Origin of the sequence: Bacillus sp. CCNWLW194 (genome assembly GCF_037120585.1) — a bacterium.
GTDB lineage: Bacteria > Bacillota > Bacilli > Bacillales > Bacillaceae_G > Bacillus_A > Bacillus_A basilensis.
This window is the reverse complement of sequence record NZ_JBBBBL010000008.1, coordinates 1-57001: the sequence shown is the minus strand read 5'-3', so window position 1 is coordinate 57001 and position 57001 is coordinate 1. Positions and strand designations below refer to the sequence as shown.

General features: G+C 33.9%; 64 protein-coding genes and 3 pseudogenes (1 of these 67 cut by a window edge). 53 read left to right on the top strand and 14 right to left on the bottom strand.

What is annotated here, in order from left to right; all coding sequences use genetic code 11:
* On the top strand, positions 1–685 hold the 3' end of the coding sequence (locus tag V7S50_RS18740; protein WP_199677600.1) for an aldehyde dehydrogenase family protein. The gene continues 740 nt to the left of window position 1, outside the view; only the last 685 of its 1425 coding nucleotides appear in the window; the start codon falls outside the window, past its left edge; the stop codon is at positions 683–685.
* Between the two features lie 102 nt (positions 686–787).
* On the opposite strand, the gene V7S50_RS18735 is transcribed toward V7S50_RS18740, so the two are convergent.
* Positions 788–1180, bottom strand: a complete 393-nt coding sequence (locus tag V7S50_RS18735) for a YueI family protein (RefSeq protein ID WP_063223431.1) — start codon at positions 1178–1180, stop codon at positions 788–790.
* Positions 1181–1412: 232 nt separating this feature from the next.
* On the opposite strand from V7S50_RS18735, the gene V7S50_RS18730 reads away from it, so the two are divergent.
* Positions 1413–2546, top strand: a complete 1134-nt coding sequence (locus V7S50_RS18730; RefSeq protein WP_080468540.1) for a BA2291 family sporulation histidine kinase — start codon at positions 1413–1415, stop codon at positions 2544–2546.
* A gap of 33 nt (positions 2547–2579) precedes the next feature.
* Here V7S50_RS18730 and V7S50_RS18725 read toward each other — a convergent pair whose 3' ends face one another.
* Entirely contained in the window at positions 2580–3329 is a 750-nt protein-coding gene (locus V7S50_RS18725; protein WP_242251856.1) for a DUF4397 domain-containing protein, read from the bottom strand.
* 815 nt (positions 3330–4144) lie between these two features.
* On the opposite strand from V7S50_RS18725, the gene V7S50_RS18720 reads away from it, so the two are divergent.
* The 10 genes from V7S50_RS18720 to V7S50_RS18675 all read left to right on the top strand — a co-directional run bounded on the left by V7S50_RS18720 (position 4145) and on the right by V7S50_RS18675 (position 13448).
* Positions 4145–5455 (top strand): aspartate aminotransferase family protein, encoded by a 1311-nt coding sequence (locus V7S50_RS18720; RefSeq protein WP_063223429.1) that lies wholly within the window; start codon positions 4145–4147, stop codon positions 5453–5455.
* On the top strand, positions 5452–6150 hold the full coding sequence (gene atoD / locus V7S50_RS18715; RefSeq protein ID WP_063223428.1) for an acetate CoA-transferase subunit alpha: 699 nt from the start codon (positions 5452–5454) through the stop codon (positions 6148–6150). The genes V7S50_RS18720 and atoD overlap by 4 nt, the downstream gene beginning before the upstream one ends.
* Positions 6135–6797 (top strand): CoA transferase subunit B, encoded by a 663-nt coding sequence (locus V7S50_RS18710; RefSeq protein WP_242251857.1) that lies wholly within the window; start codon positions 6135–6137, stop codon positions 6795–6797. The genes atoD and V7S50_RS18710 overlap by 16 nt, the downstream gene beginning before the upstream one ends.
* 15 nt (positions 6798–6812) lie before the next feature.
* The gene (locus V7S50_RS18705; protein ID WP_242251858.1) at positions 6813–8081 is read left to right on the top strand and encodes a peptidase; all 1269 of its coding nucleotides are present in this window, start codon (positions 6813–6815) and stop codon (positions 8079–8081) included.
* Positions 8078–8923: a putative beta-lysine N-acetyltransferase gene (gene ablB / locus V7S50_RS18700; RefSeq protein ID WP_242251859.1), complete on the top strand. Its 846-nt coding sequence runs from the start codon at positions 8078–8080 to the stop codon at positions 8921–8923. The genes V7S50_RS18705 and ablB overlap by 4 nt, the downstream gene beginning before the upstream one ends.
* Before the next feature lie 98 nt (positions 8924–9021).
* On the top strand, positions 9022–10407 hold the full coding sequence (gene rocR / locus V7S50_RS18695; RefSeq protein ID WP_242251930.1) for an arginine utilization transcriptional regulator RocR: 1386 nt from the start codon (positions 9022–9024) through the stop codon (positions 10405–10407).
* Between the two features lie 210 nt (positions 10408–10617).
* Positions 10618–12039, top strand: coding sequence for a lysine 2,3-aminomutase (ablA, locus tag V7S50_RS18690; RefSeq protein ID WP_063223423.1), 1422 nt, complete (start codon positions 10618–10620; stop codon positions 12037–12039).
* A complete protein-coding gene (locus V7S50_RS18685) occupies positions 12036–12308 on the top strand; it encodes a YokU family protein (protein WP_063223422.1) in 273 nt (90 codons plus the stop codon). The genes ablA and V7S50_RS18685 overlap by 4 nt, the downstream gene beginning before the upstream one ends.
* Positions 12309–12380: 72 nt before the next feature.
* Complete coding sequence (locus V7S50_RS18680) at positions 12381–12596, top strand: YozE family protein (RefSeq protein ID WP_000750725.1); 216 nt, start codon at positions 12381–12383, stop codon at positions 12594–12596.
* Positions 12597–12785: 189 nt separating this feature from the next.
* On the top strand, positions 12786–13448 hold the full coding sequence (locus tag V7S50_RS18675; protein ID WP_063223421.1) for a hypothetical protein: 663 nt from the start codon (positions 12786–12788) through the stop codon (positions 13446–13448).
* 4 nt (positions 13449–13452) lie between these two features.
* On the opposite strand, the gene V7S50_RS18670 is transcribed toward V7S50_RS18675, so the two are convergent.
* Entirely contained in the window at positions 13453–13620 is a 168-nt protein-coding gene (locus tag V7S50_RS18670) for a DUF3930 family protein (protein ID WP_064774808.1), read from the bottom strand.
* A 150-nt stretch (positions 13621–13770) separates the two neighbouring features.
* Here V7S50_RS18670 and V7S50_RS18665 point away from each other — a divergent pair, with 150 nt between their 5' ends.
* From V7S50_RS18665 to V7S50_RS18645, 5 genes are all read left to right on the top strand, one after another.
* The gene (locus tag V7S50_RS18665) at positions 13771–13950 is read left to right on the top strand and encodes a YozD family protein (RefSeq protein ID WP_000658451.1); all 180 of its coding nucleotides are present in this window, start codon (positions 13771–13773) and stop codon (positions 13948–13950) included.
* Between the two features lie 110 nt (positions 13951–14060).
* Positions 14061–14243, top strand: a complete 183-nt coding sequence (locus V7S50_RS18660) for a hypothetical protein (protein ID WP_016088012.1) — start codon at positions 14061–14063, stop codon at positions 14241–14243.
* A complete protein-coding gene (locus V7S50_RS18655; protein WP_242251860.1) occupies positions 14243–15064 on the top strand; it encodes a serine/threonine protein kinase in 822 nt (273 codons plus the stop codon). Before V7S50_RS18660 ends, V7S50_RS18655 begins: the two co-directional genes overlap by 1 nt.
* Positions 15046–15801 carry a sporulation protein gene (locus tag V7S50_RS18650; protein ID WP_242251861.1) on the top strand — a complete coding sequence of 252 codons (756 nt, stop codon included), beginning with the start codon at positions 15046–15048 and terminating at the stop codon, positions 15799–15801. The genes V7S50_RS18655 and V7S50_RS18650 overlap by 19 nt, the downstream gene beginning before the upstream one ends.
* A gap of 77 nt (positions 15802–15878) precedes the next feature.
* Positions 15879–16514: a phosphatase PAP2 family protein gene (locus tag V7S50_RS18645; RefSeq protein ID WP_242251863.1), complete on the top strand. Its 636-nt coding sequence runs from the start codon at positions 15879–15881 to the stop codon at positions 16512–16514.
* On the opposite strand, the gene V7S50_RS18640 is transcribed toward V7S50_RS18645, so the two are convergent.
* Positions 16504–17385: a cation diffusion facilitator family transporter gene (locus tag V7S50_RS18640; protein WP_063223417.1), complete on the bottom strand. Its 882-nt coding sequence runs from the start codon at positions 17383–17385 to the stop codon at positions 16504–16506. The two genes, V7S50_RS18645 and V7S50_RS18640, sit on opposite strands and share 11 nt — an antisense overlap.
* Before the next feature lie 210 nt (positions 17386–17595).
* On the opposite strand from V7S50_RS18640, the gene V7S50_RS18635 reads away from it, so the two are divergent.
* The gene (locus tag V7S50_RS18635) at positions 17596–18015 is read left to right on the top strand and encodes a hypothetical protein (RefSeq protein ID WP_242251865.1); all 420 of its coding nucleotides are present in this window, start codon (positions 17596–17598) and stop codon (positions 18013–18015) included.
* Between the two features lie 26 nt (positions 18016–18041).
* Here V7S50_RS18635 and V7S50_RS18630 read toward each other — a convergent pair whose 3' ends face one another.
* Positions 18042–18383 (bottom strand): thioredoxin family protein, encoded by a 342-nt coding sequence (locus tag V7S50_RS18630; protein WP_223290742.1) that lies wholly within the window; start codon positions 18381–18383, stop codon positions 18042–18044.
* A 45-nt stretch (positions 18384–18428) separates the two neighbouring features.
* Positions 18429–18788, bottom strand: a pseudogene (locus tag V7S50_RS18625) (site-specific integrase).
* A gap of 142 nt (positions 18789–18930) precedes the next feature.
* On the opposite strand from V7S50_RS18625, the pseudogene V7S50_RS34070 reads away from it, so the two are divergent.
* Both V7S50_RS34070 and V7S50_RS18620 read left to right on the top strand, forming a co-directional pair.
* A pseudogene (locus V7S50_RS34070) lies at positions 18931–19005 on the top strand (helix-turn-helix domain-containing protein); the annotation flags it as partial.
* A gap of 16 nt (positions 19006–19021) precedes the next feature.
* Positions 19022–19381, top strand: coding sequence for a hypothetical protein (locus tag V7S50_RS18620; protein WP_242251866.1), 360 nt, complete (start codon positions 19022–19024; stop codon positions 19379–19381).
* On the opposite strand, the gene V7S50_RS18615 is transcribed toward V7S50_RS18620, so the two are convergent.
* Positions 19360–19968 (bottom strand): hypothetical protein, encoded by a 609-nt coding sequence (locus V7S50_RS18615; RefSeq protein ID WP_242251867.1) that lies wholly within the window; start codon positions 19966–19968, stop codon positions 19360–19362. The genes V7S50_RS18620 and V7S50_RS18615 overlap by 22 nt on opposite strands.
* 691 nt (positions 19969–20659) lie before the next feature.
* Here V7S50_RS18615 and V7S50_RS18610 point away from each other — a divergent pair.
* The 3 genes from V7S50_RS18610 (at position 20660) to V7S50_RS18600 (ending at position 22598) form a co-directional block, all read left to right on the top strand.
* The gene (locus V7S50_RS18610) at positions 20660–20956 is read left to right on the top strand and encodes a hypothetical protein (protein WP_242251868.1); all 297 of its coding nucleotides are present in this window, start codon (positions 20660–20662) and stop codon (positions 20954–20956) included.
* 478 nt (positions 20957–21434) lie between these two features.
* Entirely contained in the window at positions 21435–22088 is a 654-nt protein-coding gene (locus V7S50_RS18605; protein ID WP_242251869.1) for a DUF6944 family repetitive protein, read from the top strand.
* A 234-nt stretch (positions 22089–22322) separates the two neighbouring features.
* Positions 22323–22598: a hypothetical protein gene (locus V7S50_RS18600; RefSeq protein ID WP_242251870.1), complete on the top strand. Its 276-nt coding sequence runs from the start codon at positions 22323–22325 to the stop codon at positions 22596–22598.
* Positions 22599–22722: 124 nt separating this feature from the next.
* On the opposite strand, the gene V7S50_RS18595 is transcribed toward V7S50_RS18600, so the two are convergent.
* Positions 22723–22860 (bottom strand): DUF3956 family protein, encoded by a 138-nt coding sequence (locus tag V7S50_RS18595; RefSeq protein WP_000443219.1) that lies wholly within the window; start codon positions 22858–22860, stop codon positions 22723–22725.
* A 202-nt stretch (positions 22861–23062) separates the two neighbouring features.
* Between V7S50_RS18595 and V7S50_RS18590 the strand changes: the two genes are divergently transcribed.
* The 9 genes and pseudogenes from V7S50_RS18590 (at position 23063) to V7S50_RS18550 (ending at position 28313) form a co-directional block, all read left to right on the top strand.
* The gene (locus tag V7S50_RS18590; RefSeq protein ID WP_242251871.1) at positions 23063–23461 is read left to right on the top strand and encodes a CHRD domain-containing protein; all 399 of its coding nucleotides are present in this window, start codon (positions 23063–23065) and stop codon (positions 23459–23461) included.
* A 379-nt stretch (positions 23462–23840) separates the two neighbouring features.
* The gene (locus V7S50_RS18585) at positions 23841–24098 is read left to right on the top strand and encodes a DUF3947 family protein (RefSeq protein ID WP_242251872.1); all 258 of its coding nucleotides are present in this window, start codon (positions 23841–23843) and stop codon (positions 24096–24098) included.
* A 357-nt stretch (positions 24099–24455) separates the two neighbouring features.
* Positions 24456–24613, top strand: a pseudogene (locus V7S50_RS18580) (IS66 family transposase); the annotation flags it as partial.
* A 146-nt stretch (positions 24614–24759) separates the two neighbouring features.
* Positions 24760–25260: a sigma-70 family RNA polymerase sigma factor gene (locus tag V7S50_RS18575; protein WP_063223407.1), complete on the top strand. Its 501-nt coding sequence runs from the start codon at positions 24760–24762 to the stop codon at positions 25258–25260.
* Positions 25250–26272, top strand: a complete 1023-nt coding sequence (locus tag V7S50_RS18570) for an anti-sigma factor (protein ID WP_242251873.1) — start codon at positions 25250–25252, stop codon at positions 26270–26272. The genes V7S50_RS18575 and V7S50_RS18570 overlap by 11 nt, the downstream gene beginning before the upstream one ends.
* Positions 26254–26565, top strand: coding sequence for a hypothetical protein (locus tag V7S50_RS18565; protein WP_309260129.1), 312 nt, complete (start codon positions 26254–26256; stop codon positions 26563–26565). The genes V7S50_RS18570 and V7S50_RS18565 overlap by 19 nt, the downstream gene beginning before the upstream one ends.
* Positions 26566–26750: 185 nt before the next feature.
* Complete coding sequence (locus tag V7S50_RS18560; RefSeq protein WP_375296227.1) at positions 26751–27338, top strand: C1q-like domain-containing protein; 588 nt, start codon at positions 26751–26753, stop codon at positions 27336–27338.
* 106 nt (positions 27339–27444) lie between these two features.
* Positions 27445–28056 (top strand): C1q-like domain-containing protein, encoded by a 612-nt coding sequence (locus V7S50_RS18555; RefSeq protein WP_063223448.1) that lies wholly within the window; start codon positions 27445–27447, stop codon positions 28054–28056.
* Positions 28057–28184: 128 nt separating this feature from the next.
* Complete coding sequence (locus V7S50_RS18550; protein ID WP_257148973.1) at positions 28185–28313, top strand: hypothetical protein; 129 nt, start codon at positions 28185–28187, stop codon at positions 28311–28313.
* A gap of 728 nt (positions 28314–29041) precedes the next feature.
* Here the strand turns inward: V7S50_RS18550 and V7S50_RS18545 are convergent.
* Positions 29042–29236, bottom strand: coding sequence for a hypothetical protein (locus V7S50_RS18545; protein WP_063223403.1), 195 nt, complete (start codon positions 29234–29236; stop codon positions 29042–29044).
* A 398-nt stretch (positions 29237–29634) separates the two neighbouring features.
* Here V7S50_RS18545 and V7S50_RS18540 point away from each other — a divergent pair, with 398 nt between their 5' ends.
* The 4 genes from V7S50_RS18540 (at position 29635) to V7S50_RS18525 (ending at position 32692) form a co-directional block, all read left to right on the top strand.
* Positions 29635–30486: a peptidylprolyl isomerase PrsA gene (locus V7S50_RS18540; protein ID WP_242251877.1), complete on the top strand. Its 852-nt coding sequence runs from the start codon at positions 29635–29637 to the stop codon at positions 30484–30486.
* A 513-nt stretch (positions 30487–30999) separates the two neighbouring features.
* Entirely contained in the window at positions 31000–31218 is a 219-nt protein-coding gene (locus V7S50_RS18535; RefSeq protein WP_063223401.1) for a hypothetical protein, read from the top strand.
* 277 nt (positions 31219–31495) lie between these two features.
* The gene (locus tag V7S50_RS18530; protein WP_063223400.1) at positions 31496–31903 is read left to right on the top strand and encodes a hypothetical protein; all 408 of its coding nucleotides are present in this window, start codon (positions 31496–31498) and stop codon (positions 31901–31903) included.
* 453 nt (positions 31904–32356) lie between these two features.
* The gene (locus V7S50_RS18525; protein WP_242251879.1) at positions 32357–32692 is read left to right on the top strand and encodes a YolD-like family protein; all 336 of its coding nucleotides are present in this window, start codon (positions 32357–32359) and stop codon (positions 32690–32692) included.
* Positions 32693–32909: 217 nt separating this feature from the next.
* Here the strand turns inward: V7S50_RS18525 and gerPF are convergent, their stop codons facing one another.
* Complete coding sequence (gerPF, locus tag V7S50_RS18520) at positions 32910–33125, bottom strand: spore germination protein GerPF (RefSeq protein ID WP_001141565.1); 216 nt, start codon at positions 33123–33125, stop codon at positions 32910–32912.
* A 200-nt stretch (positions 33126–33325) separates the two neighbouring features.
* On the opposite strand from gerPF, the gene V7S50_RS18515 reads away from it, so the two are divergent.
* The 4 genes from V7S50_RS18515 (at position 33326) to V7S50_RS18500 (ending at position 35788) form a co-directional block, all read left to right on the top strand.
* Positions 33326–33661, top strand: coding sequence for a hypothetical protein (locus tag V7S50_RS18515; RefSeq protein ID WP_063223398.1), 336 nt, complete (start codon positions 33326–33328; stop codon positions 33659–33661).
* 197 nt (positions 33662–33858) lie between these two features.
* Positions 33859–34566, top strand: coding sequence for an SDR family oxidoreductase (locus V7S50_RS18510; protein WP_242251881.1), 708 nt, complete (start codon positions 33859–33861; stop codon positions 34564–34566).
* A 193-nt stretch (positions 34567–34759) separates the two neighbouring features.
* On the top strand, positions 34760–35419 hold the full coding sequence (locus V7S50_RS18505) for a DUF6944 family repetitive protein (protein ID WP_309260130.1): 660 nt from the start codon (positions 34760–34762) through the stop codon (positions 35417–35419).
* Between the two features lie 156 nt (positions 35420–35575).
* The gene (locus tag V7S50_RS18500) at positions 35576–35788 is read left to right on the top strand and encodes a YqaE/Pmp3 family membrane protein (RefSeq protein ID WP_242251884.1); all 213 of its coding nucleotides are present in this window, start codon (positions 35576–35578) and stop codon (positions 35786–35788) included.
* A 77-nt stretch (positions 35789–35865) separates the two neighbouring features.
* Here V7S50_RS18500 and V7S50_RS18495 read toward each other — a convergent pair whose 3' ends face one another.
* Entirely contained in the window at positions 35866–36072 is a 207-nt protein-coding gene (locus tag V7S50_RS18495) for a KTSC domain-containing protein (RefSeq protein WP_097949322.1), read from the bottom strand.
* A 469-nt stretch (positions 36073–36541) separates the two neighbouring features.
* On the opposite strand from V7S50_RS18495, the gene V7S50_RS18490 reads away from it, so the two are divergent.
* Positions 36542–39067 carry a transglycosylase domain-containing protein gene (locus V7S50_RS18490; RefSeq protein ID WP_336376435.1) on the top strand — a complete coding sequence of 842 codons (2526 nt, stop codon included), beginning with the start codon at positions 36542–36544 and terminating at the stop codon, positions 39065–39067.
* 100 nt (positions 39068–39167) lie between these two features.
* Here V7S50_RS18490 and V7S50_RS18485 read toward each other — a convergent pair whose 3' ends face one another.
* A complete protein-coding gene (locus V7S50_RS18485) occupies positions 39168–39449 on the bottom strand; it encodes a hypothetical protein (RefSeq protein ID WP_242251886.1) in 282 nt (93 codons plus the stop codon).
* Between the two features lie 237 nt (positions 39450–39686).
* Here V7S50_RS18485 and V7S50_RS18480 point away from each other — a divergent pair, with 237 nt between their 5' ends.
* From V7S50_RS18480 to V7S50_RS18445, 8 genes are all read left to right on the top strand, one after another.
* Positions 39687–40832 (top strand): MFS transporter, encoded by a 1146-nt coding sequence (locus V7S50_RS18480; protein ID WP_242251887.1) that lies wholly within the window; start codon positions 39687–39689, stop codon positions 40830–40832.
* A gap of 15 nt (positions 40833–40847) precedes the next feature.
* The gene (locus tag V7S50_RS18475; RefSeq protein ID WP_063223392.1) at positions 40848–41138 is read left to right on the top strand and encodes a HesB/YadR/YfhF family protein; all 291 of its coding nucleotides are present in this window, start codon (positions 40848–40850) and stop codon (positions 41136–41138) included.
* Positions 41139–41534: 396 nt separating this feature from the next.
* A complete protein-coding gene (gene mmgD / locus V7S50_RS18470; RefSeq protein WP_060630752.1) occupies positions 41535–42656 on the top strand; it encodes a citrate synthase in 1122 nt (373 codons plus the stop codon).
* A 98-nt stretch (positions 42657–42754) separates the two neighbouring features.
* Entirely contained in the window at positions 42755–44191 is a 1437-nt protein-coding gene (gene prpD, locus V7S50_RS18465) for a 2-methylcitrate dehydratase (RefSeq protein WP_000598133.1), read from the top strand.
* An 18-nt stretch (positions 44192–44209) separates the two neighbouring features.
* Positions 44210–45118: a methylisocitrate lyase gene (prpB, locus tag V7S50_RS18460; RefSeq protein ID WP_063223389.1), complete on the top strand. Its 909-nt coding sequence runs from the start codon at positions 44210–44212 to the stop codon at positions 45116–45118.
* 154 nt (positions 45119–45272) lie between these two features.
* The gene (locus tag V7S50_RS18455; RefSeq protein ID WP_242251888.1) at positions 45273–46982 is read left to right on the top strand and encodes an acyl-CoA dehydrogenase family protein; all 1710 of its coding nucleotides are present in this window, start codon (positions 45273–45275) and stop codon (positions 46980–46982) included.
* A gap of 16 nt (positions 46983–46998) precedes the next feature.
* The gene (locus tag V7S50_RS18450; RefSeq protein ID WP_063223387.1) at positions 46999–47889 is read left to right on the top strand and encodes an NAD(P)-dependent oxidoreductase; all 891 of its coding nucleotides are present in this window, start codon (positions 46999–47001) and stop codon (positions 47887–47889) included.
* 37 nt (positions 47890–47926) lie between these two features.
* Positions 47927–49387, top strand: coding sequence for a CoA-acylating methylmalonate-semialdehyde dehydrogenase (locus tag V7S50_RS18445; protein ID WP_242251889.1), 1461 nt, complete (start codon positions 47927–47929; stop codon positions 49385–49387).
* 71 nt (positions 49388–49458) lie between these two features.
* Here the strand turns inward: V7S50_RS18445 and V7S50_RS18440 are convergent, their stop codons facing one another.
* Together V7S50_RS18440 and V7S50_RS18435 are read right to left on the bottom strand one after the other, a co-directional pair.
* Positions 49459–50091 (bottom strand): LysE family translocator, encoded by a 633-nt coding sequence (locus V7S50_RS18440; protein ID WP_063223385.1) that lies wholly within the window; start codon positions 50089–50091, stop codon positions 49459–49461.
* Positions 50092–50311: 220 nt separating this feature from the next.
* Positions 50312–51367: an enoyl-CoA hydratase/isomerase family protein gene (locus V7S50_RS18435; protein WP_242251890.1), complete on the bottom strand. Its 1056-nt coding sequence runs from the start codon at positions 51365–51367 to the stop codon at positions 50312–50314.
* 316 nt (positions 51368–51683) lie between these two features.
* Between V7S50_RS18435 and V7S50_RS18430 the strand changes: the two genes are divergently transcribed.
* The 4 genes from V7S50_RS18430 (at position 51684) to V7S50_RS18415 (ending at position 56627) form a co-directional block, all read left to right on the top strand.
* Positions 51684–51941 carry a hypothetical protein gene (locus V7S50_RS18430; RefSeq protein ID WP_060630760.1) on the top strand — a complete coding sequence of 86 codons (258 nt, stop codon included), beginning with the start codon at positions 51684–51686 and terminating at the stop codon, positions 51939–51941.
* A gap of 187 nt (positions 51942–52128) precedes the next feature.
* Positions 52129–52368 carry a DUF2584 family protein gene (locus V7S50_RS18425; RefSeq protein ID WP_242251891.1) on the top strand — a complete coding sequence of 80 codons (240 nt, stop codon included), beginning with the start codon at positions 52129–52131 and terminating at the stop codon, positions 52366–52368.
* 15 nt (positions 52369–52383) lie between these two features.
* Positions 52384–53541, top strand: coding sequence for an exonuclease SbcCD subunit D (locus V7S50_RS18420; RefSeq protein WP_242251893.1), 1158 nt, complete (start codon positions 52384–52386; stop codon positions 53539–53541).
* On the top strand, positions 53538–56627 hold the full coding sequence (locus V7S50_RS18415) for an AAA family ATPase (protein ID WP_242251896.1): 3090 nt from the start codon (positions 53538–53540) through the stop codon (positions 56625–56627). The genes V7S50_RS18420 and V7S50_RS18415 overlap by 4 nt, the downstream gene beginning before the upstream one ends.
* Positions 56628–57001 lie beyond the last annotated feature (374 nt).

Sequence of the window (57001 nt, the reverse complement as noted above, 5' to 3'; positions counted from 1 at the left end):
ACTAGGGTCAAATGCTGCTGTTATTATTGATGAAGATGTAGAATTAACGGATGAAATAATTGAACGTGTAAAATGGGGAGCATTTGTTAATAATGGACAAGTTTGTATTTCGGTACAACGTGTTTTTGTACATGAAAAGAGAATGGATGAATTTCTTTCAAAGCTAACGAAAGCGATGGAAACAGTTGTTGTTGGTGATCCACTGCTTGAAGAAACGGATGTATCGGCTTTAATTTCGAAAAAAGATGTAGAGCGAATTGAAATGTGGGTGCAAGAAGCAGTTAAAGCAGGAGCGAATGTTTTATATGGTGGTAAGAAACGTGATGAAAGGATTTTTGAACCAACTGTATTAACGAATGTTCCAGAGCATGTATCTGTTCAGTGCCAAGAAGTATTTGGTCCACTCATGACTGTAAATACATTTAAAGAATTTGATGAAGCAATAGAGAAAGTAAATCATTCGCGTTACGGTCTACAAGCAGGCGTATTCACAAATAATTTGTTCAAAGCAATGCGTGCGATTGATGAGCTAGAAGTTGGTGGTGTCATGATAAATGATATTCCAACGTTCAGGGTAGATCATATGCCTTACGGTGGTGTGAAAGAAAGTGGTACGGGGCGTGAAGGTATTAAATATGCAATAGAAGAAATGACAGAAATGAAATTAGTGTGTATTAAAAAATAAAGTAGAGAAACTTAAAACTTGCGCTAAAAAACGAGTAGGAAATGTTTACGATTCCATACTCGTTTTTTACGCTTCTAGTAACTATTTAATTAAGTGTACCTTTTACTTCATTTCTTGTTTGAAAATAGCATCTTCTACATAAATTTGTTCTTTATCTACAGCAGTGCTATGAGATAATACTAAACCGATTGGTGTTTCTGTACCTTTATTTTGAACAATTGTAAAAGGAATATTTTTTTCATTTGCTAATTTGATGTATTTTGATAAATGTGGGTAAGCAATGCCACCATTTAGGAATATTTGTAATGATTGAGAAGAGCGCATGCTACTAGCTACTTCAGAATATACATTACTTTGCATTACTTGACCGATAGTTAAAGCGATTTCCACACGCTCACGTAATGTAGTTAAATACATATTACGTTCTTCTGGTTTGTTCTGCTTTTGGCCGTAAATGCCTTCTTGGAGATAATCTTCCACATTTTTATTTACCATATTTTTCACACCTTTCATTTTCTATTGTACGAAAGAATGAAGCAGGATGCAAAAAAAGTCTCATCAAATGTAAAAAACTTTGAATGAAATGAAGGAAAATGGAATGTATCAATCTAAACAATTAATAAAGTCATAAAAATTTTATCAACACATATTAACAAAATGTGACAATAATCTATTAACGAATCGCAATTTTTGTGTTAATATTCAAAATATAAAGGGTGTTCGTCGCATGGAAATGGAGGGAATGGGGGTTTTTCCAATCGATAAGGATATTAAAGAAGTATTTTGTTCGCACTTGAAAAACAACAGGCACCAATTCGTTGAGAACTGGAAAAACAAAATGATAATTTCCGATAAAGATCCATTTAAACTAGAAGCAGTTCAAAATGGAGAGGATTTATTAGAGTTAATTATCGAACTTACTATGGAAGAAAAAGATATAGATTATCTTCAGCCATTATGCGAGAAAATTGCTATTGAACGTGCAGGAGCAGATGCGAATATTGGTGATTTTGTTTATAATGCAAATGTGGGAAGAAATGAGCTTTTCGAAGCGATGTGTGAATTAGATGTTAGCGCACGTGAATTGAAACCAATTATGGCTCAAATACATACTTGTTTTGACAAATTAATTTATTATACTGTTTTAAAATACTCGGAAATTATATCAAAAAATTTAGAGGAAAAACAGCAATATATTAACGAAACACATAAAGAAAGGCTGACGATTTTAGGGCAAATGTCAGCTAGTTTTGTACATGAATTTCGTAATCCACTTACTTCCATAATGGGATTTGTCAAATTATTGAAGGCGGATCATCCTAGTTTATCGTATTTAGATATTATTTCGCATGAATTAGACCAATTAAATTTTCGTATTTCGCAATTTTTACTCGTATCGAAAAAAGAAATGTGGACTGAATCAGAACGATTTTGGCTTAATGATTTGTTTCAAGATATTATACAGTTCTTATATCCGAGTTTGGTCAATGCAAATGTTTCGATTGAAAAGAATTTGCCGTATCCAATTTCATTTGTTGGCTATCGGAGTGAAGTGAGACAAGTAGTTTTAAATATATTAATGAACTCAATTGACGCTCTTGAATCAATGAAAGAAGAACGAAAAATTATCATTGACGTATTTGAAGAGGATCAAGTGATTCGAATTGTGATAAAAAATAATGGGCCAATGATTCCAGCTGAAAATGTAGAAACGATTTTTGAACCATTTGTAACTACTAAAAAGTTAGGAACTGGTATTGGGTTATTTGTATGTAAACAAATTGTAGAAAAACATAATGGGTCCATCATGTGTCGTTCAGATAACGATTGGACAGAATTTCAAATTGTATTTCAAAAATAAACAGTCTACACCAAATGAATGGTGTAGACTGTTTTAATTCGTAAGTATAACGGCTTCTAATTTAGGATCTTTCGTTGAATAACCTAAAATTGAAATTGTATAAATGATGTTCGGTTCGACTTTGAAATTCGGTATAGTTAGTAAGACGCTTGGATTATCTGCGAGTGAAACTACAATATCTGCTGTACCAGGGCTAACTTCTAAAAAATCTGTTATTTGTTTAAATAGTACATTTTCAAATAAATGATCTCCACCTTTTAAATCTATATTTACAACAGGGGTATCTGGAGAAAAATGTGCAAAGCGTATTTTTGCTTGGCCAACTGGTAAATGTGTATTATCAAGCATAGGTTGTAATTGTAGATGATTATCACTATTTATTGCGGCAAAAGTATAAGTGTGATTTCCCATTATCGGTACTAAAGCTGAAAAAATGGGAGTTTCGTTTCCGACAGGAATAATATCTATACGGTATTTACCTTGCCCTAATGTTAAATAGGGACTAAATTGTTTAAACGAAATATTTTTAATAACCTTTTGCCCGTTTACTAAAATGTCAACTGCAGGTGTATTTGAAGCAGAGTGAAAAAACCTTATGTGTGACGGTAAAGTAGCTTCTTGTGAATCTCTTTTTTCATATGCCTGTACAAGTTTCGTAAGTGCATCATAATATTTCATATATAACTCTACATATTTTTTCGGATTATGAAATTGATAGTAACGAGCGAGTTGTTCGTAACGTGCAACTTCTTGTCCATATTTTTCGAGTTCAGATTGAGACATGAACATTCCTCCTTTGTCATCATTAAAACTATATGCTTAGCAAGAACGAGGTTATGCGAAAAAATGGTTTTTAAAGGAGAAAATTTGTAATGAAGACGTTGAAATGCATGGTCTGAAATTCTTAAAAAATAGGGATTTTTTAAATTATAGGCAAATACACATACGAAGTGATAATTGTCCTACATAATTTATAAAGGAATGGTAGTTTGAATTTGAGGGAAGGAGTGACGAATTGGGATGTGGTTGTCCCAAAAGTGATTGGGAATGAAGTTATGAAGGATTTTGTGCTATAGTTTTTGATTCATTTTTGCAAGTGAAGGTATTAACCGGTAATAGAGCGTCGTGCCGAACTGATTAATGTGGTTAATCGGTTCTTTTTTTATTGTATAAAACGAACGGTAATGTATGTGGAATATTGGTTTCTATACAAATAATCGCTATGCATTTAGTAAGGATAATTGTCGAATTTTGTTTGAAAATATGCAATATAAAGTAGGTGAATAGGAAGGAGTTTAAAGGGAGTTTCGTCGAAGTTTACACAATGTCGGCAATTGAGCGAGGCTGGCATTATGTTAGAAAAATATTTAGTGAAGCGTTAATTTTATATAAGGGAGGGTTATTTGAGCGTATAGATAAGGGTTGGTCTTCAATTTAAGTTCTGAATTTTCTGTTTTTAAAATTGTATTTAGCACTCATTTGTATATTTTATAATAGTTTTTTGATAAATTCACTGCTTTCGCAGAGGGTTCTTTTTTATGAAAGAAACGTCAATTTTCTTCATATATATATACAAATTGGAGAAATGGGGGAGCGCTATGCGCGATTACTTAATTAAACCACTTGTTGGTCAGCCGTATCCAATGATTTCACATGGAAAAGGTGTGTATTTGTATGATCAAAACGGAAATAAATATTTTGATGGCTCGTCAGGGGCAATTACGGCAGGGATTGGGCATGGCGTAAAGGAGATTGCAGACGTTATCAAAAAACAAGCAGAGGAGATTGCTTTCGTTTATAGATCACAGTTTACGAGTGAACCAGCTGAAAAATTAGCGAAGAAATTAAGCGATTTAAGTGTAGGAGATTTGAACTGGAGCTTTTTTGTGAATAGTGGTACGGAAGCAAATGAAACAGCTATGAAAATTGCAATCCAGCATTTTCAAGAGCGAGGTATTCAAGGGAAGCATAAAATTTTGTCACGATGGATGAGTTATCACGGTATTACGATGGGAGCCTTATCAATGTCTGGGCATCCACTACGCAGACAACGTTTCGTGTCAATTTTAGAAGATTATCCAACTATTCCAGCTCCATATTGTTTTAGATGTCCGGTGCAAAAGGTATATCCGACTTGTCAGCTTGCTTGTGCGACTGAACTTGAAAGATCAATTGAAAGAATTGGAGCAGAACATATCGCAGCTTTTATTGCTGAACCGATTATCGGAGCAGCTGGAGGCGCAGTCGTTCCGCCGAAAGAATATTATAAAGTCATTAAAGATATTTGTAGTCATTATGATATTTTATTTATTGCTGATGAAGTAATGACTGGACTTGGTCGTACTGGCGCATGGTTTGCGATGGAGCATTGGGGTGTAGAACCGGATATTATGACCCTTGGTAAAGGTTTAGGAGCTGGGTATACACCAATGGCAGCGACGGTTGTAAGTGATCGTGTTCTGGAGCCAATTTTACGAGGATCACGTTCTGTTATGAGTGGGCATACGTTAAGTGCAAATCCATTATCTGCAGCAACAGCGCTAGCTGTTATTGAATATATGGAGAAACATAATCTACCTGAAAAAACAGCTGAAAAGGGAGAGTATTTAATAAAAGGATTACAGAAAGTTCAACAACAATCGACAATCATTGCGGATGTGCGCGGAAAAGGGTTGCTGATTGGAGTAGAATTGCAACCGTTTACAAAAGCGTCGGAACTTATTTCGGTTGCAGCTAAAAATGGTCTTCTCTTATACCAAGCCGTTTCAGGGCAAGCAGGAAAAGAAGATAGTGCACTGCTTGTGGCACCGCCAATGACAACTACATATTCCGAGTTAGATGAATTACTTTCAATTTTTGCAAAAAGTGTAGAAGAAATGATGCAAAAAGGAGGGCATAGTATCGCATGACAACTATTACGAATACATTCGATAAATTAAAAGAGATTGAGGAAGTAATTTCTTTATTCCACGATGATATGACATTAATGTTTGGGGGATTTGGGGGGATCGGATCCCCTCCATCTTTAATACAGGCGATATTAGAAAAAGGAGTTACAAATTTAAATTTAATAGGGAATGACACAGGATTTCCTGATGTAGGAATTGGTCGTCTTGTTACGAATGAAAGGGTAAAATCGTTAGTTACTTCTCATATTGGTTCAAATCCAAATGCAGGAAGACAATTAAACGAAGGAAGGTTACAAGTTGAATTTTCTCCCCAAGGAACATTAGCGGAGCGTATTCGCGCTGGTGGTGTAGGACTTGGTGGGGTGTTAGTTGATGTAGGTGTTGATACGATTGTAGAAGAAGGAAAACGTACAGTTGAAATGAATGGTAAGACATATTTAGTTGAAACAGCATTAACTGCTGAGGTTGCGATTGTATATGCGAAAAAAGCAGATCCATTTGGTAACCTTGTGTTTGACAAAAGTGCTCGTAATATGAATCCTCACGTAGCTATGGCAGGGGATATAACGATTGTAGAGGCAGAAGAAATCGTTCCACTTGGTAGTTTAGATCCAGAAGAAATTGTTGTCCCAGGAGTATTTGTAAATTATATCGTACCGTCGGAAGGAGTGAATTGGAAATGGGTATGGGCATAGAAGTGAGAGATAAGATTGCTAGACGTGCAGCGAAAGAAATACAAAATGGTATGATTGTAAATTTAGGAATTGGCATACCATCGCTTGTACCGAATCATCTGCCTGACGATATAAATGTTATGTTTCATGCGGAAAATGGAATCGTAGGTATGGGACCTACGCCAAGTAAAGGAAATGAAGACGGAAATTTATGTAACGCAGCGGGTTTGCCAACCTCTCTTATTACAGGAGCAAGTTATTTTGATAGTTGCACAGCTTTTGGGATGATTCGAAAAGGTTTACTAGATATAACAATTCTTGGTTCATTACAAGTAAGTGAGAATGGTGATTTAGCAAACTGGATTGTTCCAGGGAAACGCGTTCCAGGTATTGGGGGAGCGATGGATTTGGCACAAAAGGCGAAGCGAGTCGTTGTTGTGATGAACCATGTTGATAAATACGGAAATGCAAAAATTGTTTCGGAGTGTACATTACCATTAACTTCAAAGAAATGTGTAGATTTAATTATTACGGATATGGCAGTTATGGAAGTGACGAAGGAGGGACTTGTTTTACAAGAATTGATGAGTCCATACACAGTGGAAGATATAAAACAACATACAGAAGCAGATTTTGAAATTGGCTCTAACTTACTAGTAATTGAATGAGGGGAGATGTAATATATGGAGCAATTAAAAAAACAAGTTTGTGATTATATTGAGAGTCATGAAGAGGAAAGCGTGAAATTTTTAAAACGATTAATTCAAGAAAAGAGCGTATCTGGTGATGAAAGTGGTGCGCAGGCAATTGTGATTGAAAAATTACGTGAGCTAGGTTTAGATCTTGATATTTGGGAGCCTTCATTTTCTAAAATGAGAGATCATCCCTATTTTGTATCACCGCGTACAAGTTTTTCAGATAGTCCAAATATTGTAGCGACTTTAAAAGGAAGTGGCGAAGGGAAATCTATGATATTAAATGGACATATTGATGTCGTACCAGAAGGAGATGTGAACCAGTGGGACCATCATCCTTATAGTGGTGAGAGAATAGGAAATCGTATATATGGTCGTGGAACGACAGATATGAAGGGCGGCAATGTCTCACTTATGCTTGCGATGGAAGCAATTATTGAATCTGGTATTGAATTAAAAGGAGATATTTATTTTCAAAGTGTAATTGAAGAAGAAAGTGGCGGGGCAGGAACATTAGCGACTATATTACGAGGATATAAAGCGGATGGTGTCATTATTCCTGAACCAACAAATATGAAGTTTTTCCCGAAACAACAAGGGTCCATGTGGTTTCGCTTACATGTGAAAGGGAAAGCAGCACACGGTGGAACACGCTATGAAGGAGTAAGTGCAATTGAAAAAAGTATGTTTGTTGTAGAACATTTGAGAAAACTGGAAGAGAAAAGAAATGACCGAATTACAGACCCATTATTTAAAGGAATACCAATTCCAATTCCAATTAACATTGGGAAAATTGAAGGTGGGAGCTGGCCAAGTTCTGTTCCTGATTCTTTAATTTTAGAAGGAAGATGCGGTATCGCGCCGAATGAGACTATAGAGGCAGCAAAAGAAGAGTTCGAGAATTGGATCGTTGAATTAAATGATGTGGACAATTGGTTTGTTGAAAATCCAGTAGAAGTAGAATGGTTTGGAGCGAGATGGGTTCCTGGTGAACTAGAAGAAAATCATGAGTTAATTACAACTCTCGAGCATAACTTTGTTGAAATTGAAGGGAACAAACCAATTATTGAAGCATCTCCGTGGGGGACTGATGGAGGTTTATTTACACAAATCGCCAATGTACCAACGATAGTATTTGGCCCAGGTGAGACGAAAGTAGCACATTATCCAAACGAATATATAGAAGTTGATAAAATGATAGCTACCGCAAAAATTATTGCATGTACATTACTAGATTGGTGTGAGGTGAAAAAATGAAATACTATGAATCTTTTAGAGAACAGACGAATGGTTATACAATAGAAGGCGTTTTAGACTATTTTAATAAACGAATTCGAGTAGACCACTACACAGGAAATATTGAGAGGATTATCCAAACAATTGACGAATTAGCAGAGAAACATTCTTTCACTAAATGTATTGTTAAAGGAAAGGGAGAGCATGTTTCAACATGGCTCTCTTTCGGTTTTTTATTAGAAGCAACAATACCACATTATTTTCAAGGTCACGATGCATACTTCTTCGTGAAATTTAATAATGATGAAAGACGAAATAGTATTCATTGGGCTGAGGAAGATACCATTTTAAGCGGTGTAAAAGCGAAAGAAGTAAAGGGAAAAATAGTTCCAGAGAAATTTCTATTAAGAAGAGCGACAGTAGAGGATGCGGAAGAATTAGCAGCTGTCTTTGGGAAAGTATTTGAAGTGTATCCAACTCCTTTAAACGAAGCGAGTTATGTAAAACAAACGATGGAAGAAGACGATACAATTTACTATGTGTATGAATTCGAGGGGAAAATAATTAGTACGGCGTCTGCAGAAATGAATATAAAAGAAGGAAATGCAGAATTAACGAATTGTGCTACTTTACCTGAATATCGTAAACATGGGTTTATGAAAAGTTTACTAATTAAGTTAGAAGAAGAACTTCAAGAAAAATCGATTTTCTGCTCGTATACAATTGCTCGATCGCTTTCTTTCGGAATGAATGCGGCATTTCATCAATTAGGTTATACGTATACAGGAAGATTGGCGAACAATTGCTATATTTTTGATAAGCTAGAAGATATGAATATATGGATGAAAGATTTGTCTAAATAGTACGGTATAAAAATAGAACGGAATCGTCATGCTTATAATCGCACATAGGTATGCCGAAAATTCGGCATATAATTGCTGGATTTTCGGCAAGAGGGGGGATGACATTGCTAGCAGTTTCGACACAAGAAGTCATTGAAGCGATTTTGGGCAGTATTGATGAGGCAATACACGCAGTAGATGAAAATGGTATTACAATTTTCTATAATACTGTAGCTGCAAAACACGATGGATCAAAAATTGAAAAAGTGTTAGGTAAACATTTGTTAGAAGCGTTCCCTTCTTTATCTAGGGAAACAAGTACGTTGATGAAAGTGTTAGATACAAAAAAACCAATCGTTCATCAAGTTCAGCATTATCAAAATTTAAATGGGGAAGACATTTGTACAGTAAATACAACGTTACCTATTTTTATAGATGGAAATATTGCTGGAGCTGTTGAAATCGCAAAGGATTATTCCACAGTTCAAAAACTTACGGATACAATTGTAGATTTGCAGTCGAAAATAAAGCGGTCATCTAGAAAAAAAGCAATCAAAAAGCATGTTGCATTTGAGACGATAGTGACGAATGATGCTCGGTTTAAACAGACGAAAGAATTAGCGCAAAAAGTAGCCCCAACTGATGCAAATGTTTTAATATATGGGGAAACAGGAACAGGAAAAGAGTTATTTGTACAAGCGATTCATGAAGCTTCTAAGCGGAAGAACAAGCCGTTTATTGCACAAAACTGCGCAGCTTTGCCGGAGTCGCTATTAGAAAGTTTATTGTTTGGAACGACGAAAGGTAGTTATACTGGGGCAATTGAACGAGCGGGATTATTTGAACTTGTAGATGGAGGGACATTGTTTTTAGATGAACTGAATTCAATGCCGCTCGATTTACAAGCGAAGATGTTACGTGTATTAGAGGATGGTGTTATTCGTCGAATTGGTGATAATAAGACGAGAAAAGTAGATGTTCGTGTTATTACCGCAATGAATCAGCCACCAGAAGTATGTTTAAGAGAGAATAAAATTCGCACTGATTTATATTATAGATTAAATGTGTTTTCATTATATATTCCGCCGCTACGTGAAAGAACGGAGGATGTATTATTATTAGCGTCTTATTTTTTGAATGAATATAATAAAAGTTATAAAAAAGGTGTACTTCAAATGGATCAGGAAGCGAAAGAAAGACTACAGGCTTACCAATGGCCTGGAAATGTTCGGGAGCTAAAACATACGATTGAACATGCTGTCATTATCGCAGAAGGGAATACATTAACAGCAAATTGTTTACCGCGTGCATTTCGGAAAGAGAATCTTCCAAAGCAGAAGAGAATATTACCGCTTAGAGAAGCACTTCATCAAACGGAGAAGGAATTAATAGATCAAGCGTTAATTGAAACGGAAGGGAATATATTACAAGCTGCAAAAATGTTAGGTATCCCTCGTCAAACGCTTCAATATAAACTGAGTAAGTACGACAAAACCGCCGAATAATTGGCGGTTTTTGTGTGTTTGCACCAGTAAAAGAGCGTTTACATATATAAAAAGTAATGAATATGATAGTATGTATGGATTTCATACAATGCTTAAAAATATTTTTTCGCTTATGTAATAGGGTTCTCCGTACATTTACTTATCAATAAAGTAAAGTTGGCATAACTATTGCTTATATAAAGGATGAGCGTATAAAAAGGGGGAATAGCAATGTTACATGATGTATACAAACCAAATCGTCACTGGAAGGATATCGAGTTGTGGAAGGATGTTACTGAAGAGCAATGGAATGATTGGGTTTGGCAATTAACGAATACGATCAAAACGTTAGATGATTTAAAGAAAGTAATTAACTTAACACCTGAAGAAGAAGAGGGCGTTAAAATTTCAACGAAAACGATCCCGTTAAACATTACACCGTACTATGCTTGGCTAATGAATCCTGATGACCCACGCTGTCCGATTCGGATGCAATCAGTACCGATCTCGGAAGAGTTATATAAAACAAAATATGATTTAGAAGATCCGCTTCATGAAGATGAAGATTCACCAGTTCCAGGATTAACACATCGTTATCCTGACCGTGTATTATTCTTAGTAACGAATCAATGTTCTATGTATTGTCGTTACTGTACACGTCGTCGTTTTAGTGGACAAATTGGAATGGGTGTGCCAAAGAAACAATTAGATGATGCAATTGCTTATATTAGTGAAACGCCACAAGTACGTGACGTTTTAATTTCTGGCGGTGATGGACTTCTAATTAATGATAAAATTTTAGAGTATGTATTAAAAAATTTACGAGAGATTCCGCATGTCGAGATTATTCGTATCGGAACAAGAGCGCCAGTAGTATTCCCGCAGCGTATTACAGAAAACTTATGTAACATTATTAAAAAATACCATCCAGTATGGTTAAATACACATTTCAATACATCTATTGAAATTACAGAGGAATCGAAAAAAGCATGTGAAATGTTAGCGAATGCTGGTGTTCCGGTCGGAAACCAAGCAGTAATTTTAGCTGGTATTAACGACAGCGTGCCAATTATGAAAAAACTTATGCATGACCTAGTAAAAATCCGTGTACGTCCATACTATATTTATCAATGTGACTTATCTGAAGGTATCGGTCACTTCCGTGCACCAGTATCTAAAGGTCTTGAAATTATTGAAGGTTTACGCGGACATACGTCTGGTTATGCGGTTCCGACATTCGTTGTTGATGCACCAGGAGGAGGCGGAAAAATTGCGCTTCAACCAAACTATTTAATCTCGCAAAGTGCAGATAAAGTTGTGCTTCGTAACTTTGAAGGTGTAATTACAACGTATCCAGAGCCAGAGAGCTATATCCCAGGAAGAGCAGAAGGGTACTTTAAAGAAATCTATCCAAACTACGAAGAAAAACGTTCGGATGTTGGTATCGCAGGTCTTATGAGTGATAAGAAATTTAACCTTGTTCCAGATGACTTACAGCGTATGAACCGTCGTAAAGACTATGAAGATAATGACACTCATGCATCATTAAAAGATAAACGTGATAAGCGCGACCAATTGAAAGATAAAAAATATCAAGCACAAATGGCTAAATTAGAAGAGAACGACAAAAAAACTGAGGGTGATGCAGTATGAATTGTATGTGGTGTGACGGTACAGAAGCGAAAGAAAGCTTAAATACTGTATATTGGGAATTACCAGATGGTACGAAAGCCATTGAAATCCAAGAGACACCATGTATTTCTTGTTCCTCATGTGGTATGGACTATCAATCAGATCAAACTGTGAAAGAAATAGAAGATCAGTTGTTTTTAATTTATACGAAAGATTTACCAAAACAACTAACATATGAAGAATTAATGGGAAGACCAAGACTACTAAAAAGGAATTATTTCGACTTTTAACCAGCATTTATGCTGGTTTTTTTCTTTTTTGCCTTGTATAATGTACCCAAGTTAGAAAGGTAGGGAATATTTTTGAAAAAGACATTTTACCACTATATGATGAAGCATCGTGCAGCTTTATTTAGTAATGAAATATCGAATTTAGCAGAGGCAATGTATGATGATTTAAGTTTTCCAAAGCAATCTGAAGATTATGATGAAATTAGTTCATACTTAGAGTTAAGTGGAATGCTAGAAAGTATGTCTATATTTGATGAAGCATGGGATTTGTACATACAAGAGAGATAAAAACTATATGAAATGTTTTGATGTGAAGCTAGTCTATTTGCTAGCTTTTTTTACGTTGTAAATAAATTTTTATATGGTGATATTTTTTATTGAAAAAATTTATGAATATACGCTTCTGTGATAAGCGTTTTTAAGTAGGTTGCATATACTGTTATCAAAATCACGACGTCAAAAAAAGGAGAGATATAGATGGCAAGGAAAAAGCAACCTAAATATAACGTAGGGGACATAGTCGTGATTACGCTATATGGAACCGTTGGTAAAATCACAAATATGAAGGTTTTAGATGGAGTTTATGTATACGAAGTCAATAATCACGATGGATTTTACGTAGAGCAAACATTGCAGCACGTTTCAGAGCAAGATATGAAAAAAGGTGAAACTGAGTGGATTGAATTAAATTATAATTTCACATTTGGTGATCTCGTGCAAGTAACAGGTTATGATAAAGATGTTTTCCGTATTGTTGGTTTTCGTACAGAAGTATGGAGATATAAAAATGACGCATGGGAAGATACAATATATGAATTGTCACGAATTACGGATGGTGAATGGTTAGAAGCGGATGAATCAGATTTAACGTTACTTGCCAATGCTCAAACGGCAAATGCAATTTTGAAGAAAATGAAACAAGATAAAGCTGGCATGAATAAATTAGATTTAGGAAAATTAAAGTCAATTAACAACTCAAAAAAAGTGAGTGTTAAGACAAATCGTCAAGAAATCATTGATGGATTACTTGATATTTATAACGATTACCAATTGTTATTTGATACATTTAAAGATGAAGAATACAAAATTGTTATGGATGTTGTTCATAATTATTTAGTTAAACTGACAGAGAGAAAATAGTTAACTAGAAAGAGAGAATGAATTGAACAACAACATATGCAGTATAAGGTATGCCTACAATTATTAAAAAAATAAAAAGCCATTTAACAAGAGAGTCTGCCCATTGATCTTCATGCATGAACTCTTCTTTTGTTTGCCCTACTTCTTGCTTTACCTCGTATTGGTATTCCATAATTATTTCCCCCTTTTTGATAGCTTGTACTACCATCGTATGCACCTCGTCCAAAGGATATGACCTATAAAAAAAGAAAAACTATTTTTCTAATCTCATATACATAATTTTGAGATTTTTTCATAAAACAGAAATAAAGGAGTGATGCTCATGAAGGAAATTGAAGTCGTAATTGATACGGAAGAGATTGCGGAGTTTTTTTATGAGCAACTAATTGAAAGAGGATACGTTCCAAAACGAGAAGAAATTGAAGATCTCGCAGATATTACATTCGAGTATTTATTAGAGAAATGTATGATTGATGAAGTTTTTGATGAAGAAGATGAGTGAAAGTAACGACGGGCTTAACTCGTCGTTTTTTACTCTTTACAAACTTGTCACAAACATAGCCGACAATTATTGGTATAATTAAAAGAAAATTTTACTCAAGAGGTGAAGGGATGTTCAAAAAAATTATTGATTCTTTATTAGGAAAGAAAAAATATCGTTCGTATTCAAGTAGTGATTATCGTCATAGAGGGCGCTCATATTCAAGTAGCGATTATAAACGACGTTCATCTGGTTATGGGCATCAACATTATAAAAGAAAACGTAAAAGCCGTAGTTTCTTTTCAAGTAGCTGATGAAATGGCGTCATGTACTAGCTTTATTTGATAGACCACTGCGAAAAAATACAATTGTTGCAGAACGTTATAAAATCGAATCAGTAATTGGAATGGGTAGTTATGGGGTTACATATGTCGTTAATGATTTACAAATAAATAGATATAAAGTCTTAAAACAATTAAGACAAAGTAAACAAAGATATGAGTCTGGTAGAAAATCATTTGAACAAGAGAAAATGATTTTGCAAACATTAAATCATCATGCAATTCCTAGTTTATACGATCATTTCGTATGGGAGAAAAAAAGCTTTTTTGTGATGGAATATATGCCTGGTAAAAATTTCGAAGATTATATTTTTTTAGATGGGCATGTATATACAGAACGTGAAGTTTTAAAAATTTTATATGAAATATTAGAAATTGTATCGGTGTTTCATAGTGTAGGTATTATTCACCGAGATTTACGCATTCCAAACATATTAATGAAAGAAAACCAAATTAGTATTATTGATTTTGGATTGGCTAAATTGAAAGGTGAGGGTGATGAACGAGCTACAACTTATGAAGGTGAACAAGCTTTGATGCGAGAAGTTCATTTTCGTAGCGACTTTTATGCGCTTGGTCATTTCTCATTATTTTTATTATATGCAGGCTATGAATCTAATGAAAAACATGAAAAACCATGGTATGACGAATTAACTTTGGAAAATTATAATCGTGAAATGCTTATGCGAATGTTACAAATAAAATCGCCGTACTATGAGAATGTACAAGATTTAAAAAAAGATGTAGCTTTTGCTTTAGAAAGGATGGAGGTTCCATGTTTCAAAAGTTTTTAGCAAGCGTTGGTATTGGTAATGCAAAGGTAGATACAGTTCTTGAAAAAGATGAGTATATTGTTGGAGAAGAGATACTAGGGAAGGTTCATATAACTGGTGGTTCAGTTAGCCAACAAATTGAAAGCATTTACTTAACGTTATCAACATCATATGTACGAGAAGTGGATGATAAAAAAGTAACAGCAACATTTGATCTAGAGCGAGTTCGTTTAACAGAACCTTTTTCTGTTGAGCCGAATGAAAAGAAAGAAATTCCATTTTCATTTAAGATGCCAGTTGAAACGCCACTTACACTTGGAATGAAAACAGTTTGGGTGCATACAGGTCTTGATATTAAACGCAGTATAGATCCAAGTGATCGTGATTATATTCAAGTGTTGCCAAATGCACTATTAAATAGTGTGTTAGAGAGTGTAAATCAATTAGGTTTTAAAGCGCGTCATATAGAATGTGAAGAATTACCGTATCGATTACGTAAGCAAGTTCCATTTGCACAAGAATTTGAGTTTGTTCCTGTTTCCGGACAGTATTATGGGAAATTAGACGAACTAGAATTATTAATCTTGCCAAGTGCTTACGATCGCCTAGAGATTATTATGGAAGTTGACAGAAAATCTCGTGGATTAGCAGGTTTATTTGCAGAAGCGCTGGATCTTGACGAGAAAGTGATTCGTTTTACAGTAACGAATGAAGATATTCCAACGATGAAAGAAAAAATTAACAATTATATTTTTTAATAAACTATGCATAAAAAAGAAATGGAGAGGAAAACTAAAACAACCGCTCCATTTTTTTGCATAGTGAGGTTATGTATGTGAAACGATATCGACATTTATACTTGTTAAGTTTTACGCTACTCATTTGTTTTGTCGTATTATCACTTTCGTATCATACCGCTTGTATTGAGAAATTTGACAATATAGTCGCGCATTTTATTCAAAGTTTTCGAAACGACTATTTGACAACCTACTTTACTTGGGTGTCTTTTATTGGTTCTAAAAGAGTATATTTTCCGTTACTCATTATTCTTGTAATGTACTTTCTCGTTAGAAAAAAATTGCTTAGTGCATTACTTCTAACAATTAATTATTATGGATCTCGTTATTTAAACAGTATGCTTAAACTATGGTACGAACGAGCAAGACCTGATGTAACGCAGCTTGTTACTGCAACTGGATATAGTTTTCCGAGCGGTCATACGATGAATGCTACTGCTTTTTTAGGATTTATTGCATACGTCACGATTACAGAAGAGCGTATTACATTGCATAAAAAATTGTTGATTATTTTCATAGCAAGCTTTGTTGTATTATCTATTTCAGTTAGCCGAATATATCTTGGCGTTCACTATCCATCTGACATATTAGCAGGATGGGCAGCTGGCGGTAGCTGGCTCGTTTTATGTGTTATATTTCATAAAGCGTTCATTAAAAAAGAACCTATGTCATAATAGGTTCTTTTTCCATTGGTTCAACATGAATATGTGCATGGTAAATGCCAAACTTTTTCCGAAGCATAGCCTCGATGTTATCAGTAATACAATGGCTTTCACCAACATCCATACGAGCATCTACTTCGATTGTAATATCAACGTACGTTTGATTTCCATACATACGCGCTCTAATATCTACGATGTTTTCCACACCACCAATATGTTCAATAGCATCAGCGTACTCTTCCATCTTATCTGGATCGATTCCATCCGTTAGCATATGAGAAGCTTCTACGAAAATCTCCCATGCGGTTTTACAAATAATAAGGCCGACAAGTAGAGCTGCAATCGGATCTAAAATAGGCATTTGGAACTGTGAACCGACAATACCTACTACTGTACCAATACTTACGAGAGCATCTGATAAATTATCCTTTGCAGCGGCCTCTAATGATTTGCTTTTTGTTCGAGCTGCAATCTTTTTCGTATACAAATATACAAAGTACATAACGACAGCAGAAAATAAAGCAACCCATGCAGCAAGGACGTTAGGCGCTGCTTGTTTCGGATTTAAAAAAGATTGAATGGCACTAATAACAACTTCTAATCCGACCGTTGCCATAATAAAAGAAGCAACCAGTGATGCAATTTGCTCCGCACGCGAATGCCCATATGGATGATCTGGGTCACGAGGTTTACGAGAGATTTTTAGACCAATTAATATCGCCAAAGAAGCACCGATATCCGTTAAGTTATTTAAACCATCAGCACGTAATGCGCTAGAGAGGGTAATATAACTGATGATGATTTTCATAGAGGATAAAAATATGTAGGCCATAATGCTGACAATCGCACCTTTATCAGCTTCTTTATGAGAAAGAGTATCCATTTTAATCACTCACCTTTCTGCAAGGAATTTCTTTCTATAAATAGAGTATCAAACGAAACTCGTGTGGGTCTATACAAACATTGTTGACGTTTTATAGCTTTTTAAGAAGTGGATAACAAAGTTTCGTGAAGGAAAAATATGTTGTAAGGTGCAAAGTTAGGGTGTGAAATTAATTGGGATTGATTTACAATTAAAGGGTGGGGTAAGCGGATGGAAAAACAAATATTTTTCTTACTATGTTTTGTTCTTACAATAACTGAGTGTAATTCATCAAATATCGAGAATGTGAAGGAACATAATATTTCTACAGTATCCATATCTACTTTTAATGGCTTCGGTGGATTAAATGAAAATTATTTTCTAAACGTAGAAGACAAACAAATAATCAGTGGAATTAATAATATGTTTAGTGACATGAAAAAACAAAAGAGAAAAGGTGAAATACCACAATATGATATACTAATTACATATGAAAATAGTGATACGAAGGGTATACATTTATACCTTGGAGATGAAGGAGAAAGGAGTGTAATTATGTACATTGGTCATGAAGACACAGCATATTACACTTCTGAAGATATGACGAAACAACTACGAAAGATAATTGTGAAAAAAGAGAAAACCCTCTAGAAAATATTTTTCAGAGGGTTTTCATCTTAGTATGCTTCTAAAAACTCAGTAACTTGTTCTTCAGTTTTTGCGTTAGCACTATGTAAGTGGCCTAGCTTCTCACCATTTTGATATACAAGTAAACTTGGAATACCCATTACTTGATACTCTTCAGCGATACTTGGGAACTCATCTTTATTAATAGAATACCATTCAAACTTATTGAACTCTTCCATTACATCTCCGATAAAATTGTCCATACGAACACAATCTGGGCACCATGTAGTAAAGAATTTAACAACTACTGGCTCCTCGCTTGCGATGATGTCTTTGAATTCTTGTTCAGATTTGATTTCTTTCATGTTTGTTTCTCCTTTTTCACTATCAATATTTTTGGTTATTTAGTTGGTGCATTTGCTGTGAAAGGAAAAATTCTAACGAGAGTTTTTCTTTTCGAATAATTCGTTAGCAAATTGATTCACCGCAGTTTCTTGAAGTCCTGGTATAACATGTGAGTAGGTATCCAGTGTGATTCTACTCTTTTATTTCCTAGTCGTTCATTTGCTATTTTCAGATATGCATCTTAATTCTAGAAATGAATATTAGGAACCTCACTTTTCTTTATAAGCTTTTTCGTGAGCTGTGTCAAACTTCTGAAATTGTAAGGTTACCATTATTAGTGGGATACATCAAATTGTATACATGATAGCCATTGCTATAACGTTCTTTTCCTCAGATATTTTTATGAGATGTTTATGAAGCAGCAGTAAAGTAATGTCGGATAAAACAAGCAATCTCTTTCCGGCACTTAGAGAAGGTAAACGGTGGATAATCATTACTCATAAATTTTATGAGTGAATTGAACAACAAGCAGGAAATTCAAAAAATGATGTAGGGGATGCATGTATGAATTTAGAGGAATTGTTATAAGCATTTATTCATGAAGTTGTGAGAGAAGAGATTAGGGCGGCGTTAGCTGAGTTCCAGCAACAATCACAACCAAATAAAGTAAATGGGGGTGAAAGAAGTGCGAGTAACAAGAGGGAGAATTGTTGCACTATATAGAGCGAAAGAAAAACATGATGTGGAACGAGAAAGGAATCGTAAGAACATCTTAGGAATTATTCAGCGGTTAAGAAGTCAGGCGGTTAATGTAGATGTGGTAGAAAGAGATCATTATATTATTCTTTCGGAGGGGGGAATTAGGATGGTGAGATGGATCGTAAAGAAACTGTTTTCAAAAAACGCCCACCCTGCATTGTTTTTGAGAAACAAGAAGGTGAGCTTAAACGAAACGAATTGGATTTGTGAAAATTGTGCCCAAATTAAGCGTGAACAGGGTATTGAAAGAAATGACTATACCCTTTACATCTTATCCCATAAATAACAAAGTTGGTGAGCTTCTGATTCAAGTGCTATTAAATGATCATTATTAATAGAGTTATTCGTATACATTCTGTTCTTTTGGATGTTAAGGACCGTATAATTCACATCGTTATGTTCATTTGAAAATGTTGATTCATTTAATAACGTCAGTGTTGAGTTGATGTTATATTTATCAATTCGCTCTTTTTTTCCTTTGAAAAACAGTTTAATAAGATGCGGCTCATCATTAATGAGCAAACCGAGTTCAGGTGATGAGCGGACGATTAAATTATCTGATAACCAATGTGATTTACCTGGATCAAACCAAGAGACGTCTTTGTTTTTAATAAATTTTTTGTACTGCTTTATAACATCAATATAGTTTTGCTTTTTCTTCTGGTCAACAGTTTGTATTAATGTTTCGAAACATTCAAAATGTAGTTCGTTTTTATGAAATTTAATAACAGTTTCTCGTAATTGTTTCCAGTAATCAAAAACTGGGTGATATTCAGGTTGAGATTTTAGATTCTTTACAAAATTTGTTTTTGCTGCACTACTTTTCAGTGTGAAGTCTAAAAATTGTGTAAGTCCCACCTTAATTTCTGCCATGTTACACCCCCTTTCCAAACATTACTAATTCGATATTGAAAAGGGAAATCCTGCATTTTTAAGGAGGTGAACTAGATGCTAGAAAAATCGATGCTCATGCACAATGGCCATTGTAAAGCTGATCCAGAAATGCCAATTAATTTTATATATTTAGCCAAAGTGCGTGAATTTCGTGCCTTTTGTGTTTCTTATTGAGTATTGCTAATACGAAAAAAGGTCCTGTTGTTTCCAACAGGACCTTTCCTAAAATGGCAAAGAGTAACTCTTACCTTACTCTTCTCGTATATAATACCTGAAAAAGATAGATGTGTATACAACAAGAAATTCCAATATAATTATTCGAATATAGTGTTTAAAAATAATAAGGTGGGATTTAAAATAAGGAATTAAATTACAAATGTTGATTTATCAATTGGTTTGAATGTTTTTCTATCATCTTGTAGTAAATAAAGTGATATTGAGATAATAAGATATGTAATTTTGCATACCGGATTGTAAAGTTGAATAAGGGTGTACATGATCTAAATGATACGGAAGTTGAGGAGAGTAATACTGAAATTTCATTAACTTGTTTACTGTGTGAAATAAATTCATTTGAATAGAAGCAAAAATAGAGGTTTGCCTTAGACATTTATGAAGGTTAAGAATATTTATAACGAAAGGAGTAAAATACACAGGTCTGATTTTTGTAATGATGGAGGGAATTGTTGTGGACATAACTCAAAGTATGGCACGAATCGTGGTTAATGGGAAAGATCTTCCGTTTCGTTCAGTTAGAACTTCTGTATGGAATCAAGGGCCTGTAAATGATTTAATTGTTTCGACAAACCTGAGAGTTGAGGAGCTTTATCAGTTTATGTGGTCGCAAGTGCCAGTTATGCTTGCGATGTATTTTCTTCAGGGTGCGGACTTAATGAGGTTTGCTAGAATTATTGGGATTAATCAAAGTGTAACGGGAGAATATATTTATCATTTCTCTTGGGGATAAAACGAATTTATAGTAGCTTAACAGCTGCTTTTTTATTTTGTAAGGAATTTTAGGGGATGATGCATATGAGGTTAGGAAAATAAGATTAGAGTGTGATATAGGTAATTTATTACTATGTTTAAAGTTCGTAAAGATACTCAGTGACTTTTCTTAATACAAGGGGTTTTACAAACTAATGTATAAAAGTATACATACGAAGAATGAAATGAATCGAATTTTGATTATGACTAATATCCTTTCCATGTATATTGCGATTTTAAAAAAGTAAATAGAGGGACCGCTTTTTTGTCCCTCTGTTTTTTTAATATTATCCACAAATAGTTCCAGTTGCTATACCAGTTAGAGCAAGCCTTACTGGGACCGTATCTATAACTGTATTTGTAACAGTATTGATAACAGAAACAGTTTGAATTTTTAACAGGTAGATGTGTGAGTGAATAGGATGAAAGTAATTACTTAATGTTGGGATAGGTTATAAATGGAGAACCAACTAAAAGAAATATTTGGTGCATTGATAGCAGCTATAGGTACAATAACTTCCGCTATTGGAAGTACACCGTTCTATTTTATAAGTAGTAATGTAAGGGAGGATTTAAATATATATGGAAACACATTACAAGCAGTTGGTAACGCTTTAGAGGCTGATGGTCAAGGAGAAATATCTCTTGAAAAAATCGGAAATGAAATTCAATCAATTGGTAATGTAACTGTAATATCTGGATTGGTTATTGAGTTTAAAGATGAAACAAAAATAAAATTAGTGATTGCTGGGAATTGGACACAGGCTTTAGGAGGACTTACAGCATTAGCAGATGAATTTGAAGATGCTTCAGATAAAGATGAATCTTTTAATATTGTAGGAAACTTATTGCAAGCTATAGGGAATTCATTGCAGGCAATTGGAGGGATTTATGAACTGAAAAGTATTAGAAGAGAGCGGCAGGATAGTAAAGACGAACTAGTAAATGATTCGGAGGGGAACTTAGACAATCAAGTAAATAGTGAGCTGGATAAAAAGAAAGAAGGACAGTCAATAGATACCATAGGCAGTTGGATCCAAGCTGTAGGTTCTGTATTTTCATTAATTGGACAAATACGTGAAGAAAGTCAGGAATTAGAAGGGAGCGATTGATAGACTAGCTTAAAAAATAAAATTGTAACTATCTTTTAAAATAATAAATGGTGATTTTTACTTTTTTTTGATGAACCATTTTTATATAAAAATCATATAATATGTTGTAGGACAAGTAACGAGCTTATAAACTATTAAATACTCAATGAGATTACCTTTTGTATATCTTCGCATCTACTGATTCAGATGCTCTTTTTTATCGAACAAAACGCCCATTATGATAGGAGGTTAATAATGGGGATGACATTAGAGGAATTAGAAAAGTGTTATATTAAAGCCTTAATTGAGGGAGCAGAGTACGTAGCTGTTCAGATTGAAATGGATGGATTTCATAGTGATGAAGTAATTATTAACGACAAATATAATATAGATTCTGAATTAAAGTATTATAAGAAAACATACAATGAAAATTTAGAACATAGATGGACCCCAGGGATTCGTATTATAGGTTTTGCATATGGCTATTCGTTCTCAGAAATTCTACATGAATTAGGATTGCTAGTGAAGTAATGATTAAACAAATAGCAGTTATTGTACGTGATGCCGTAATTTTAATGGCGTCTTTTTTTGTTGTGAAGGAAAGATAAAAATAAAAAAGAGAGCTTAAGCCCTCTTTTTAATAAATACCTAACTTTTATGCACAGATTGGAATCCCTAATGCTATTAAAGTCAATGCTACTTGAAGTGAAAGTTCTAATCTCGCAATTTCGATTCCAGCAACTGATACCACTAAAAGAGGTTGTCCATTAACGAACAAAACACAACTTTCCATGCTTACACCTCCTTTCTAGTAATCTACTACAGTATATGAATCGAATTAAAAAATGTTATATATTAATTTATAAATTTAATAAAATTGATAAATTAATCTATTATATAAAGTGACTTTCAATAGTCTAACAGCTGCCTTTTTGTCACCTTATAAAAAGGATATGAATATATTGGTAGTATATAAAAGCATAGGAGTGATAGATATGTTTTTTGCAAAGTTACGTGGTAGAAATGAAGTCCCACCAGTAGAAACAGACGCTCGAGGAGAGGCTTTCTTTAAATTAAGTCGGGATAAACTTAGCCTAAAATTCAAGTTGGATCTATTCAATATAGAGGATGTAACAGCTGCCCATCTGCATCTTGGAGCAAAAGGAACGAACGGTCCTGTGATAGCTTTTTTATTTGGACCAATAACAAATCCGGTTTCAATAGAGTGTGCAACGCTTACGGGAATGATTACTCAAGAAGATTTGGTTGGGCCGTTAGCGGGTCAAACATTAGGTACTCTTGTAAATGAAATCATATCTGGAAACATTTATATTAATGTTCATACAGTACAACATCCTAATGGTGAAATTCGTGGACAATTGAATTATTGCTAAGAAATTATAGTAGTGAAAAATAAAGCATCCGTTTAGGGTGCTTTTATTTTGTGGAGGATGTATATATAGATAGATAATTTACCTTTAATAATCTTGAAAATTCATTTGTATAGTTTCGAAAGTAATCGAATTGAATTAGAAATAGTGAATTTTTTATCTTTTAGTTTGTAAAGTAATTATCGAAAACTTGTAAATGAAATGCCCCTCCGAAAATTAAATTAGTATTAGTAGATAAACTTTGTAAATGAAATATGAAAGTGTAAGAGATAATAGAAATTTTTAAACTTAATCAAAGCTAATAGACTAACTTTCAGCACCCGCTGAAATAAAGAATCATAACATAATTTGTAATAACTTATATGAAAGTGAGCTGAAAAAAATGTTTTATTCGTATTTTTATTCTCAAGCGGGTATGCGACCAGCATATGGTACATCTATAACGTATAGCGGAGCACAAAGTACAGTTCAAGCTGTTCAACAAGCGTTACAAATGCAACAACAAATACAAATGCAAATGCAGCAACAAGGTATCCAGCCGTATTATTCATCAATGGAGTATTTTTATCCAGTGCAACCTATTACACCGTATGGAAGTTCTTTTCTTACGATCCCATATGGAACTGTATTTAACCTATAAAGTGAAAGTTTAATTAGTTCGGGGCAAGCATCCCAAACCAATTATTAGGCCTTACCAATCGGGCATATACGGGGCACAACAAGGCCCCCACCTAACTTTCTCGCATGTGCCGAATTGTGAGGTGTGAGCCTTGTTTGTCACAAATGGCGAGATGAAATTGTGTATATGTAAGCGTCAATTAGTCGTCACATATAATTTGTAAATAACTCATGAGATAATCTCCGTACATACTAAAAGTAGAGTTTTTGTTGTAAGAAGATACCGATTAAAGAAAGAATGGGAATTATCTAATCATGACACATGATGGTTAATGGCTTTGTATGAAGGGATACATGAATATTTATTTATACGGATTAAACAAACTTACAAGTCTTACTTGAACAAGGTCGAGATACAACAAAGAAGTCCTATCTGTGGTTATATCGTACAGGACGATTGTCATTTGACAATCAACCTACAAGAGCAGGTAAACATCCGAATCGTTTTTTACTGGCTTTGAAGTATATTTACAGTCATAAAATCTTATATTTTGTTTATAATTGTAAATAGTTATTTGAATTTATAAGAGTTATTTCTTTTTTTGTAAATAAAAATATAAAAAGGAAAAATAATGCAACTTTTTAACTCGCTTATTCGTGTTATATGTGAAAGGAGGAGGGGGATGGAAATTGAAGAAATATATAAGATTTATATCAACGATGTGTACCGGTATTTGTTTTCCCTTTCTCGTAGCCATCATGTAGCGGAGGACTTGATGCAGGAGACTTTTTATCGAGCGTATCTTTATCTAGAAGACTATGAAAACCAAAAGGTAAAATCATGGCTTTTTAAAGTGGCATATCATACGTTTATTGATTTTGTTAGGAAAGAGAAAAAAGTATCTTTTGTAGGAACGGAGGAATTAGAGGCAATTCAAGCAGGTGAATCTACAGAAGAGTATGTAGTCGCAAAAAATAGTTATGAAAAACTAATTCAGATTATTCATACTTTGCCGGTGGTAGAGGCGCAAGCTATTTTATTATGTGATGTACATGAATTAACGTACGAAGAGGGTGCTTCTGTATTAGATTTAAAGTTAAACACGTATAAAAGTCACATATTTCGCGGGAGAAAGAGATTAAAACAATTGTTAAAGGAGGAAAAGAGTCAAAATGACAAATGATAAACCTCATTCCGAACAAGAAGATTATAAAGAATTGTTACAAGAAGCTCTTCAGCAAAGGCCTGCTTCTCTTCCTGATGGAAAACAGGAGCAAGTGTTGAAAATAGGAAAGAAAAGAGCGCGTATTACGAATGTTTTAATTGTATTTACTTTTTTATTACTTATTCAACCTATATTGTATATATCTACACTCGCATACTATGTATTTGCACCTACAAACGCAATGGAGATACGGAATGTAGTAAATCAAACGTTAAGTGTAACAGAACCAAATGTATTTTTGAAAGATAGGGACATGGAGCAATCATTGTTACCGCTTAGTTTACAATTGCATTTTGATTTGTATAAAAGGGTAGGGAAGAAAGATATTCGAATAGGAGAAGAGAAAACAGATTATGTATTTAGTAGAGCAACGAGAGTAAGCCGTGAATATACAACAGATGAAAAAATTCCAGAAATTCCGTATATAGATAACGAGGTATTGTCTCATCCTAATAATTATAATGCGTCCTATAATAGTAGCGAAGAAGCGCAGGTATTAAAGGGTCTTCCGCAAGAATCTGTAGTAGAAGCATTTGTATCTTTTAGAGAATTATTGAGTGTACAAGAGGTAACGAATATGTTTCCTACTATTGATATTGTGTGGTATGCCGTTAATACAGGATTAGAGGAGAAGCAAACGAATGACGAGGGTATGTATGTTGCCCCGGTGGGCTTTCCGGCAGATATGATTTCAAGGCCAAGTGGTGCTTTTGTAAGTGATTCACCTCATGAGGAACAATTTATTGATGTGTTAAAGTCATTACAGAAGCATGAAAATTTAGCAGTGAAGCTATCTAGAGCGAAAGTATTAGAGTTGTCAAAGCGTATTTCTTTCCTTGAAAAAAATGGGATAAAAACATATGGGGCAGTTGTAACAGGACCTAAAGCAGAAGTTGAAAAATTGATGAGCCACGAAAAAGTTAGAAAATTGAAAGTAGGTGAAGCGAGATTATGGAATTGGCATTTTTAAAAAAAAGAAAGAATCATATTTATAAACAGGAAACGTGGATGGGGATTATTTCATTAATTATTGCCTTTCTAGCGTTATTGTATTTAAACATTATATTGCTTATTCAAGAAACATTTATAGGTAAAGGTTTTCTGCAAATAGTTGGTATTGGATTGGTGTGCTCAGTCGTAGGTATGATTACAAAAAGCAAAAGTCGGAAATATGCATTGTGGGCATGTAGTTTATATTTTTTTATGCTGCTGTTTTCTATATTTGGATTTATGTTAGGTTGGATGATAAGCTTTGGGCCATAAAAATGCGTGAAAGAGCGAATGTAGATTCGCTCTTTTTTTATGTATAAAAGTAAAATAGATAAGAGAAGAGCCTATCAAATTTGAATAAAGCGCACTATACATCTAGATTGTGGTTTTGTGGGGATGTTATGTGTATATAAATAGGCGATAAGTATAGGACTAAAGTAATAGCTCGTCCAAACATTATGAATCTCTTTTACATAATATGGAGTAATAAGCATGAAAGGGGAACTAGTATGTCTTGCTATTACTACTGTAAGTATTGTAAAGAGTATAAAAAGAAACAGCATGACTGTTGTAAGAACACTAGTAAGTGTAATGACAACAAGGATAAGCTTGTTAGGGCATCAGCATTTAGAGCTAGAAATACAGTGGATCAAACGGTTCCTGCCAATACTTTTGTAAAGGTATTGTTCCAAAATGAACAATTTGATTTAGCAAATGAGTATAATCCAGCAACGTCCATTTTTATTCCGAAGACTAGAGGAGTTTACTCAATTATAGGAACGATTGGTTTTTTTCCAAATAATCTTAACTTAAATTATAGAGCGCGCGTAGAAATTCGTGTGAATGGAAACGCAGCAATAGCTATAGATAATGACTTTTTCGGTCCAATAAGTTTTGGAAATGTAGTAAGTGTTTCGACGATTATTCAATTGAATGAAGGAGATCAAGTTGAGGTTTATGCACAAAGTAGCATAGACGGAGTGTTAAGTCCTTCAGAAGATGGCTCACATTTTGAAGCTGCGAGATTCCCTTCTCCAATAAAATAAAGTCGAGTATATAGAAGATAGAGTGTAATCCTTACCGTAATGGTGGGGATATTTTATTCTATTGAAAAGAGTAACAGTTTGTCCAAACTAATTTAATCTATGTTACATAGAATGTAATAATAAATTTAAAGGAGGACTTACTACGTCTTATTATTATTGTAAGTATTGTCAAGGCTACAAAAATAAAAGTCATGATTGCTTTAGAAAAAATAGTCCATGTGATAGAAAGTATGTAAAAGTGAATTGTTGTGAGGATAAGAAAGAAAAGCTTGTAAGGGCGTCTGCATTTAGAGCTGTTAATACAATGAATCAGCCTGTCCCGGAAAATACTTCTGTTAAAGTATTATTTCAAAATGAACAGTTTGATTTAGCGAATGAATATAATCCAGCAACATCTATTTTTATCCCGAAGACTAAAGGGGTATATAGTGTATTAGGGAATATAACATTCTCCCCAAATGATTTTAATGTAAATTACAGAGCTAGAGTTGAAATTCGTGTGAATGGAAATCCGGCAATAGCAATTGATAATGATTTCTTTGGGACTGGGGTATTTTTTAATAATGATGTTTCAGTAACTTCTATTCTTCAATTAGAAGCAGGGGATTCAGTTGAAGTTTTTGCTCAGAGTAGTGTTGCTGGAGTGATTGTTCAAAATGTTAATGGTTTTAATACAGTTCACTTTGAAGCTGCAAGATTCCCTTCTCCAACTGAATAATGAAGACAATAAAATACTTTTCAGTAGGTTTAGTTAATCCCCTTCACCAAATGGTGGGGGATTATTATTGTTTTTCTAAAATATATAAGTAAATAGGTTAAATGTATTTTATTTCAGGAGCATTTCCCATGCTTGGATGTATTGATGAAAGTGAAAATAAAAACGACAATGAGGTACAACATAAAAAAATGAAAGAGAAAGTTTCAAAATTATTTTTTGCAGTTTTGGGGTGGAAAGGGCTATCTTATTTTGAGTAGTAGATCTTCTGCAGGTAATAAAAAGAGTACAATGAAACAGGTACTATGGTAGTGAAAGTTCTTTCGCACTAAATTTGCTAGTCGTCATATGGATTAGAAAAGACATCTTAATTTATCAAGACATAAAATTCCGTATAAATACGGGCTTTTTTTAACTATATAGAAATTACATATGTAACATATGTTTGTGTAGATATTACTTAATGTACTGAAAGGAATAACATTAAGGCGGTTATGCTATATAAAAATAAAATAAACCCTAAGATAAGTAGTATTGGATGTAACTTGAACATATTTGCCCTCCTTGAGTATATAAAGAATTTTAATACATCTTTAGTTAATTTAGAAGGGGAATTTCAAATTCTTAAAAATCGAAAGAAAATGCAAGGGTTATAGTGAATGTATAATAAATAAAGAAGTATTGTTGAGTACACATTGATTAAAGTGTTTATAAGCAGCGGGTGAGTTTACCACTTATGAAATATAAAAGTGTACAGGTTTATCTGTACAAAATGAGGGATAAATAAAAAAGAGCATACATACAAAGTACGCTCTAAAGAAAGATAGGTTTTATGAGTGGATAATCTCCATACGATAATATATGCTCGGCTAATAAAAACGTGTAGAAAACCAATAGATTATCAATGAAATATCATAAAATGAGTAATTTTAGTCTATTACCGGAGTCGTCTAGCTAAATAAATTGTAAGGATTGTGAATAGAACAGATTAACAATTGGATAATGATCGCACTTCAGTTTCGTATTTTTTATATTTTGGATATTGTGTAATAGTTTGACATTTAGGTGTGGACAGTTGATTAATTATAGAAACATTTGTAATTACCTCGTTACAAGGACCGAAAAATGTAACTTTTAGTTTTGAATTTGGTGGAACTTTGAGCACGATAGGTTTTTTTTCCATGAAATCAGCTCCTAAGATGCAGTATGGTATACTGCGCTTTTTCGTTTAGATTATAAAGACGTATTAGTATAATATGAAATTTTAGTTGATTTGATAATGGTATGGAGTTTTATGATGTGATCAGAATGTAAAAATTGTATATTTTGAAAAATAATATAGATTCTCTTTATTTATATTATAGATAGCTAGTATTAAGTATCTATAAGTAGTTACATGTTTTTCGGGATGCGTAAATGGTCATATTTCTGGTACATAGTAAGATGACCTTTACTATTTGAACAAAAAGAATATGATACATAGTTTTTCAAATGAAATGAATTACATGTGGAAAACACATTGTTTACACAAGTACACTGTATTGTTATTCCTGTAGAATAATAAAAGTGAGGTATTTTGAATTGAAAAAGAAAAAGCTATTTTTAGGAACAATTATTTCATGCGTAGTACTGGCATTATCTGCATGTGGTTCCTCAGACAACGTAGTAACATCGAAAGTAGGAAATGTTACAGAGAAAGAGTTAAGTAAAGAATTAAGACAAAAATATGGGGAAAGTACTTTATACCAAATGGTGTTAAGTAAGGCGTTGCTAGATAAATATAAAGTTTCAGATGAGGAAGCAAAAAAACAAGTAGAAGAAGCAAAAGATAAAATGGGTGACAACTTCAAATCGACTTTAGAGCAAGTTGGATTGAAAAATGAAGATGAATTAAAAGAAAAAATGAAGCCAGAAATTGCATTTGAGAAAGCGATTAAAGCGACTGTTACAGAAAAAGATGTAAAAGATAACTATAAACCAGAAATGAAGGTAAGTCACATTTTAGTAAAAGATGAAAAGACTGCTAAAGAAGTGAAAGAGAAAGTAAGTAATGGTGAAGACTTTGCGGCTTTAGCGAAGCAATACTCAGAGGATACTGGTTCAAAGGAACAAGGCGGAGAAATAACTGGTTTTGCTCCAGGGCAAACGGTGAAGGAATTTGAGGAAGCTGCATATAAATTAGATGCAGGACAAGTAAGTGAGCCAGTAAAAACAACTTATGGTTACCATATTATTAAAGTGACAGATAAAAAAGAATTGAAGCCATATGATGAAGTAAAAGATCAAATCCGTAAAGATTTAGAACAGCAAAGACTGCAAGATACAACAGGTAAATGGAAACAGCAAGTAGTCAATGATTTATTGAAAGATGCTGATATTAAAGTGAATGATAAAGACTTTAAAAATACATTTGAATTTCTAGAAAAGAAATAATGACTGTAATTAGAAAAGGGAACCTATATAGGTTCCCTTTTCTAGTTAGTGTGTGAGTTATAAATAGATAGTAAGACAATACAATATTACATTTAAATATTAAGAATTACAATGGGAATTTATGTAATTGTTTTAAGGTGGAATGATCATTACTTCATAAAATATTGATATTATAATGTTTTGTTTTTTTAATTTCATTAAATATAAAACGAATTTACTAATTTTATCCCGCTATTTGCAGGCAGTTTGATTGGCGTGGGTTCATTTTTAGTGGGAGGATGAACAAAACCTTAATTGATTTAAGTTTTACTTTTCCTTTATTGTAGTGGATAAACATAATTTGCAGAATGAAACATACAATATTATTGAAAAAATATTAATGCTAAATGAATTGAAAAGCAGAACATTCTATTAAAATGGATGTTCTTTTTAGTATGAAATTTTCAGGGGAAAGAATGAATACTTTTAAGTGAATTATTGAATAGATAAATAAATTATATAGGGGGAGAAAATGTGAAAGTAATTTTTCAAAGAGAAGGCGGAGGGAAAATTTTTGAGTCGTATGATGAAGATATAAGTAACCTATTAGCTATTTTAAAAGAAACGAAAGGGATTAAGATCGGGATGGTAGATTATGAGGTATTAAAATACGAATTAGAGTATTTTCGTCACCCCAAAAAAGCAGTAACAGAGAGGGAATTACATATAATAGTACAACCGAAATATATTTAATAATAAGGATTAATTAATTATTATTAGTGTTTTACAGTATGTACGAAAAGAGAGTGTTTAAATTGCTCTCTTTTCATAGAAATTTATAAGGAACGAATTGTGGTTCATTATAAATCTCCTAAATTTTGTGAGTTCGTTCTTTATAATATATGCTTTTATTTATAGATGGTTAATAAAATCGAAACATTATAACTTTTTAGTTTAGGCAGGGATTTTATATTTGAGTAGATAAATGTTTACATTAAGTATTTTTTATACGGATATTGGAGGAGTAAAGATGAGTTTAGCAAGTTATATTGGGTGCAATGTAGAAATTCCGTTAACAGATGCAGATTCTAATGATGTAATTGTTTTTGGACCGTGTTTTTCAGATGAAAGTATGCTTAAAATTGTACAAGAGTTTCAATTTCAAACAAGTTACACGTATGAGATTTCAACAATGTGGGGCATTGAACTTCATGAGTGGCAAAATGAAAAGGAGAAGAAAGAAGCTAAGAAAAAGCTATTAACTTTATGCTCGATTATGGAAGGGTATTTAAATGATGGGGACTATTTTGAATTATTCAGTTGTTGGGTTGGTGATGAAGATAAGGAACGAGTGGGAGAATTAAAATTAAAAATAAATCATTTTCATATAGATGAAATTTGTATTCCAGAAAGAACACTTGTCAGGATAGAAAAATAAATATAGAAATATACGTTATTAAAAAAAGCGACTTTACTTTGTATGAAGTCGCTTTTTTAGTTGATACGTGAACGTCCTATTAAATAGGAAGTAAGAAACGCATTTGATGAAGAAAAAATAAATGATTTAAATTATATTTTATTAAAAATATAAATATATCTCTTCTCAAAGGAACGTAGGTTCGTGTATAATTAGAACGGATGTTCTTTCGGTTGCAGATAGTATAAGAATTAGAAATATAGTGAAACTGTAATTAGCGGTGGGCATCGTCTACTGGTTATTAGCTTTCACCAATTGGGCGTTTATGGGCAGTTGATTTTCGCGCATGTGCTGAATTTTGAGGTGGGAGCTATATTGTCTGCTTATACGTGAAAAATATGAGCCAGCAATTATTAAAGAATAATTAAGGAATAATATGTGTGAGAGTGAATGGATGATCAAGGAGATAAAGAAATGAATGATGTAAAGGTGCAAAAAGAAGAAAGAGAATGGGTTCCATTTACAGTAATGTCGGAACAGTTGTTAAGTATGCGAAAAGTTATTGGAGAGAAATTTAAAGTAAAAAAACCGCTCTTAACAAAAGAAGAAAAAGAGAGGATTTCTGATAAATTATTAATGTCATTGTTGGCTGAGAAAGAAATATTGGTGACATATTTTGAAAATGGCTACATCCTTACTAGCTACATGACAGTGGTACATATAAATCCGCTAAAGCACATTATAATGTGCACTGACGCATTTTATAAAACTTACGTATTTAATACTACGGATATTATTGAAATAACGTAAAGAAAGCTGAAATTTAACTTTTAGCTTACTTTACGTTATGTTAGATGTGGAACAGAAAAAATGAAACGAAAAAGCAGCTAGCTTCATACTAGCTGCTGAGCCCCAGGGAAAGGGAGAAAAAGATAGGGTACTCCAAAAATCAACAATAGCTGTGTAACAGCCTGATTATAGTATAGACAAATTTTAAATTTTTAAACAGAACGATGAAAAAATAGGGTTAGGCTGTACCAACTTGATTTTGATCTGCAAGGTCAGAATCAAATGTATTAGTCGCACTCACACCGTTAAAAGTATTAACAACAAAACCAACGTTTGAAGCACCAGATCCATTATAAGCCTTCGTATTTTCTTTCGGAGAGACGTTGTAGAAATCCCCTAAGTTAAATGAACCGTTACTATTTTGTACAACTAAATTCCCTACAACTGAGGGCATAGTTTTCACCCACTTTATAATCATTGGTTAACACTATTATATGGTCTTATAGTCCAAATGGTTCATGTGAAAAAATTGTGGAATAGTAAAACGTTTGAAGTGTAGCTCATAATAAAAGTGTGTTAAACTGAATGTAAGGTTTAGTAACTAAAATACAATTGTATAATTAGTATATACGAAAACAAAGGAGGCAAAATGTAATGAATAATGTTATAAAAAAAGTAGATTTAACAGATGCAAAATCAAGTAATCTTGTTGCACTTATTTATAGCAATGAAGTTATATTGGTTGAAGAAGCATTTTGTCCAAATGAAATAAAATTAAAGTTTAATGAAATTGCAATTTTATCATCTATTAAAACAGCGCATATAATGAAAGTATCTATCAGAAAAGAACTTGAAGCAATTTTTCATGACACTGGTGTTTTATTGGTGAAGCATAGTGTTGAGTATGGAAACAGTCAATCTATCACCATGCATTTTGAACAATTTAAAAAGTTGCAATATGAGATTGAGAAATTAAATAAAAGTATGTGATGAGACTAGATGAAGATTTTAAAAGTAATACCGAGATAAATAATGAATTCTTTAATATATAAACAAAAAGAGTAACTGTTATGGTTACTCTTTTTGTTTATATAAAAATTCTTACTAAAGTATGAAATGATTTCATACTTTAGTAAATGGTTGAATGAAAAGGGTGAGTGTAAAATATTGTAAAGGAGGAGATGGGCTTGAAGCGAAACAACATTGGGAAAATTGTAATTATAACAGGAGTGACGCAAGGTTTAGGTCGTGCAATGGTTGATCGATTTCATGAATTGGGATGGAGTATAATTGGCTGTGGACGTTCAAAAGATAAAATTGAAGAATTGAAAAAATATTACGGTAAGACACATGATTTTCAAATCATTGATGTTTCAGATTCTCAGCAAGTAAGTAGTTGGGCAAACTATATACTTAATAGTAATAAAGCACCCGATTTATTAATAAATAACGCATCGATCGTTAATAAAAATGCGCAATTGTGGAAAGTTCCAGCTCAAGAATTTGAAAATATAATGAATGTAAATGTAAATGGTGTAGTAAATGTAATAAGAGCATTTGTTCCGGCGATGGTAGCCAGGAAAGAAGGAATTATTATTAATATGAGTTCTAGCTGGGGAAGAGAAGGTGAAGCTGAGCTTGCACCATACTGTGCCTCGAAGTTTGCAATTGAAGGTATCACGAAATCAATGGCACTGGAATTGCCTCATGGTATGGCTGTTGTTGCTTTAGATCCGGGTGGAAGTATTAGCACGCCAATGCTATATTCATGTGCACCACAGTATGTAAATGAATCGCCTACACCTGAAATGTGGTCACATCATGCAATTCAATATATATTGAATATAACAATAGATAAAAATGGATATTCATTGACTTGTCCAGCATGTGTATGAAAATCAGTATCTTTTATGTATTTATATTATTAGCGATAAACGCTTTGCTCAAAAAAAGTACCTTAAAGGTGCTTTTTTGTATTAGTAACACATTATAGAATGCACAAAATTACATATAGAAAATAAATATGAGATAGAGGATGCCATTTGTGTATGTCGAAAGTATTAGAAAATTTTTAAATAGGTGATAAGAATGAACCTAAGCGGTTTAAAAGTGACAGGAGCGTGGTTTCAAGTAGGAGGAAATCTTACAGCGGCTATTGGGACTACAAGAGGATTTATTGGAGAAGAGGAAGTTGAATCAGATCTTGTAATTGTAGGAAGCTCGTTACAAGCCCTCGGGTATATATTACAAATTATAGCGAGTAATGATAACGAAGATGAAGCTGAAAGAGAAAACCAAAATAAGTGTTTGGAGAATAAGAGTGAAATGCTCGATAAAATGGGCATTGAATTATTGGCATTAGGGAATATATCAAATGTAATAGGAACATATTTTAACATAAATGAACAATTGAAAGAGAATGATTATCTCATAATTGTAGGGAATAGTTTACAATCGATTGGAGCTTTTTTAGGAGTAGAAGCGGCTTTACTTCAGATGAAAGCGATACAGAGAATTATAATACTAGGCAATTCTTTGCAAAGTTTAGGCGCTGGACTTCAAGCTTATCAAGGTATTGTTAATGTATTGAAGAATGGAATAGAAGATGACGATAATATGGTTGATAATAAAAATGAGAGAATAATAGCACTTATTGGTATTTGGATACAAGCAATAGGAACTATTATTTCTGCAATTGGATTAACTATAATAGAGAAAGAAGAAAGGTTAGAAAAAATAAAAATATGAAATTGTTTTTTTAAGGGGGTATGTAAAATTACAATTTTACATACGTAGAAATGTTGAAGTGGTAGGTTTTTTTGCATTGGAATAGAATATATACAGTAGAAAAGTTATTAGTGTATGAAGAGAGATAAAAAATACAAAACAAGGAGTTTTCAAGAGATGATGTATGTATTGGCAATTATTCTTCCACCTGTAGCCGTATTATTTTGTGGAAAACCATTTCAAGCAATAATTAATTTCATATTAACATTAATATTTTGGGTTCCAGGGGTTATACATGCGATATTAGTTGTGCATGATAAAAAAGCAGATCGGCGATTAAAAAAACAAATTCAAGCATATGATGAAATTAATAAGAGGGATAGAAGGTAATTGGATCGTGAAACTATATAAAAAAGAAAGGAGGATAATATTATTATCCTCCTTTCTTTTTTATATAGTGGTTAAGTTTAAATTTTTGTGTAGCGGTAAGAATTTTTAATATAAGTATTGTGATAATAACTTTTAGAGTGTGCGTTTAATAAACCAGTGTAAATGTTTTGAGGTACGTTAAAGAAATCATACATTCCATGCTTTAATTGAATGCGTAAAATCATTGAAAAAGGATTATAGCCAACAGCAACTATATTTTTTGAGATAACGGGAGATAATTTCATTCTTACGCAACTCCTTATTTTTCAGTTTTGATGATTTCTAGTAGATATTGAGGTTGTGGTATTGAAATCCTTATAATTAAAGAGGTATTATACTTATATGCAATATATTAAATGTTCGTTATACGTAATCATAAGGAAGTTCACACGAAGTACATATCGTTGTGCTATTTTTATTTCACCTTTGATTTATAAATAAGAAAATATTGACCATTTGAAAAAAAGGTATATTATTTATACGAGGTATTAAAAATTCACTTTTTACATTCTATGCTTTAAGGGGCAGCATTATTAGGAAATATGGAAGTGAAAATAGTTTGTATAAGAAGTATTCTAAAATTTATAATCTGTGAATTAGGAAAATATTGAATGCTCCAGGTCAATATACTTTTTTAATTAAATTCATTTTAGAAAGTGACCTCAATATTTTGAAGTAAATCAACGGGAGAATTGAAAGGCAGGAGAAAGTAACATGTCAGAAAATTATCGTTCTCGAGAGGAGCGACGACAAGTTAAAAAGAAAAAACAGCCAGCTTCTAAAACACAAAAACCAAAAGGTAAAACATCATTCTTTCGCAAGTTTTTAATTACTTGTTTATTACTTGGTATTGTTGGTTTAGTGGCGGGGGTTGCTACTTTTTTCGTAATGATTAAGGATGCACCAAAACTTGAGAAAGCAAAACTTGTTAATCCGTTATCCTCAAAAATTTATGATAAAAATGGCGATTTGGTATATGAATACGGGAAAGAAAAACGGACGAATGTTACGTATGATCAAATTCCTAAATTAGTAGAAAATGCATTTTTAGCAACAGAAGATGCACGTTTTTACGAACATAGCGGAGTAGACTTTAAAGGTACTGCCCGTGCTGTTTTGGTAAGTCTTAAAGGAGATTACGGTTCACAAGGTGGAAGTACGATAACACAGCAGGTTATTAAAAACTACTTCTTATCGATGGAAAAAACATCAAAACGTAAGGTTCAGGAAATATATTTAGCGTATAAGCTAGAACAACAGTATTCAAAACATGAAATTTTAGAAATGTATTTAAATAAAATTAACTTAGGAAACCGTTCATATGGAATCGCAACAGCAGCACAAAACTACTATGGTAAAGAATTAAAAGATTTAACATTACCAGAAGTTGCGATGCTTGCAGGTTTACCAAAAGCACCGAATAACTATGATCCGACGAAAACAGAAAATATTCAAAGAGCAACAGAAAGAAGAGATGTTGTACTAAAATTAATGAATCGACATGGTTATATTACGAAAGCAGAAATGGAAGAAGCTTCGAAAGTTAAAGTAACAGATGGACTTAAGACTGCAACTGTACAAGCAATGCCATATCCTGCATTTATGGATGCGGTTGTGAAAGAAGTTGAAAAGGAATTGCCAGATGCTAATATTGGTTCTGACGGTTTAGAAATTTATACAACTTTAGACATAGAAGCACAAAAGGCTGCCGACAGGATATTAGATACTAATATTATTAATTATCCAAATGATAAATTCCAAGGTGCTTTCACATTTATGGATACGAAAACAGGTGAGGTTCGTGCTATAGGTAGTGGGCGCGGTGAAAATAAAGCAGTATTTAAAGGGCATAATATGGCAATTGAATTAGATCGTGCAGCTGGTTCAACTATGAAGCCAATCTTTGATTACGGTCCTGCAATTGAATATTTAAAATGGGCTACGTATCATCAAATTGATGATTCTCCATTTAAATATTCAACTGGACAAGAACTTCGAAATGCGGACAGAAGTCATTTAGGCCCAATTACTATGCGTGAAGCGTTAAAAATGTCACGTAACGTTCCAGCAGTTAAAACTGCAAAAGAAGTAGGACTTAATAAATCAAAGGAATTCTCTGAGAAATTAGGTATTACATTTAATAAAGCGCCGGCAGAATCTACAGCTATTGGTACAAACGAAGTATCACCAACAGAAATAGCGGGTGCTTATGCGACATTTGGTAATGGTGGAAAGTATACGAAACCGCATTTTGTTAAGAAAGTAGTTTATCCAGACGGCAAATCACAAAGTTTTGGACAAAAACCAAAACAAGTTATAGCTGATTCTACAGCATATATGATTACTGATATGCTTCGCTCAGTAGTGACATCAGGTACTGGTACAGCGGCAAATATTAGTTCTTTAGATGTAGCTGGTAAAACGGGTACAACAAACTATGATTCAAAACAATTAGCGAAATTTAATATTCCAGAAAGTGCAACTCGTGATAGTTGGTTTGCAGGTTATACGCCGCAATATACGATGGCGGTATGGACTGGATATATGAAAGATGGTAAAGACGAGTATATTAGTAGTAAAAATACGAAAATCGCACAGTTGATCTTTAAAGAAATGATGAGTGAGTTTGCTACTGACAAATCACGCTTTAAAATGCCAAGTAGTGTAATTCAAGAAGGCAGTGAGTTACGTATAAAAGGTGAAAAACGTGATTCTTCTCCAAATATGAGCGTACCAGACACGACAGAACAACCAAAACAAGATCAGCAGCAAAAAACTGAAGAAGAGAAAAAGCAAGAAGAATTAAAGAAACTAGAAGAACTGAAAAAACAAGAAGAACAAAAGAAACAAGAAGAACTTAAGAAGCAAGAAGAACTTAAGAAGCAAGAAGAACAAAAGAAACTAGAAGAGCAAAAGAAACAAGAAGAAGAAAAGAAACAAAATGAACAAAATAATGGTAATGGTCAAGGAACGACACCTCCAGCAAATAATGGAGGAGGTCAAGGAAATACGACACCTCCAGCAAATAACGGAGGAGGCCAAGGAAATACAACACCTCCAGCAAATAACGGAGGAGACCAAGGAAATACGACACCTCCAGCAAATAACGGAGGAGGCCAAGGAAATACGACACCTCCAGCAAATAATGGAGGAGGCCAAGGAAATACAACGCCACCAGTGACCACACAACCAGATACAGGTGGTAATGCAGGAGAAGCCCCTGCTAATAATGGACAATAAGAAAATTTCATGAAAATATTAAAAAGCACTTAAGATTTGTAAAAATTACAATCTTAAGTGCTTTTTTCGTTTAAATGCAGTAGCTATGAGACGATGTATTTTAAATATTAAATGTACCATAGAAGTTTTGGAAATAAATTGAAGGGAAATGATAAAAAACTTGAGACTGAGGTAGTGGAGGATAACTGTGGCTATGAAAGGTGGTACTACTTGGATGTGCGCCATGATGCCAAAATGAGGGAGTAACTTGACCGGGAATTTGATATTGTTGCCAAGTTGGGGGAAGTTCAATTCCTACATCGGAACTAGCAGTATGGACTGCAGGAACGTGTATCCCAGGAGTCGAAGGGACTACGGCAGTTACTCTTGAAGATACCCACATAAAATAATCACTCCTAATTTGTGATAATAAAGTAGTATATTCTTTTTACACATATAAAGGTACATATAGATAGGACTTTAGGCTAAAACATACATATAAAGTTGTAAGACCAATTTAAAATGATGATGGACCATTTATTATAAAAAGATACGTCTATTTACGGAAGGCAAAGGAACAAAGAAGCTGTAAAATGGAGGTGTTAATTGCAATAACTTACGTGTTTATGGAGGAATTCTAATGGAAAGATTATGGACGAAATCATTTATTCAAATGACTTTCGCAATGTTATTTTTATTTACAGGATTTTATTTACTTGTTCCAACGCTCCCGCTCTTTATTAAAGAGATAGGTGGCAATGAATCACAAGTTGGACTTATGATGGGAATGTTCACAATAGCTGCAGTTGTAATACGACCGGTTATTGGAGGGATGTTAGATCGATATGGTAGAAGATCTTTTATTATTTTCGGACTCATCTTTTTTGGGTTAACGATGTATTCTTATAATTTAGCGTCGACTATTGTCCTTTTAGCTGTTTTACGTGTTATTCACGGAGTAACATGGGCTGTTTCTACAACAGCTGTTGGAACAGCGATAACTGATATGATTCCAGATTCACGCCGTGGTGAAGGTATGGGTTGGTATGGGATGGCTATGACAATTGCAATGGCAATCGGCCCGATGATTGGATTATCGGTTGTACAAAATTATTCATTTCACGGCCTTTTCTTGTTAGCAACTCTTTTATCCTTTATGGCAGTCGTATTATCGTTAATGACGAAAATGCCATTTACAGCACAAAAAGAAAAAGAGAAAATGCAATTGTTTGAAAAATCCGTTTTATCCATTACGATTGTCGTTTTCTTTTTATCGTTTGCATATGGAGGGATTACGACGTTTTTACCGCTATTTGCATCGTCAATTGATGTGAATCCTGGGACATTCTTTCTTGTATATGCAGTTGCATTAACAATTATAAGACCAATTTCAGGGAAACTATTAGATGAATTTGGAGAAGTATTCATCATACTCCCAGCATTATGCATTACTATTTTAGCTATCGTTGTATTAACTCTTTCCAATGGTTTGACGGGTGTAATGATTGCAGCGATATTATACGGTATTGGATTTGGCTCAGCACAACCAGCTTTGCAAGCGGCGATGCTTACAATAGTTGATTCGAGCAAAAGAGGGGTTGCTAACGCTTCATTTTTTACTGCATTTGATTTAGGAATTGGATTGGGTGCAATTTTACTTGGAGTTGTTTCGCAAATGTTTGGTTACCGTATTTTATTTGCGGGTAGTGCAATTTCAGGATTAATTGCTTTAATTATTTTTATCGTTCTTGTAAAACAACGATTAAGTAAAAAAGAATTTGCGTAAACTGGAGGAACAAAGATGAAAATTTCAATTGATCATAAAGCTCTACAATGGTTTAAAGAAGAGTTACGTATAAAGCATGGTGAATCTATACGGTTTAATGTAAGATACGGTGGAGATAGCTCGATTCAGCCTGGCTATTCTTTAGGGATTGTTGCGGAGAAACCAGATGGGGGAATCGTGTCAGTTGAGAAAGAAGGCATTCTATTTTTTGTGGATGTTGATGATCTTTGGTACTTTCAAAACTATGATTTAGTTGTAGATTATCATGAGGAAACAGAAGAAATTCAATTTAATTACGTAAAATAATAACTTTATTAAAAATAAATAAATTGTATATGAAAATTATATTTAGAGAATAGTGAAATAAATATAATGCAAAAAACGAGCTGTATATGTTTACAGTTCGTTTTTTTATTTAGTAAAAGGAATTATAAAATAGATATATTTAATGGGATTATATGAATCAACTTTATATTTTGTTTTAAGGATAGATAGAGAGAAGTCTGTCCTTTCTTTATAAAATATGAAAATTATTTTTGAAAAATTGTATTGTTACATCGATAAAAGTATAGGAAACTTATCATTATAAAATAAATTGAAATCTTCTAAAAACTCTGATACATTGAAATAGAAATGTAGTTTCACAACATTGTAAAGGCTTACAGTTATGTGCACGAAGATCTATTAGGATTGGAGGAAATAATGATGAAAGCTGAAGAAAAATTTTCCCCGGGATTAGATGGTATAGTGGCAGCGGAGACGAAGATCTCGTTTCTTGACACAGTGAAAGGTGAAATTGTAATTCAAGGGTATGATTTAATCGAACTCTCAAAAACAAAAGAGTATTTAGACATTGTGCACCTTTTATTGGAAGAACATCTACCGAATGAAGATGAAAAAGCAACACTTGAAAACAAATTAAAAGAAGAATATGCGGTACCAGAAGGTGTATTCAACGTATTAAAGGCATTGCCGAAAGAAACGCACCCTATGGATGGATTGCGTACAGGTGTGTCCGCACTAGCTGGTTATGATAATGATATCGAAAACCGTTCATTAGAAGTAAACAAAAGCCGTGGGTACAAGCTGTTAAGTAAAGTACCAAACATTGTAGCGAATAGCTATCATATTTTAAATAATGAAGACCCAATCGAACCTCTTAAGGAATTATCATATAGCGCGAATTTCTTCTATATGTTAACAGGTAAAAAACCAACGGAACTTGAGGAGAAGATCTTTGATCGTTCCCTTGTTTTATATAGTGAACATGAAATGCCAAACTCTACATTTACAGCACGCGTTATTGCATCAACGCAATCTGACTTGTATGGTGCTTTAACTGGTGCGGTTGCATCACTAAAAGGAAGCTTACATGGTGGTGCAAATGAAGCGGTTATGTACATGCTTTTAGAAGCTGGTAATGTTGAGAAGTTTGAAGAGTTGTTACAGAAGAAATTATATAACAAAGAAAAAATTATGGGCTTTGGACACCGTGTTTATATGAAGAAAATGGATCCAAGAGCTTTAATGATGAAGGAAGCTTTAAAGCAGTTATGTGATGTCAAAGGTGATTATACACTATATGAAATGTGTGAAGCTGGAGAAAAGATTATGGAGAAGGAAAAAGGAATTTATCCAAACCTTGATTATTATGCAGCTCCAGTATATTGGATGCTTGGTATTCCAATTCAACTTTACACACCAATCTTCTTTAGCTCTAGAACAGTAGGACTATGTGCGCACGTGATTGAGCAACATGCAAATAATCGATTGTTTCGTCCGCGTGTAAATTATATTGGCGAGCGACATGTGCTTAGTAAATAAGAACAACTGGGGAGTTGTTAGCGCCGCCCGCCAGATGGGTGTTTGACCGACACCCATCATTAATAATAACGAATTTTCGACAGAAAGGGAAGATTAGCATGATTAAAACAAATGAAATTAAACAAAAAGATGCATTATTAGAAGAAATTACGGATTATGTATTAAATAAAGAGGTTACTAGTGCAGAAGCATTTAGTACTGCTCGCTATGTATTATTAGATACACTTGGATGCGGAATTTTAGCACTTCAATATCCAGAGTGTACGAAATTATTAGGACCAGTTGTACCAGGCACAATCGTGCCAAACGGTACACGTGTACCAGGAACGTCTTACGTACTAGATCCAGTGAAAGGTGCATTCAATATTGGATGTATGATCCGTTGGTTAGACTATAACGATACTTGGCTTGCAGCAGAATGGGGACATCCATCTGATAACTTAGGCGGAATTTTAGCAGTTGCAGATTATATTAGCCGAGTTCGTATTTCAGAAGGAAAAGAACCGTTAAAAGTACGTGAAGTATTAGAAATGATGATTAAAGCTCATGAAATTCAAGGTGTGCTTGCTTTAGAAAACAGCTTAAACCGTGTTGGTCTTGACCACGTATTATATGTAAAAGTAGCAACAACTGCTGTAGTTGCGAAAATGCTTGGTGGAACACGTGAAGAAATCTTTAATGCATTATCGCATGCGTGGATTGATAATTCTAGTCTTCGTACATATCGTCATGCTCCAAATACTGGATCACGTAAATCATGGGCAGCAGGTGACGCAACGAGCCGCGGTGTTCATCTTGCAATGACTGCTCTAAAAGGTGAAATGGGTTACCCTACAGCATTATCTGCACCAGGCTGGGGATTCCAAGATGTATTATTTAATAAACAAGAATTAAAATTAGCAAGACCATTAGAGTCTTATGTAATGGAAAATGTATTATTTAAAGTATCATATCCAGCAGAATTCCATGCACAAACAGCTGCAGAATGTGCTGTAAAATTACATCCGGAAATTAAAGAAAGATTAGATGAAATTGACCGAATTACAATTACAACTCATGAATCAGCAATTCGTATTATTGATAAAGAAGGTCCATTAAATAACCCAGCTGATCGTGATCATTGCTTACAATACATTACGGCAATTGGTTTATTAAAAGGAGATATCGTTGCGGATGATTATGAGGATGCAGTAGCAAATGATCCACGTGTAGATGAATTACGTAATAAGATGGTTGTTGTTGAAAACAAACAGTACAGTTTAGATTACCTTGACCCGAACAAGCGCTCAATCGCCAACGCTGTTCAAGTTCATTTCAAAGATGGCACTGTAACAGAAAGCGTGGAATGTGAATATCCACTTGGACACCGTTTCCGTAGAGACGAAGCAATTCCGAAAGTTGTTCAAAAATTCACTGCAAATATGGCAGGTCATTATTCTAATAAGCAACAAGAACAAATTCATGAAGTTTGTTTAAATGAAGAAAAACTAGAAAATATGAATGTAAACGAATTTGTAGATCTATTCTTAATTTAATAATAGGGGGAATCTAAAATGGCTTGGGTTGTGGATAAACAGTCAACACAAGAAGAGCTTGCGAATCGCTTCCGAGCTTTAGTAGAAGCAAATGAAATTTTACAAATTCCAGGTGCTCATGATGCAATGGCAGCTCTTGTTGCGAAAAATACAGGTTTTTCAGCTCTTTATTTATCGGGAGCTGCTTATACTGCAAGTAAAGGGCTACCAGATTTAGGAATCGTGACGTCTACTGAAGTAGCAGAGAGAGCAAAAGATTTAGTAAGAGCTACAGATTTACCAGTTCTTGTTGACATTGATACTGGATTTGGTGGTGTACTAAACGTAGCGAGAACAGCGGTAGAAATGTTGGAAGCAAAAGTAGCAGCTGTTCAAATTGAAGATCAACAATTACCAAAAAAATGTGGACATTTAAATGGTAAGAAACTTGTTACGACAGAAGAATTAGTTCAAAAGATTAAAGCAATTAAAGAAGTTGCGCCAAGCTTATATATTGTAGCGCGTACAGATGCTCGCGGCGTAGAAGGCTTGGATGAAGCGATTGAAAGAGCGAACGCCTATGTAAAAGCAGGTGCAGATGCGATATTCCCTGAAGCGCTTCAATCAGAAGAGGAGTTCCGTCTATTTAATAGTAAAGTAAATGCACCTTTACTTGCGAATATGACTGAGTTCGGAAAAACACCGTATTATAGCGCAGAGGAATTTGCGAATATGGGCTTCCAAATGGTTATTTATCCTGTAACTTCACTTCGTGTTGCAGCGAAAGCGTATGAAAATGTGTTTACTTTAATTAAGGAAACAGGTTCTCAAAAAGATGCACTTTCAAATATGCAAACGAGAAGTGAGTTATATGAAACAATTTCATATCATGACTTTGAAGAACTAGATACTGGAATTGCAAAAACAGTATTATCAGAGGATCAATAGATAAAACAACTAAGGCGATGAGAATACATCTTTGGCAAAACGAACTGCTTGATGTGAAAATTCATCGCCTTCTGTTTTCAAAAATAAGATATTCCACTCATCGTAGACGAGCATATGTAGTAGCAAGTAAGGCCGAAATGATAGGGGGATTCAGATGGAGAAAACGAAGTTACCGTGGGATGAATTTTTTTCACTTAATAAAGATGTGAATCATGCTTTCTTTACGCCAGAAGATTTTTCAGGAGATGAAGATTTAATTGCAAAAACGACAGAACAATTCGTTAAACAAGAAATTGTTCCACAAATGGAGAATATTGAACAACATAACTATAAAGTTTCTCGTCAATTATTTGAGAAAGCTGGAGAACTTGGATTATTAAGTATCGAGGTCCCAGAAGAATATGGCGGATTCGAATTAGGAAAGGCAGTTTCAGGGCTTGTAGCAGAAAAAATGGGATACGCTGGTGCATTTAGCGTTTCATTTAATATACACGCTGGTGTAGGTACATTGCCTTACATATATTATGGAACGAAAGAACAAAAAGAAAAATATTTGCCGAAAATTGCATCAGGAGAATGGGTTGGTGCTTATGCTTTAACTGAGCCAAATGCCGGTTCTGATGCATTAAGTGCAAAAACGAGCGCAGTATTGAATGAAGATGGTACTGCTTGGAAGTTAAATGGTGAGAAGCAGTGGATTACAAATGCTCATATGGCAGATGTATACGTTGTTTTTGCGAAGACAAATAAAGGAATGACAGCGTTTATTGTCGAAAGAACATGTGAAGGTGTATCCATTGGACTAGAAGAAAAGAAAATGGGGATTAAAGGTTCTTCAACGGCAACGCTTATTCTAGAAGATGTAGTAATACCTGCTGAAAATGTTTTAGGGGAAGTTGGGAAGGGGCATCACGTAGCTCTTAATATTCTTAACTTTGCTAGACTAAAGCTTGCTTTTGGAAATATTGGAACAGCAAAACAAGCAATTGGTTTGTCGGTTCAATATGGAAAAGAGCGAAAACAGTTCCAAACGGAATTAGTAGATTTTACGATGATTCAAGAGAAAATTGCAAATATGATCATTGCTACATATGGAGCAGAAAGTGCAGCTTATCGTACAGCAGGTGTAATTGATGAAGCAATTCATGAGAGTGATGAAGATCTTATGAAGAAAATGTCTCAATTTGCAGTCGAATGTGCACTGAATAAAGTGAACGCTTCTGAAACACTTGCTTATATCGTAGATGAAGCTGTACAAATTCATGGTGGTTACGGTTATATGCAAGAATATGAAGTAGAACGATTATATCGTGATGCTAGAATTAGTCGTATTTTTGAAGGAACGAACGAAATTAATAGATTAACAGTTGCCAAAATGTTAATGAAGCAAATCGAGCAAATAGAAGATACTAAAGTAGAAATTGATTTAGCGAATGTAGAAAGAAACCATCGTTACATTTTATTAGCAAAAAAATTGTTGAAACAATCTTTGAAAACGCTCTCTAAAACTCCAGGATTAAAAATTGATCAAGAGCAAGAATATTCACGTGTATTATCAAATATGTTAACGGACGTGTACGTCATGGAATCAGCATTTTTACGTACGAGTAAAGCAATTAGTAAAAATGGTGAAGAGAAAGAGCGTACGAAACAAATGATAACTGACGTTATTTGTGAAGAAGGCTATCGCAAAGTAGAAGAAGCGGCGATTTCTATACTTTCAGCGGCTGTCACAGAAGAACAAGATAGACACGTGATTTTAACTGAAATTCGTCAATTATTAGTGCCTTTATACACGAACGTATTTACAAAAAAGAGAGAAATTGCGAAAGCTATTATAAATCGCGGAAAGTATATTGTGTAAATAGGAGGAAAGCGATATGAAAAAGATTGGTTTTATCGGTTTAGGTAACATGGGTCTTCCAATGTCTAAAAATTTAGTTAAATCAAGTTACACAGTATATGGTGTGGACTTAAATAGAGATGCTGAAGCTTCCTTTGAAAAAGAAGGAGGAATTATTGGCTTATCAATCTCAAAACTAGCAGAAACATGCGATGTGATTTTTACAAGTTTACCTTCACCTCGTGCTGTTGAAGCAGTATATTTTGGACAAGAAGGATTATTTGAAAATAGTCACTCGAATGTAGTTTTAATTGATACAAGTACTGTATCTCCACAGTTAAACAAACAGTTAGAGGAAGCTGCAAAGGAAAAGAAAGTAGACTTCTTAGCAGCACCTGTTAGTGGTGGGGTAATTGGAGCCGAAAACCGTACATTAACGTTTATGGTTGGTGGATCAAAAGAGGTATATGATAAAACGGAATCTATCATGAGCGTACTAGGAGCGAATATTTTCCATGTTAGTGAGCAGATTGATAGTGGTACAACAGTTAAATTAATTAATAACCTATTAATTGGTTTTTATACAGCTGGTGTGAGCGAAGCTTTAACATTAGCAAAAAAGAACAATATGAATTTAGATAAAATGTTTGATATTTTAAATGTAAGTTACGGTCAAAGTAGAATTTATGAGCGCAATTATAAAAGTTTCATTGCATCAGAAAACTACGAGCCAGGCTTTACTGTAAATTTATTAAAGAAAGATTTGGGATTTGCAGTCGATTTAGCGAAAGAAAGTGAACTTCACTTACCGGTAAGCGAAATGTTATTAAACGTATATGAAGAAGCAAGTGAAGCTGGGTATGGTGAAAACGATATGGCTGCTTTATATAAGAAAGTTAGTGAACAATTAATTTCTAATCAAAAATAATAGATTGATAAACATCATAAAAAAAGGAGAGAATATAATGATTACAACTGAAATTAAACGAGTGAAAAATCATATTAATGGTGAGTGGGTAGAATCTACTGGTACAGAAGTAGAAGCAGTTCCAAATCCAGCAACTGGAAAAATTATCGCTTACGTTCCACTATCTCCGAAAGAAGATGTTGAAAAAGCGGTTGAAGCAGCAAAAGTAGCATATGAAACATGGTCTAAAGTACCAGTTCCGAATCGTTCAAGACAATTATATAAATATTTACAGCTTTTACAAGAAAACAAAGAAGAGCTTGCAAAAATCATTACGCTAGAAAATGGTAAAACATTAACGGATGCAACTGGTGAAGTACAACGTGGTATTGAAGCAGTAGAACTTGCAACATCAGCACCAAATTTAATGATGGGACAAGCACTTCCGAATATTGCTAGCGGCATTGATGGATCAATTTGGCGCTACCCAATTGGAGTTGTCGCTGGTATTACACCGTTTAACTTCCCAATGATGATTCCATTATGGATGTTCCCACTTGCAATTGCTTGCGGTAATACATTCGTATTAAAAACATCTGAAAGAACGCCACTTTTAGCAGAGCGACTTGTAGAGCTATTCTATGAAGCTGGTTTTCCAAAAGGGGTATTAAACTTAGTACAAGGCGGAAAAGATGTTGTAAATAGCATTTTAGAAAATAAAGATATTCAAGCAGTTTCGTTCGTAGGATCTGAACCAGTAGCTCGATACGTATACGAAACAGGTACAAAACACGGGAAACGTGTACAAGCGTTAGCTGGTGCGAAAAACCACGCGATTGTAATGCCAGATTGCAATCTTGAAAAAACTGTACAAGGTGTAATTGGATCTGCATTCGCAAGTAGTGGAGAGCGCTGCATGGCATGTTCAGTAGTAGCAGTAGTTGATGAAATTGCAGATGAATTCATCGACGTACTAGTAGCTGAGACGAAGAAGCTAAAAGTAGGTGACGGTTTCCACGAAGATAATTATGTTGGACCATTAATTCGTGAATCTCATAAAGAGCGTGTATTAGGCTATATTAATAGCGGTGTAGCAGATGGAGCAACATTATTAGTAGATGGCCGCAAAATTAAGGAAGAAGTTGGTGAAGGTTACTTTGTAGGTGCGACAATCTTTGATGGCGTAAATCAAGAAATGAAAATTTGGCAAGATGAAATTTTTGCTCCAGTATTAAGTATCGTAAGAGTTAAAGATTTAGAAGAAGGTATTAAACTAACAAACCAATCTAAATTTGCAAATGGTGCGGTTATTTATACGTCAAATGGTAAACATGCACAAACATTCCGTGATAACATCGATGCTGGTATGATTGGTGTAAACGTAAACGTTCCAGCACCAATGGCATTCTTCGCATTTGCAGGAAACAAAGCTTCATTCTTTGGTGATTTAGGTACAAATGGTACAGATGGCGTTCAATTCTATACACGTAAAAAAGTTGTAACTGAGCGTTGGTTTTAATAAAGAGTAGAAAGCCAAATCGGTTGTTAAATGAAAAACACCACTCTAAAGATGTGGTGTTTTTCGTCTTGTTAATTACTTTTTTCAAAAGCTAGTTTAATACCAAAACCAATTAAGACGATTCCAGTTAACCCTTGAATATAACGTTGCGTCTTCGGTTTTTTCATAAAAGCACTAATTTTATCAATTAAAAATATATAAAAAGCGAACCATATAACTGTTAAAATAAGATAAGTAAGGCCCATTACGAGAAGTTGGATAAACGTGTTATGATTTGGATTTAAAAATTGCGGTAAAAAAGTTAAAAAGAAGACTGCAATCTTAGGATTTAATAAATTTGTAAGAAACCCTTGGCGAAAACAAGAAGTATGCTCGTTTGCATTATTCAAAGAAATATCGTTCGTATCAACGCTTTCTTTGTTTCTAACTGCTAAAAGGGCTTTAATACCAATATAAATTAAATATAGAGCTCCAACGTACTTGAAAATAGAAAATAAAAGAGCTGATTTTACAATAAGTGCGGAAAGTCCGATTACTGCTGCTAAAGTATGAATCAATAGTGCAACGCATGTACCGAACACTGTTTTCACTCCACCGACTTTACCGGCAACTAATGTATTTTTTGTAGCCATTGCAGTATCAGGACCGGGTAAAATAATAAGACAAATAGACATAATGATGAAAAGAAAAAAATTTTCAATCATAGTCGCTCCTCCTTTTTTATTTTTAGAATATTTGATTAAAATTAGTGTAGCACACATTTTGATTTAATAAAATTAAATTTTATTAAAAAATATTAAATGATAAAGAGGCTATACAGTAGTGGAATTCCACTACTGTATAGCCTCTTTATCCCGCATGAACGGACGATTGGTAAGGGGCAATAATAAGTGGGCGATGAATCCCACTTATTAAAGTTTCTCTTTACGCATTAAGTAAGTTAAAGAATCGATTTACATCTTCTTCTGAAACATCACTTAACTGCTTATATTTATAATTCGGATTTTGATCTTTATCAACGACAACGGATCGTACGCCTTCAAAGAAGTCTTCATGTCTCATGAAATTCTTAGCAAGTACCAGGTCAGTAGCGAAACATTCTTCAACGGACTTATCTTGTCCATCAATAAACTGTTTTAATGTTACTTTTAATGAAATAGGGGATTTTGATAATAGTGTTTCTTTCGTTTTTAAAGCAAAGAAACTTTGATCTTTCTCCAATGAATGGATAATTTCTTCAATTGTATCGAAAGCAAAATGTGAATTAATTTCTTCTAATGAAGAAGCAAGCTCGCTTTCTAATTTTGAAGTAGTTGCAAATGTACGAATGACTTCTTTTAAATTAGTATGTACATCGTCTTCTTTATGCCAATTTACACTTTCAAGTTCAGTAAGGAAATTTGGTAATGAATCAGATGTCATAAAGTAATCAGCAGCGTTTATAAATAATACGTCAGCAGCTTTTAAAATAGATGCTGTTAAAGCGACATATCGGCCAGCAAAACCTGGAGCTTTATTTAAGAAATAAGCAGCACCGACGTCTGGGAAGAAGCCGATATTCATCTCTGGCATTGCCCATTTCGTACGCTCAGTTACAATTCGATATTTCGCACCATTTGTAAGACCGACACCACCACCCATTACAATTCCATCTAAACAAGCGATGATTGGTTTTTTATATTGATAAATATATGTATCAATTTCATACTCTTCTTCAAAAAAACGTTCCGCATGTTGCAATGCAACTTCATTTGAACGCGCTTCATAAAGAGTTTTAATGTCTCCGCCTGCACAAAAACCTTTTGTGCCAGCTCCTTTTAATACGATAAGCGCAATTCGCTCATCATTTTCCCACTCTTTCAGTTTTTGCCCAATTGGTTGTAACATGTCATAAGATAAAGAATTAAGTGCTTTTGGGCGGTTTAAAGTAATTGATGCAACGCCGTTTTCACTAACAGAAAATAAAACGTGTTCAGTCATAATTCATCCTCCCTTATATATCTTCTTATTCTTAATTCTTGATACATACTGAAATGTCCTTTATAAATTTTGTCTAATGTTGACGGTACATGTTAATTTGTCCACTGCATATTTTGACGAGTTATATTTGCAGGATTTTGGAGATTGAAAATGAATATTACAACATTACTGTAATTGTAATTATTTGAATTTACCATGATAAACACGCTATTATATATGTGTAAATTGTAAATCCTCACTTTAAAAAGAGTATTTGAAGTGATTAAAATGAAAGAAAAATTGCTTTTCATTAGAAATAGAGAAAGGAGAAATCGGAATGCCAGTACCTTTACTATTGTCGGTGATTATTTTGTCTTCTTTAATAATAGGGATAACTCAGTATTTTCATCATACAGATACGACAGAGGAAGTGAAGGATAAAGTACGGCTTGTATTTCCGATTTTTATCATATCTCTTTCTTTTTGCATTCTATTAAATAAGGATGGATACATTGTTGCAGTATTTTCATTTTTTGTAGCGATCGTTTTCATTACAGTTTTATATTATGTAATGAAAGACTTTATACAAAAATAAAGATGTCGCGGTAGACATTTTTATTTTTGTAACGAATAAAATTTCACATACCGCATTATATATATAAATAAAAAACATTTAGAAATAGAAAAGTATGTACTTTGCCGTGTATTTACTTGTCAATCTTGCATAGCCAATATACTATTAATATTGTAGAGAGAGATTAGAAAAAGGGGTTGTATCTATCATGAAATTTGAGATGCACACAAAAATTATTTCAAATGAAAAAGAAGTAAGATTACATATAGAAGAAAACATATTTCAATTAAAATTGGATGGTTATCACTTATTTACAGTTCAAGAAATATTACCTTTATATAAATCAAATGAAGAAAGAATTGGCAGTGCAATGATACAAAAGTTAGAGTGGGAAAACGGGAAAACTACAATTAACTATCAACTTATATCACTAAAATCAGTAAATTAAAAGGAGCAGGAAACCATGAAGTTATTTCATACAGCGGATTGGCATTTAGGAAAGCTTGTTCATGGCGTGTATATGACTGAAGATCAAAAGATTGTATTAGATCAGTTTGTACAAGCTGTTGAAGAAGAAAAACCAGATGCCGTAATTATTGCAGGGGATTTATACGACCGAGCAATTCCACCTACGGAAGCAGTAGACTTATTAAATGATGTGCTGCAAAAAATAGTGATTGATTTACAAACACCAGTTATTGCGGTTGCAGGAAACCATGATAGTCCAGATCGTATTCATTTTGGAAGTAGTTTAATGAAGAAACAAGGATTATTTATTGTGGGACAATTTCAATTTCCGTATGAGCCAATTATATTAAATGATGAATATGGCGAGGTTCACTTCCATCTCGTTCCATATGCGGATCCAAGTATAGTTAGACATGTATTGAAAAACGAAGACATACGTTCTCATGATGATGCGATGCGTATTTTTATGAATGAGCTTTCTGAAACGATGGATAAAGAAGCTAGACATGTATTTGTTGGTCATGCATTTGTAACTTCTGCAGGAGAAGCGGAGGAGAATACAAGTGATGCAGAACGACCACTTTCAATTGGGGGTGCTGAATACGTAAATAGTCATTATTTTGATAAGTTTCATTACACAGCGCTTGGACATTTACATCAAGCGCATTTCGTACGTAATGAGACAATTCGATATTCAGGTTCGCCACTTGCGTATTCTATTTCTGAAGAAAAACATAAAAAAGGTTATTATATTGTGGAACTGGACGAAACAGGGGAAGTAACAATTGAAAAAAGGTTACTTACACCACGTCGTAAAATGCGAACAGTAGAAGCAAAAATAGATGAATTATTACAAAATCCAGTAAGTGAAGATTACGTGTTTGTAAAATTATTAGATGAAAATCCTGTCTTGCAGCCAATGGAAAAAATACGCTCTGTATATCCAAATGCAATGCATGTTGAAAGGTCCATTCAAAGACGAGAGTTCATAGAGTCAAATGAAGTAACTGTTTCAAGACATAAAACGGATGATTTATCTCTTTTAAAAGCTTTTTATAAAGAAATGAAAGGCTTAGATTTATCAGAAGAGAAAGAGCGTCTATTTGTAGAAGTATTACAAACAGTGCAAGAACGGGAAGGTGAACGAGGATGAGACCGATTCAGCTAATTATGACGGCATTTGGGCCATATAAACAGAAAGAAGTAATCGATTTTGATGACCTCGGAGAGCATCGTATTTTCGCCATTTCTGGGAATACTGGAGCTGGAAAGACAACGATTTTTGATGCGATTTGTTATGTGTTATATGGTGAGGCAAGCGGAGAAGAACGTAGTGATACGAGCATGCTTCGCAGTCAATTTGCTGATGATAATACGTATACAAGTGTAGAACTAACCTTTCAGCTAAAAGGGAAACGCTATGAAATAAAACGACAACTTGGGCATAAAAAACAAGGGAACAAGACGATCACGGGACATGCAGTAGAATTATATGAAGTGATTGATGAAGAGAAGGTTCCAGCTGTTGATCGTTTCCATGTAACGGATGTAAATAAAAAAGTAGAAGATTTAATTGGTTTAAGTAAACATCAATTTAGCCAAATTGTTATGTTACCGCAAGGGGAATTCCGAAAACTATTAACATCTGAGACAGAAAATAAAGAAGAAATTTTGCGTCGTATTTTTAAAACGGATCGTTATAAGCTAATGCGTGAGTTACTTGATCAAAAACGAAAACAATGGAAAGACGTCTTACAAGAAAAGCAGAAAGAGCGAGAGTTATACTTCCGTAATGTTTTTAAATTACCAATCCGCGATGGAGCATTATTAGAGACATTAGTAGAACAAGAACATGTAAATACACATCAAGTAGTAGAAGCATTAGAGCAAGAAACAAATGCGTATAAGGCAGAGGTTGAGCAATTACAAGTAAAACAAGATGTTCAATCAAAGCAATTAAAGGATGCTGAAACACGTTTTCATACAGCGAAATCTGTAAATGAGAAATTTATAGATTTGCAACAAAAGAATGAGAAATATAATACTTTACAAGAAAACCGTTCAGTTATTGAAATGAAAGAAACATCTTTTAAACGTGCGGAACAAGCGAAGCGCTTATTACCATTTGAACAATGGTACGAAGAAGCAATGCAAAATGAGCAGAAGGCTGAAAGTTTGTTAAAACAGATAATCGCTAAAAAAGAAAATATAACGAATAGCTTTGAACTTGCTCAGGAGAAATATGAAGCAGTAAAGAATAAAGAACCTGAGAGAGAAGATGCAAAAAAACTTGTTCAAAGATTAGAAGAGTTACAACCGATTATTGCATCGTTAGCTGAGAAACAGTTGCATTTACAAAATGCAGAAATTCAACTAGGGAAATTAAAAGAAAGTATGCAAAACTTAGATCGACAATTAGAGGAGCATACAAATCAAAAACAGCTAATGTCTAGTGAATTAGAGCAACTAGAAAAAGCGCTTGAGCAATATGTAGCTAAAGTAGAAGAACTAACGAATATGCGAGAAGATGCAAAAGTTTTAAAGCAAGCATATGATGTTTGGCAAGAAAAACAAAAATTTGAGCAAGAAAAAGAAACTGCATTTACTAAGATGCAAGAGGCAGTTAACGCATATGAAAATATGGAACGCCGCTGGTTAAGTGAACAAGCTGGAATATTAGCTCTTCATTTACATGATGGCGAATCTTGTCCAGTATGTGGTAGCACGAACCATCCGAAAAAAGCTACAGAGCAAAGTGATGCAATCGATGAAAAAGAGTTAAATGATTTAAGAGATAAGAAGAATCTTGCTGAAAAATTACATGTTCAATTAGAGGAGAAATGGAATTTCTATCATCTTCAATATGAACAAGTAATAGAAGAGGTTAAGAAGCGAGGCTATCGCGCGGAAGAATTAGCTGAAACATACAGTGCACTTGTTCAAAAAGGAAAACAATTAGCAACTGAAGTAAATACGTTAAAAGCAAGCGAAGAAATGCGTAAGCAAACAGCTGTGAATATAAAAAGCGTAGAAGAAAAAGTAGATGCACTCCAGAAACAAAAGCGTGAAGTAGAAACAGAGCAGCATCGTATAGAAATGGATTGTATGCAGCTTCGTACGTCATATGAACATGATAAGAAAAATATTCCAGATAACTTACAAACAGTACCAGCTTGGAAAGTTCAGTTTGACCAAGCAACGCAACAACTTAGGTTAATGGAAGATGAATGGAAGAAAGTGCAGGAAGCGTATCAACATTGGCAAAATGAACATATACGTATACAAGCAGAACAAGAAGGTGCTTCTAATCAATTTGAAAGTGCAAAATTGAAAAAAGAAGAGACTTTCGCGCGCTTTATGAAAGAGCTTGAACAAAGCGGATTTGCAGATCAAATCACGTATAAAGAAGCAAAATTAAGTGATGCCGAGATGGAGATGTTACAAAAAGAAATTCAAGGTTATTATTCATCTCTTGAAGTGCTTGCAAAACAAATTGAAGAGTTACATGCGGAATTAAAAGATAAAGAGTATATGGATATTACAGCGTTAGGTGAACACATAACAGAATTACAAATTAATCTCGATATTATTAAAGAAAAACGTCAACGTGTGCAAAATGCGGTAACATATATTTCTGATTTACATGAAAATATTAAACGTATTGATGAGCAAATTCATGAGGAAGAAAAAGAGTTCCAAGAACTTGTTGATTTATATGAAGTAATGAAAGGTGATAACGAAAGCCGTATATCATTTGAGCGTTACATCTTAATAGAGTATTTAGAACAAATTGTTCAAATTGCAAACGAACGATTACGTAAATTATCAAACGGACAATTTTATTTAAAACGAAGTGAACGAGTAGAAAAGAGAAATCGTCAAAGTGGATTAGGGCTAGATGTATACGATGCATATACTGGTCAAACACGCGATGTAAAAACATTATCTGGCGGAGAGAAATTTAATGCATCCCTTTGCTTAGCACTTGGAATGGCAGACGTCATTCAAGCGTATGAAGGTGGTATTTCCATCGAAACGATGTTTATCGATGAAGGATTTGGTTCATTGGATGAGGAGTCATTAACAAAAGCAGTTGACGCTTTAATTGACTTACAAAAATCAGGCCGATTTATCGGTGTCATTTCACACGTTCAAGAGCTGAAAAACGCAATGCCAGCTGTATTAGAAGTAACGAAGCAGAAGGATGGGTGTAGTCAGACGCGGTTTGTGGTGAAGTAACACCTTTAATCTGTCTAATTTATCCAGCGTTTTTAACGATATTTTAGGCCTGAGTCACACTGGCGGTCACATTTTTCGAATACTTCGCCGAGTTTTTCAATTACAGAATGTTGCATATCGGGTGCTACGAGAATCGAACGTGGAAGGAAGAGTTAGGTTGAAGTCGGTGTATTTATCACTAGCGTTTTCTTTTTCGTATTCTATAAACTTACGATGAGACTTTAGTTCTTCAACCAAAATTGGCGGAAAGTAAATTGTACGTATACTAGTAATAAAATAAAAACAAGCTCTCCATACTGATATGATCCCCTTATAGTAGACAGGAAAAAGAAAGCACATTAACCTGTTTACTATGGAGGGGATTTTTCTGTGGG

Excerpts from the sequence above, each read along its gene's own strand:
- V7S50_RS18655 (WP_242251860.1), top strand. The coding sequence starts at position 14,243 with ATGAAATGGCGTCATGTACTAGCTTTATTTGATAGACCACTGCGAAAA.
- V7S50_RS18415 (WP_242251896.1), top strand. The coding sequence starts at position 53,538 with ATGAGACCGATTCAGCTAATTATGACGGCATTTGGGCCATATAAACAG.
- ablB (WP_242251859.1), top strand. The coding sequence starts at position 8,078 with ATGAAATACTATGAATCTTTTAGAGAACAGACGAATGGTTATACAATA.
- V7S50_RS18585 (WP_242251872.1), top strand. The coding sequence starts at position 23,841 with ATGTTTTATTCGTATTTTTATTCTCAAGCGGGTATGCGACCAGCATAT.
- V7S50_RS18640 (WP_063223417.1), bottom strand. The coding sequence starts at position 17,385 with ATGGATACTCTTTCTCATAAAGAAGCTGATAAAGGTGCGATTGTCAGC.
- V7S50_RS18720 (WP_063223429.1), top strand. The coding sequence starts at position 4,145 with ATGCGCGATTACTTAATTAAACCACTTGTTGGTCAGCCGTATCCAATG.
- V7S50_RS18530 (WP_063223400.1), top strand. The coding sequence starts at position 31,496 with ATGAGTTTAGCAAGTTATATTGGGTGCAATGTAGAAATTCCGTTAACA.
- V7S50_RS18445 (WP_242251889.1), top strand. The coding sequence starts at position 47,927 with ATGATTACAACTGAAATTAAACGAGTGAAAAATCATATTAATGGTGAG.
- V7S50_RS18550 (WP_257148973.1), top strand. The coding sequence starts at position 28,185 with ATGCTTGGATGTATTGATGAAAGTGAAAATAAAAACGACAATGAGGTA.
- V7S50_RS18670 (WP_064774808.1), bottom strand. The coding sequence starts at position 13,620 with ATGGAATACCAATACGAGGTAAAGCAAGAAGTAGGGCAAACAAAAGAA.
- V7S50_RS18430 (WP_060630760.1), top strand. The coding sequence starts at position 51,684 with ATGCCAGTACCTTTACTATTGTCGGTGATTATTTTGTCTTCTTTAATA.
- V7S50_RS18605 (WP_242251869.1), top strand. The coding sequence starts at position 21,435 with ATGGAGAACCAACTAAAAGAAATATTTGGTGCATTGATAGCAGCTATA.
- V7S50_RS18570 (WP_242251873.1), top strand. The coding sequence starts at position 25,250 with ATGACAAATGATAAACCTCATTCCGAACAAGAAGATTATAAAGAATTG.
- V7S50_RS18500 (WP_242251884.1), top strand. The coding sequence starts at position 35,576 with ATGATGTATGTATTGGCAATTATTCTTCCACCTGTAGCCGTATTATTT.
- V7S50_RS18635 (WP_242251865.1), top strand. The coding sequence starts at position 17,596 with ATGGAAAAACAAATATTTTTCTTACTATGTTTTGTTCTTACAATAACT.
- V7S50_RS18730 (WP_080468540.1), top strand. The coding sequence starts at position 1,413 with ATGGAAATGGAGGGAATGGGGGTTTTTCCAATCGATAAGGATATTAAA.
- V7S50_RS18440 (WP_063223385.1), bottom strand. The coding sequence starts at position 50,091 with ATGATTGAAAATTTTTTTCTTTTCATCATTATGTCTATTTGTCTTATT.
- V7S50_RS18505 (WP_309260130.1), top strand. The coding sequence starts at position 34,760 with ATGAACCTAAGCGGTTTAAAAGTGACAGGAGCGTGGTTTCAAGTAGGA.
- V7S50_RS18495 (WP_097949322.1), bottom strand. The coding sequence starts at position 36,072 with ATGAAATTATCTCCCGTTATCTCAAAAAATATAGTTGCTGTTGGCTAT.
- V7S50_RS18545 (WP_063223403.1), bottom strand. The coding sequence starts at position 29,236 with ATGGAAAAAAAACCTATCGTGCTCAAAGTTCCACCAAATTCAAAACTA.
- V7S50_RS18450 (WP_063223387.1), top strand. The coding sequence starts at position 46,999 with ATGAAAAAGATTGGTTTTATCGGTTTAGGTAACATGGGTCTTCCAATG.
- V7S50_RS18735 (WP_063223431.1), bottom strand. The coding sequence starts at position 1,180 with ATGGTAAATAAAAATGTGGAAGATTATCTCCAAGAAGGCATTTACGGC.
- V7S50_RS18525 (WP_242251879.1), top strand. The coding sequence starts at position 32,357 with ATGAATGATGTAAAGGTGCAAAAAGAAGAAAGAGAATGGGTTCCATTT.
- V7S50_RS18590 (WP_242251871.1), top strand. The coding sequence starts at position 23,063 with ATGTTTTTTGCAAAGTTACGTGGTAGAAATGAAGTCCCACCAGTAGAA.
- V7S50_RS18675 (WP_063223421.1), top strand. The coding sequence starts at position 12,786 with ATGGCAAGGAAAAAGCAACCTAAATATAACGTAGGGGACATAGTCGTG.
- V7S50_RS18565 (WP_309260129.1), top strand. The coding sequence starts at position 26,254 with ATGGAATTGGCATTTTTAAAAAAAAGAAAGAATCATATTTATAAACAG.
- V7S50_RS18600 (WP_242251870.1), top strand. The coding sequence starts at position 22,323 with ATGGGGATGACATTAGAGGAATTAGAAAAGTGTTATATTAAAGCCTTA.
- V7S50_RS18685 (WP_063223422.1), top strand. The coding sequence starts at position 12,036 with ATGAATTGTATGTGGTGTGACGGTACAGAAGCGAAAGAAAGCTTAAAT.
- V7S50_RS18615 (WP_242251867.1), bottom strand. The coding sequence starts at position 19,968 with ATGGCAGAAATTAAGGTGGGACTTACACAATTTTTAGACTTCACACTG.
- V7S50_RS18435 (WP_242251890.1), bottom strand. The coding sequence starts at position 51,367 with ATGACTGAACACGTTTTATTTTCTGTTAGTGAAAACGGCGTTGCATCA.
- gerPF (WP_001141565.1), bottom strand. The coding sequence starts at position 33,125 with ATGCCCTCAGTTGTAGGGAATTTAGTTGTACAAAATAGTAACGGTTCA.
- V7S50_RS18560 (WP_375296227.1), top strand. The coding sequence starts at position 26,751 with ATGAATCTCTTTTACATAATATGGAGTAATAAGCATGAAAGGGGAACT.
- V7S50_RS18660 (WP_016088012.1), top strand. The coding sequence starts at position 14,061 with ATGTTCAAAAAAATTATTGATTCTTTATTAGGAAAGAAAAAATATCGT.
- V7S50_RS18650 (WP_242251861.1), top strand. The coding sequence starts at position 15,046 with ATGTTTCAAAAGTTTTTAGCAAGCGTTGGTATTGGTAATGCAAAGGTA.
- V7S50_RS18425 (WP_242251891.1), top strand. The coding sequence starts at position 52,129 with ATGAAATTTGAGATGCACACAAAAATTATTTCAAATGAAAAAGAAGTA.
- V7S50_RS18725 (WP_242251856.1), bottom strand. The coding sequence starts at position 3,329 with ATGTCTCAATCTGAACTCGAAAAATATGGACAAGAAGTTGCACGTTAC.
- V7S50_RS18455 (WP_242251888.1), top strand. The coding sequence starts at position 45,273 with ATGGAGAAAACGAAGTTACCGTGGGATGAATTTTTTTCACTTAATAAA.
- V7S50_RS18515 (WP_063223398.1), top strand. The coding sequence starts at position 33,326 with ATGAATAATGTTATAAAAAAAGTAGATTTAACAGATGCAAAATCAAGT.
- V7S50_RS18475 (WP_063223392.1), top strand. The coding sequence starts at position 40,848 with ATGAAAATTTCAATTGATCATAAAGCTCTACAATGGTTTAAAGAAGAG.
- V7S50_RS18710 (WP_242251857.1), top strand. The coding sequence starts at position 6,135 with ATGGGTATGGGCATAGAAGTGAGAGATAAGATTGCTAGACGTGCAGCG.
- V7S50_RS18420 (WP_242251893.1), top strand. The coding sequence starts at position 52,384 with ATGAAGTTATTTCATACAGCGGATTGGCATTTAGGAAAGCTTGTTCAT.
- prpB (WP_063223389.1), top strand. The coding sequence starts at position 44,210 with ATGGCTTGGGTTGTGGATAAACAGTCAACACAAGAAGAGCTTGCGAAT.
- V7S50_RS18665 (WP_000658451.1), top strand. The coding sequence starts at position 13,771 with ATGAAGGAAATTGAAGTCGTAATTGATACGGAAGAGATTGCGGAGTTT.
- V7S50_RS18480 (WP_242251887.1), top strand. The coding sequence starts at position 39,687 with ATGGAAAGATTATGGACGAAATCATTTATTCAAATGACTTTCGCAATG.
- atoD (WP_063223428.1), top strand. The coding sequence starts at position 5,452 with ATGACAACTATTACGAATACATTCGATAAATTAAAAGAGATTGAGGAA.
- V7S50_RS18485 (WP_242251886.1), bottom strand. The coding sequence starts at position 39,449 with ATGTGGGTATCTTCAAGAGTAACTGCCGTAGTCCCTTCGACTCCTGGG.
- V7S50_RS18490 (WP_336376435.1), top strand. The coding sequence starts at position 36,542 with ATGTCAGAAAATTATCGTTCTCGAGAGGAGCGACGACAAGTTAAAAAG.
- prpD (WP_000598133.1), top strand. The coding sequence starts at position 42,755 with ATGATTAAAACAAATGAAATTAAACAAAAAGATGCATTATTAGAAGAA.
- V7S50_RS18610 (WP_242251868.1), top strand. The coding sequence starts at position 20,660 with ATGATGGAGGGAATTGTTGTGGACATAACTCAAAGTATGGCACGAATC.
- rocR (WP_242251930.1), top strand. The coding sequence starts at position 9,022 with ATGACATTGCTAGCAGTTTCGACACAAGAAGTCATTGAAGCGATTTTG.
- V7S50_RS18705 (WP_242251858.1), top strand. The coding sequence starts at position 6,813 with ATGGAGCAATTAAAAAAACAAGTTTGTGATTATATTGAGAGTCATGAA.
- V7S50_RS18595 (WP_000443219.1), bottom strand. The coding sequence starts at position 22,860 with ATGGAAAGTTGTGTTTTGTTCGTTAATGGACAACCTCTTTTAGTGGTA.
- mmgD (WP_060630752.1), top strand. The coding sequence starts at position 41,535 with ATGATGAAAGCTGAAGAAAAATTTTCCCCGGGATTAGATGGTATAGTG.
- V7S50_RS18575 (WP_063223407.1), top strand. The coding sequence starts at position 24,760 with ATGGAAATTGAAGAAATATATAAGATTTATATCAACGATGTGTACCGG.
- ablA (WP_063223423.1), top strand. The coding sequence starts at position 10,618 with ATGTTACATGATGTATACAAACCAAATCGTCACTGGAAGGATATCGAG.